The organism is Neptunomonas japonica DSM 18939 (assembly GCF_000422765.1).
Lineage (GTDB): Bacteria > Pseudomonadota > Gammaproteobacteria > Pseudomonadales > Balneatricaceae > Neptunomonas > Neptunomonas japonica.
Genome location: NZ_KE383915.1, coordinates 1 through 41,866 on the forward strand (window position 1 = coordinate 1; position 41,866 = coordinate 41,866).

41 protein-coding genes and 1 pseudogene are annotated in these 41,866 nt (G+C 43.0%); 18 read left to right on the plus strand and 24 right to left on the minus strand.

Translation table 11 applies throughout. The annotated features are described in order from the left end of the window. A pseudogene (locus tag G511_RS23310) lies at window positions 1-278 on the minus strand (phenylacetic acid degradation protein PaaN); the annotation flags it as partial. 176 nt (window positions 279-454) lie between these two features. Here G511_RS23310 and paaF point away from each other — a divergent pair. The 8 genes from paaF (at window position 455) to G511_RS0117750 (ending at window position 7,644) form a co-directional block, all read left to right on the plus strand. Then, on the plus strand, window positions 455-1,234 hold the full coding sequence (gene paaF, locus G511_RS0117715) for a 2,3-dehydroadipyl-CoA hydratase PaaF (protein ID WP_028470827.1): 780 nt from the start codon (window positions 455-457) through the stop codon (window positions 1,232-1,234). Window positions 1,235-1,238: 4 nt separating this feature from the next. After that, the gene (gene paaG / locus G511_RS0117720) at window positions 1,239-2,030 is read left to right on the plus strand and encodes a 2-(1,2-epoxy-1,2-dihydrophenyl)acetyl-CoA isomerase PaaG (protein WP_028470828.1); all 792 of its coding nucleotides are present in this window, start codon (window positions 1,239-1,241) and stop codon (window positions 2,028-2,030) included. 2 nt (window positions 2,031-2,032) lie between these two features. After that, window positions 2,033-3,550: a 3-hydroxyacyl-CoA dehydrogenase PaaH gene (gene paaH, locus G511_RS0117725; protein ID WP_028470829.1), complete on the plus strand. Its 1,518-nt coding sequence runs from the start codon at window positions 2,033-2,035 to the stop codon at window positions 3,548-3,550. Then, window positions 3,540-4,010, plus strand: a complete 471-nt coding sequence (gene paaI, locus G511_RS23315) for a hydroxyphenylacetyl-CoA thioesterase PaaI (protein WP_036552402.1) — start codon at window positions 3,540-3,542, stop codon at window positions 4,008-4,010. Before paaH ends, paaI begins: the two co-directional genes overlap by 11 nt. After that, on the plus strand, window positions 4,007-5,215 hold the full coding sequence (pcaF, locus tag G511_RS0117735; RefSeq protein ID WP_028470830.1) for a 3-oxoadipyl-CoA thiolase: 1,209 nt from the start codon (window positions 4,007-4,009) through the stop codon (window positions 5,213-5,215). The genes paaI and pcaF overlap by 4 nt, the downstream gene beginning before the upstream one ends. A 91-nt stretch (window positions 5,216-5,306) precedes the next feature. Then, window positions 5,307-6,614 (plus strand): phenylacetate--CoA ligase PaaK, encoded by a 1,308-nt coding sequence (gene paaK, locus G511_RS0117740; protein ID WP_028470831.1) that lies wholly within the window; start codon window positions 5,307-5,309, stop codon window positions 6,612-6,614. A gap of 124 nt (window positions 6,615-6,738) precedes the next feature. Beyond that, complete coding sequence (locus G511_RS0117745) at window positions 6,739-7,188, plus strand: Rrf2 family transcriptional regulator (RefSeq protein WP_028470832.1); 450 nt, start codon at window positions 6,739-6,741, stop codon at window positions 7,186-7,188. A gap of 252 nt (window positions 7,189-7,440) precedes the next feature. Next, a complete protein-coding gene (locus G511_RS0117750) occupies window positions 7,441-7,644 on the plus strand; it encodes a DUF2788 domain-containing protein (protein ID WP_028470833.1) in 204 nt (67 codons plus the stop codon). Between the two features lie 13 nt (window positions 7,645-7,657). Here G511_RS0117750 and rraA read toward each other — a convergent pair whose 3' ends face one another. Next, complete coding sequence (gene rraA / locus G511_RS0117755; RefSeq protein WP_028470834.1) at window positions 7,658-8,146, minus strand: ribonuclease E activity regulator RraA; 489 nt, start codon at window positions 8,144-8,146, stop codon at window positions 7,658-7,660. A 238-nt stretch (window positions 8,147-8,384) separates the two neighbouring features. Here rraA and G511_RS23320 point away from each other — a divergent pair, with 238 nt between their 5' ends. Beyond that, window positions 8,385-9,527, plus strand: coding sequence for a DUF5610 domain-containing protein (locus G511_RS23320; protein ID WP_036552403.1), 1,143 nt, complete (start codon window positions 8,385-8,387; stop codon window positions 9,525-9,527). 122 nt (window positions 9,528-9,649) lie between these two features. Here the strand turns inward: G511_RS23320 and ydiJ are convergent, their stop codons facing one another. Then, complete coding sequence (gene ydiJ, locus G511_RS0117765; RefSeq protein WP_028470835.1) at window positions 9,650-12,709, minus strand: D-2-hydroxyglutarate dehydrogenase YdiJ; 3,060 nt, start codon at window positions 12,707-12,709, stop codon at window positions 9,650-9,652. 93 nt (window positions 12,710-12,802) lie between these two features. On the opposite strand from ydiJ, the gene G511_RS0117770 reads away from it, so the two are divergent. Then, window positions 12,803-13,753: a LysR family transcriptional regulator gene (locus tag G511_RS0117770; protein WP_036552405.1), complete on the plus strand. Its 951-nt coding sequence runs from the start codon at window positions 12,803-12,805 to the stop codon at window positions 13,751-13,753. A 79-nt stretch (window positions 13,754-13,832) separates the two neighbouring features. Here G511_RS0117770 and G511_RS0117775 read toward each other — a convergent pair whose 3' ends face one another. From G511_RS0117775 to G511_RS0117785, 3 genes are all read right to left on the minus strand, one after another. Beyond that, complete coding sequence (locus tag G511_RS0117775; protein WP_028470837.1) at window positions 13,833-14,660, minus strand: CvfB family protein; 828 nt, start codon at window positions 14,658-14,660, stop codon at window positions 13,833-13,835. 100 nt (window positions 14,661-14,760) lie between these two features. Continuing rightward, window positions 14,761-15,504, minus strand: coding sequence for a response regulator transcription factor (locus tag G511_RS0117780; RefSeq protein WP_028470838.1), 744 nt, complete (start codon window positions 15,502-15,504; stop codon window positions 14,761-14,763). A 14-nt stretch (window positions 15,505-15,518) separates the two neighbouring features. After that, entirely contained in the window at window positions 15,519-18,305 is a 2,787-nt protein-coding gene (locus G511_RS0117785) for a cache domain-containing protein (RefSeq protein ID WP_028470839.1), read from the minus strand. Between the two features lie 168 nt (window positions 18,306-18,473). On the opposite strand from G511_RS0117785, the gene G511_RS0117790 reads away from it, so the two are divergent. After that, on the plus strand, window positions 18,474-19,010 hold the full coding sequence (locus tag G511_RS0117790; protein ID WP_028470840.1) for an adenine nucleotide alpha hydrolase family protein: 537 nt from the start codon (window positions 18,474-18,476) through the stop codon (window positions 19,008-19,010). Between the two features lie 89 nt (window positions 19,011-19,099). Here the strand turns inward: G511_RS0117790 and G511_RS0117795 are convergent, their stop codons facing one another. From G511_RS0117795 to G511_RS0117805, 3 genes are all read right to left on the minus strand, one after another. Further along, a complete protein-coding gene (locus G511_RS0117795; RefSeq protein WP_028470841.1) occupies window positions 19,100-19,285 on the minus strand; it encodes a hypothetical protein in 186 nt (61 codons plus the stop codon). Window positions 19,286-19,391: 106 nt separating this feature from the next. Continuing rightward, window positions 19,392-19,871, minus strand: coding sequence for a DUF4124 domain-containing protein (locus G511_RS24015; RefSeq protein WP_211224933.1), 480 nt, complete (start codon window positions 19,869-19,871; stop codon window positions 19,392-19,394). A 151-nt stretch (window positions 19,872-20,022) separates the two neighbouring features. Then, the gene (locus G511_RS0117805) at window positions 20,023-20,418 is read right to left on the minus strand and encodes an MmcQ/YjbR family DNA-binding protein (RefSeq protein ID WP_028470843.1); all 396 of its coding nucleotides are present in this window, start codon (window positions 20,416-20,418) and stop codon (window positions 20,023-20,025) included. A 150-nt stretch (window positions 20,419-20,568) separates the two neighbouring features. Between G511_RS0117805 and G511_RS0117810 the strand changes: the two genes are divergently transcribed. After that, window positions 20,569-21,144 carry a PhnA domain-containing protein gene (locus G511_RS0117810; RefSeq protein WP_028470844.1) on the plus strand — a complete coding sequence of 192 codons (576 nt, stop codon included), beginning with the start codon at window positions 20,569-20,571 and terminating at the stop codon, window positions 21,142-21,144. 59 nt (window positions 21,145-21,203) lie between these two features. On the opposite strand, the gene G511_RS0117815 is transcribed toward G511_RS0117810, so the two are convergent. After that, the gene (locus G511_RS0117815; protein ID WP_028470845.1) at window positions 21,204-21,557 is read right to left on the minus strand and encodes a VOC family protein; all 354 of its coding nucleotides are present in this window, start codon (window positions 21,555-21,557) and stop codon (window positions 21,204-21,206) included. A gap of 128 nt (window positions 21,558-21,685) precedes the next feature. On the opposite strand from G511_RS0117815, the gene G511_RS0117820 reads away from it, so the two are divergent. Both G511_RS0117820 and G511_RS0117825 read left to right on the plus strand, forming a co-directional pair. After that, window positions 21,686-23,317 (plus strand): methyl-accepting chemotaxis protein, encoded by a 1,632-nt coding sequence (locus tag G511_RS0117820; protein ID WP_028470846.1) that lies wholly within the window; start codon window positions 21,686-21,688, stop codon window positions 23,315-23,317. 789 nt (window positions 23,318-24,106) lie between these two features. Then, a complete protein-coding gene (locus G511_RS0117825) occupies window positions 24,107-24,787 on the plus strand; it encodes a choice-of-anchor E domain-containing protein (protein ID WP_028470847.1) in 681 nt (226 codons plus the stop codon). Window positions 24,788-24,934: 147 nt separating this feature from the next. On the opposite strand, the gene G511_RS0117830 is transcribed toward G511_RS0117825, so the two are convergent. From G511_RS0117830 to G511_RS0117855, 6 genes are all read right to left on the minus strand, one after another. Beyond that, on the minus strand, window positions 24,935-26,848 hold the full coding sequence (locus G511_RS0117830) for an acetate--CoA ligase (protein ID WP_281170428.1): 1,914 nt from the start codon (window positions 26,846-26,848) through the stop codon (window positions 24,935-24,937). Between the two features lie 84 nt (window positions 26,849-26,932). Continuing rightward, the gene (gene mmsB, locus G511_RS0117835; RefSeq protein ID WP_028470849.1) at window positions 26,933-27,823 is read right to left on the minus strand and encodes a 3-hydroxyisobutyrate dehydrogenase; all 891 of its coding nucleotides are present in this window, start codon (window positions 27,821-27,823) and stop codon (window positions 26,933-26,935) included. A 76-nt stretch (window positions 27,824-27,899) separates the two neighbouring features. Next, window positions 27,900-29,000 (minus strand): enoyl-CoA hydratase/isomerase family protein, encoded by a 1,101-nt coding sequence (locus tag G511_RS0117840; protein WP_028470850.1) that lies wholly within the window; start codon window positions 28,998-29,000, stop codon window positions 27,900-27,902. A 28-nt stretch (window positions 29,001-29,028) separates the two neighbouring features. Next, complete coding sequence (locus tag G511_RS0117845; protein ID WP_028470851.1) at window positions 29,029-29,805, minus strand: enoyl-CoA hydratase; 777 nt, start codon at window positions 29,803-29,805, stop codon at window positions 29,029-29,031. 106 nt (window positions 29,806-29,911) lie between these two features. Further along, window positions 29,912-31,069, minus strand: coding sequence for an acyl-CoA dehydrogenase family protein (locus G511_RS0117850; protein ID WP_028470852.1), 1,158 nt, complete (start codon window positions 31,067-31,069; stop codon window positions 29,912-29,914). A gap of 115 nt (window positions 31,070-31,184) precedes the next feature. After that, window positions 31,185-32,678 carry a CoA-acylating methylmalonate-semialdehyde dehydrogenase gene (locus tag G511_RS0117855; protein ID WP_028470853.1) on the minus strand — a complete coding sequence of 498 codons (1,494 nt, stop codon included), beginning with the start codon at window positions 32,676-32,678 and terminating at the stop codon, window positions 31,185-31,187. Window positions 32,679-32,860: 182 nt separating this feature from the next. Here G511_RS0117855 and G511_RS0117860 point away from each other — a divergent pair, with 182 nt between their 5' ends. After that, window positions 32,861-33,763 carry an AraC family transcriptional regulator gene (locus G511_RS0117860; protein ID WP_028470854.1) on the plus strand — a complete coding sequence of 301 codons (903 nt, stop codon included), beginning with the start codon at window positions 32,861-32,863 and terminating at the stop codon, window positions 33,761-33,763. 21 nt (window positions 33,764-33,784) lie between these two features. Here G511_RS0117860 and G511_RS0117865 read toward each other — a convergent pair whose 3' ends face one another. The 6 genes from G511_RS0117865 to G511_RS0117890 form a co-directional block, all read right to left on the minus strand. Next, a complete protein-coding gene (locus G511_RS0117865) occupies window positions 33,785-34,951 on the minus strand; it encodes an AAA family ATPase (RefSeq protein ID WP_028470855.1) in 1,167 nt (388 codons plus the stop codon). Window positions 34,952-34,971: 20 nt separating this feature from the next. After that, window positions 34,972-35,877 (minus strand): alpha/beta fold hydrolase, encoded by a 906-nt coding sequence (locus tag G511_RS0117870; protein ID WP_036552409.1) that lies wholly within the window; start codon window positions 35,875-35,877, stop codon window positions 34,972-34,974. 11 nt (window positions 35,878-35,888) lie between these two features. After that, window positions 35,889-36,374: an FKBP-type peptidyl-prolyl cis-trans isomerase gene (locus G511_RS0117875; protein ID WP_028470857.1), complete on the minus strand. Its 486-nt coding sequence runs from the start codon at window positions 36,372-36,374 to the stop codon at window positions 35,889-35,891. Window positions 36,375-36,574: 200 nt separating this feature from the next. Further along, window positions 36,575-36,775, minus strand: coding sequence for a dodecin family protein (locus tag G511_RS0117880; protein WP_028470858.1), 201 nt, complete (start codon window positions 36,773-36,775; stop codon window positions 36,575-36,577). Between the two features lie 149 nt (window positions 36,776-36,924). Then, window positions 36,925-37,857: an AEC family transporter gene (locus G511_RS0117885; RefSeq protein ID WP_028470859.1), complete on the minus strand. Its 933-nt coding sequence runs from the start codon at window positions 37,855-37,857 to the stop codon at window positions 36,925-36,927. Window positions 37,858-37,862: 5 nt separating this feature from the next. Then, complete coding sequence (locus G511_RS0117890; protein WP_028470860.1) at window positions 37,863-38,423, minus strand: LOG family protein; 561 nt, start codon at window positions 38,421-38,423, stop codon at window positions 37,863-37,865. A gap of 96 nt (window positions 38,424-38,519) precedes the next feature. Between G511_RS0117890 and G511_RS0117895 the strand changes: the two genes are divergently transcribed. Beyond that, a complete protein-coding gene (locus tag G511_RS0117895) occupies window positions 38,520-39,008 on the plus strand; it encodes a CreA family protein (RefSeq protein WP_036552413.1) in 489 nt (162 codons plus the stop codon). Between the two features lie 8 nt (window positions 39,009-39,016). Here the strand turns inward: G511_RS0117895 and G511_RS0117900 are convergent, their stop codons facing one another. Further along, on the minus strand, window positions 39,017-39,901 hold the full coding sequence (locus tag G511_RS0117900; RefSeq protein ID WP_084629155.1) for a LysR substrate-binding domain-containing protein: 885 nt from the start codon (window positions 39,899-39,901) through the stop codon (window positions 39,017-39,019). A 148-nt stretch (window positions 39,902-40,049) separates the two neighbouring features. On the opposite strand from G511_RS0117900, the gene G511_RS0117905 reads away from it, so the two are divergent. Together G511_RS0117905 and G511_RS0117910 are read left to right on the plus strand one after the other, a co-directional pair. Further along, on the plus strand, window positions 40,050-40,748 hold the full coding sequence (locus G511_RS0117905; RefSeq protein WP_028470863.1) for a CoA transferase subunit A: 699 nt from the start codon (window positions 40,050-40,052) through the stop codon (window positions 40,746-40,748). A gap of 13 nt (window positions 40,749-40,761) precedes the next feature. Further along, window positions 40,762-41,418, plus strand: coding sequence for a 3-oxoacid CoA-transferase subunit B (locus G511_RS0117910; RefSeq protein ID WP_028470864.1), 657 nt, complete (start codon window positions 40,762-40,764; stop codon window positions 41,416-41,418). A 69-nt stretch (window positions 41,419-41,487) separates the two neighbouring features. Here the strand turns inward: G511_RS0117910 and G511_RS24570 are convergent. After that, a partial coding sequence (locus G511_RS24570; RefSeq protein ID WP_211224934.1) for a L,D-transpeptidase Cds6 family protein occupies window positions 41,488-41,866 on the minus strand: 379 nt, incomplete at its 5' end.

Consider the following 41,866-nt stretch of genomic DNA (forward strand, 5'->3'; position numbering starts at 1 on the left):
AGTGGGTATTTGACGTTCAGATCAATGCCATAAGGAGAGACTTCAGCGCCCGCTTCACCGACGATACCCGGCATATCCAGTGCAAAGCTCTGGTTCAGGTAGCTTTTAAAAGCGGCTTCACCGTCGGCATTGGCGGTTTCGCCATACGCACGTGGGCTGGGATTTTCTGGATAAGGCGTCCAGTAGTCACGGGTTTGAATGGCATTCAGGGCAGCGTTTAGTGTGTTTTCGTGCTTTGTTACTAATGCTTCAAGCTGGGACGTCATCGCGTGGCTCATGAGGATTCTCTGTCGTTATTCGGTGAAGGAGCTGTTCTTACTAATAGAGAGACCATACACCAAAGTTTATGATACATAAAGCATGACTTAAGCTATAAATATTGTATCCCTTTGCTATTTTCGTTAACCTAAGGCTATAACAGTACGAGATATAACGATAATAAAGGCGCCATTGAATGCACAATTGTCAAGATATAGATGTTGGTGAAGCCCTATCAGGTGTACTTACCATCAAACTGAACAGACCCGAAGCATATAATGCGCTACGTACCCAATTGCTAAAAGAGTTGGCTGAAGTGCTGGATGAAGCCAATGATAATGACGCCATTAAAGCCGTCGTTATTACAGGAAGCGATACGGTCTTTGCGGCAGGTGCTGATATTAAAGAGATGGCATCACTGGATGCTGTCGGTGTGATGAACGACCCACGCCCTTCCTACTGGCGCCGCATCACCCTGTTCCCCAAACCGATTGTTGCTGCGGTTAATGGCTTTGCTTTAGGTGGCGGCTGCGAGCTAGTTATGCACTGCGATATTGTCATTGCAGGTGATAATGCTTTATTCGGCCAACCAGAAATCAACCTTGGCATTATTCCTGGCGCAGGCGGTACTCAACGGTTAATTCGTACTATCGGTAAATCAATGGCCATGCAGCTAGTGTTATCTGGCGAATTTATCTCTGCTGAAAAAGCTCAATCGTTAGGCCTTATCAGTGAAGTAACTATCCCTGAGCGTTCACTTGAGCGTGCAACTGAGTTGGCACGAAAAATTGCGACCAAGCCACCTATCGCCGTTAGACTCGCAAAAGAATCTCTATTAAAAGCTTATGAAACAACGCTAGAAAGCGGCCTTAACCTGGAACGAAAATCCTTTACTTTGTTAGCGGCAACACAAGACCGTAACGAAGGAATCGCCGCCTTTATGGAAAAACGCAAACCGAACTTCACAGGAAAATAATAAAATGTCATATGAAACTATTGAATTTGCAATTTCTGAAGGTATTGCGGTACTAACTCTAAATCGTCCGGACAGCCTAAACAGCTTCAACGCGCAAATGCACTCAGAAGTACGCAGCGCATTAAAAGAAGTTAAAAAAGACGCTTCCGTACGCTGCTTGCTATTAACAGGTAATGGCCGTGGTTTCTGTGCAGGACAAGATCTTGGTGATAGAAACGTAGCACCAGGCAGTGAAGCCCCTAACCTGGGCGAATCTATCGAAAAAAACTACACCCCTATGCTACGCACTATCCGCAGCCTAGAAATGCCGGTCATCTGTGCAGTCAACGGTGTCGCTGCTGGCGCGGGTGCTAACATCGCTTTTGCATGTGACATCGTTTTAGCTGCTAAGTCAGCCTCTTTTATCCAAGCGTTCTGTAAAATCGGCTTGATCCCAGACTGTGGTGGTACATGGACACTACCACGCTTAGTTGGCCCTGCTCGCGCGATGGCCCTCTCTCTTCTTGGTGATAAAATATCTGCAGAGCAAGCCGAACAATGGGGCATGATCTGGAAGTCAGTAGATAATGAATCACTAAAAACTGAAGCAATGGCGATGGCACAACACTTTGCTAGCCAACCAACCAAGGGACTTGCTCTTATTAAGCGCGCTATTCAAGCATCAGCAAATAACACTTTTGATGAGCAACTAGACCTTGAGCGTGACCTGCAAACATTAGCGGGACGTACTGATGATTACCGTGAAGGTGTTTCTGCATTTATTGCAAAACGTAAACCTGCTTTCAAAGGACAGTAATCATGAGCACAATAAATTCTGATGCTGTTATTGGTGTTATTGGTGCCGGTACAATGGGGGCAGGCATCGCACAAGTGGCGGCAAAATCAGGCCACAGCGTACTGCTTTACGATGCATTTGAAGGCGCAGCACAACGTGGGCTTGACGGTGTATCTAAGGGCCTTAGTAAGCTTGTGCAACGCGGAAAAATGCAACAAACTGATGTAGATGCATTGTTAGCACGTATCACATTAACTGACTCTCTTGAAGACTTTGCTCCGGCACGCGTCGTTATAGAAGTGATTGTAGAGCGCTTGGATATTAAGCAGTCAGTCTTTGCCCAGCTCGAAGAAATATGTGCAGAAGATACTATTTTAGCGACTAATACATCCTCAATTTCTGTAACAGCAATTGGCAGCAAGCTAAAACGCCCACACAACTTAGTTGGCATGCACTTCTTTAATCCGGCTCCTATTATGAAGCTTGTTGAAGTGATTAGCGGTTTAGATACAGCCCCCGCCGTTGCTGACGCCATCTATGATTTATCTGCACTCTGGGGTAAAAAACCGGTTCGCGCTAAATCAACACCTGGATTTATAGTTAACCGTGTGGCACGCCCATTTTATGCAGAAGGCCTACGCGTGTTACAAGAGGGCGGTGCTGATGAAGCGACCATTGATGCGATCATTCGCGAAGCGGGCGGCTTTAGAATGGGACCGTTTGAGTTAATGGACCTAATTGGCCATGATGTTAACTTTGCTGTGACCTCATCGGTCTTCGCCGCCTTCTTTAATGACCAACGCTTCCTACCCTCTTTAATTCAACAAGAGCTAGTCAGTGCTGGGCACTTAGGGCGAAAATCTGGAAAAGGCTTTTACGATTACAGCGAACAAGCTGACAAGCCCGCTGCCAGCACTGCTGCGCCAGCTAAAGCACCCCACCATGTAACCATTGAAGGCCATCTTGGCGTTGCCGAACCTTTGGTCGCGCTGATTGAAGAGGCAGGCATTAAAGTAAGCCGTGTCCAAGAAGGCTTTGGCTCCATACTCATCGGAGATACCACTCTTCAGCTGACTAACGGCCAGATGACTACTGAGCGCGCTCATAATGCACGCAACAGTAATCTTATACACTTTGACCTTACACTGGATTACAACAAAGCAACCCGCATCGCTCTAGCACCTGCTGACCAAACCCAACCTGATGCCATATTGCAAGCAACTGGGCTTTTTCAAGCCATTGGCAAGCATGTCACTATTATTGACGATGTTGCCGGCATGGTTGTTATGCGCACCATTGCCATGCTTGCTAATGAAGGTTTTGATGCTGTTAACCAACAAGTTTGCTCTGAAGCCGACGTTGATGTGGCGATGAAAGGCGGCGTTAACTACCCATTTGGACCGATTGAATGGTCAAAAGCAGTTGGCCTCGGCGTTATCATGAACGTACTCGATAATCTGGCTAGTAGCTATGGAGAAGACCGCTACCGCACGTCACCTCTTATTCGTCGCAACGTGGCTGGAGGCAAGCATGACAGCTGATCAACTGGCGAAGGCATGCAGTGCCGCTATGCATGCAAATGATCATGCAGCCCAAGCACTCGGCATGGACATTATTGAAACACGCTCTGGATATGCTCACCTTGAAATGACAGTGCGAAAAGACATGCTGAATGGCCATGCAATATGCCATGGAGGCATGATCTTTACTCTCGCAGACACAGCCTTTGCACACGCCTGCAACAGCTACAACAAAGTAACCGTAGCCAGTGGATGCAGCATCGACTTTGCAGCACCAGGACGTGAAGGTGACCGCCTAAAGGCCATTGCACAGGAGCGTCACAGAAAAGGTCGCACCGGCATGTACGATATTACTGTTTATAACCAGAAGGACGAAACTCTCGCCTTTTTCCGTGGTAAGTCTCATCAAATTAATGGCGTCCTCATCGACGATCCAGAAGGACTAGCCCCACAATCTGCACAACAGGAGAACAATTCATGAAAGATGCTTTTATATGCGACGCAGTCCGTACACCGTTCGGACGCTATGCTGGCGGCTTAGCTTCTGTTCGCGCAGATGACCTTGGTGCTGTTCCCATCAAAGCACTCATGGAACGTAACCCTGATGTTGACTGGGCAACGGTTGAAGATGTTATCTACGGAAATGCCAACCAAGCAGGTGAAGACAACCGTAACGTAGCACGTATGTCGACTTTGCTTGCCGGTATGCCCGTTGCCATACCTGGCACCACGATTAACCGCCTATGTGGTTCAGGAATGGACGCTATTGGCATGGCAGCACGCGCCATTAAGTCGGGTGAAACAGAGCTAATGATTGCCGGGGGTTGTGAGTCAATGTCTCGTGCACCTTTTGTTATGGGAAAAGCAGAATCTGCTTTTAGTCGTAACCCAAATGGTCTATATGACACAACAATCGGCTGGCGCTTCATCAACAAGAAGATGAAAGAGCAATACGGTGTAGATTCTATGCCAGAGACAGCTGAAAACGTTGCTGAAGAATTCAATATTTCGCGTGAAGATCAAGATCTTTTCGCATTTCGTAGCCAACAAAAGACGGCTACAGCTATGGAGAAAGGTCTCTTTAAGGAAGAGATTGTACCGGTTGTCATTCCACAACGAAAAGGCGATCCCATCGTTGTTGATACCGATGAACACCCTCGCGCATCCACCACGTTAGCTGACCTTGCCAAACTAAAAACACCGTTTCGTGCCGGCGGCTCAGTCACAGCGGGGAATGCATCAGGTGTCAATGATGGAGCCTGCGCACTATTGATCGCTTCAGCGGAAGCGGCTAAAGCGAACGGCCTTACGCCAAAGGCTCGCATTGTTGCCATGGCAGCAGCCGGTCTTGAACCTCGTATTATGGGGTTTGGCCCAGCACCCGCTACGCGTAATGTGCTGAAAAAAGCAGGACTCACACTAGAGCAAATGGATGTAATAGAGCTTAACGAAGCATTTGCGTCACAAGGCCTCGCTGTTATGCGTGATTTAGGTTTGCCTGATGATGCTGCCAACGTTAATCCTAACGGCGGAGCTATCTCTCTAGGCCACCCTCTTGGCGCAAGTGGAGCACGATTAGTAACAACCGCAATGTACCAACTTCACCGCACTGGTGGTCGCTATGCCCTATGCACTATGTGCATCGGCGTTGGTCAAGGTATAGCGATGATTATTGAGCGTGTTTAATCTGTCAAAAACAATATAAGAGAGTGCTAAAGCTCGTTAAATACTCAGCTTTAGCCCCAAGATTGTCGAAGAACAACAGGATTATAAAAATATGTCTATTGAAAAAACTCGTAGTGGTTCGCTAGATGATATAGAAATGGCAAGCATTGACGAACTACGTGCATTACAGCTCAAACGTATGCGCTGGAGTATTGCTCACTGTTATAACAATGTTCCGGCTTATCGTCAGATGTGTAAAGACAAAGGTGTCCACCCTTTTGATCTAAAAAAACTGGAAGACCTAAAATTATTCCCGTTTACTCAAAAAGATTACCTGCGTAACAATTACCCGTTTGGAACATTTGCTGTACCCAATCGTGATGTGGTTCGTATCCATGCATCCAGTGGTACAACAGGTAAGCCTACCGTTGTTGGCTACACACAAAACGATATCGATACCTGGGCAAATGTTGTTGCTCGTTCAATCCGCGCAGCTGGCGGCCACCATGGTGATAAAGTACATATTTCATATGGTTATGGCCTATTTACTGGCGGTATGGGTGCACATTATGGTGCAGAACGCTTGGGTTGTACCGTTATTCCAATGTCGGGTGGCCAGACCGAGAAACAGGTCCAGCTGATGAAGGACTTTGATCCAGACATCATCATGGTAACACCCTCTTACATGCTCAATTTGATTGATGAAATGGATCGCCAAGGCGTTGATCCACTTAAGCTCTCATTGCGTCTCGGTATCTTCGGTGCAGAGCCATGGACAGAAGAGATGCGCAAAAATATTGAAGCACGCTTAGGTATTGATGCTCTTGATATATACGGCCTCTCTGAAGTTATGGGCCCTGGTGTTGCTCAAGAGTGTCTTGAAAGCAAAGACGGACCAACCATTTGGGAAGATCACTTTTACCCAGAGATCATTGATCCAAATACAGGCGAAGTGCTTCCTGATGGCGAATATGGAGAATTAGTTTTCACTTCTCTAACAAAAGAAGCCCTGCCTATTATTCGTTACCGTACCCGTGATCTGACTCGCCTACTACCAGGTACCGCGCGACCAATGCGCCGTATTGATAAAATCACTGGTCGTTCAGACGATATGATGATTATTCGTGGTGTTAACGTTTTCCCAACACAAATCGAAGAGCAGATTCTTAAAGTATCTACTTTGGCACCGCATTATGAAATCATTGTGACCAAAGACGGCAACTTGGACAAAGTTGAAGTTAAAGTTGAAATGACACCTGATGCTCGCGATGCAGACCAGCAAGCAGCTACCAAAGAGCTTCAACATCATATTAAAGCGGTGGTCGGCATTAGCACCCGAATTACTGTTGTAGACGGTGGTGCTATTCCTCGCTCGGAAGGTAAAGCGAAACGCGTTTTTGATAAGCGTAAAGACAACTAATCTACACTTGCAACACCGTCCCTTTAAAGGCCGCTTAATTAGCGGCCTTTTTAATCCAGGGCATCTTGTTAAGACCCTACTTTATAAAGTATATTAGATTAACATCTTTAAAGACTGAACCTATATGCAACTCAGCCGCTTTACCGACTATACATTGCGCGTACTTTTCTACGCTGCGATCAACAATGATCGCCTGACTACGCTCTCTGAAATTGCCCAATTCTATGACATCTCCATTGAACACCTGCGCAAAGTTGTTCATGCACTTTCTAAATCCGGCTATTTGAAGACCTTTCGAGGTAAGAATGGCGGTATCCAATTAGGCATGGACCCTGCTGACATCAACATTGGTGAAGTAGTACAGCAAGCAGAAGGCATACGTCCCATTATCGACTGTGAACATCACGGATGCCGACTTACACACTTTTGCACCTTACAGCCGATTTTAAACAAGGCAAAACACGCTTTCATGACAGTACTCAAAGAACACACATTAGCGGATTTAATTACCAGCAAATCAATGCAACGCGGTCTTATTGGTTCTGATTTGGCAAATTCTGTAGCTGGTTCTTAACAACCACACTCGACTCAACTAATAAGTCCGGCTTAATTAAAGACATTCCCCCTCTCTTCTTGAAGATTTCCTTTATAACCATCGGCCCGATGAAGCGCCTTTACTGCACTGCCTGTAACCTCAATCCACACACGGTGTAATTTATCTTTTTGGTTCTTATTCACAACTGCCAATCATAAAATGTATTTACAATATATTTTATGCGTGAATAATAGGTATATATAAAATACATTTTATTTGGGATATAAATTAATGAGTATTTTTGATTCTGAAACGTTTGTAATAATTTGTGTAACAGCAATGATCTTATTTAAATTTTGGTCTGTTTGGACAGTCTCTAAAGACTCAAAAGCATCACGTGAGGGCAAACTAATTTTTCTTGGGTTAATTAGCGGTGTAAGTGTATTTGGAATCATGGCCAAGCTTTATATCAGTATGGCCATGGGGCTTTCATAGTAATAAGGAAGTACTAATCAGCGAGTTCTAGTTTAACCGCTGAAATCAGAACACCATTATTATCTGCATAAACGTAATGACCTGGCTTGAAAGTAACCCCTCCAAAAGTAACATCTACATTTAAGTCACCTAAACCACGTTTATCCGTTTTCATTGGGTGTGAGCCTAGCGCTTGCACACCCAAGTCCAATCCGCTAATAGCATTCACATCACGGATGCAGCCATAAATGATAATGCCTTCCCATCCATTTTTTTCTGCTTTCTCAGCAAGCATATCGCCTAACATCGCACGGCGCATAGAACCACCGCCATCAACCACGAGAACCTTACCTTCACCAGGTAAAGCAACCTGTTCACGGACCAACGAATTATCCTCAAATGCTTTTAGGGTGACAATTTCACCACCAAAAGTTTCACGGCCACCGAAATTGCCGAACATCGGCTCAACAACTTGAACCTGCTCAGGGAACTGGTCACACAACTCTGGTAATAAATCTTCCACACGCTTCTCCTTTAACAATTTTCATGATCCAGCTAACAATGGGTCTATTTTAAGCTGCTATGCACTATTTACACTACTACTATGATAAATAGAGTGATTTTATGATATTAAAAACAAAATAGACTATTTTTCACGACCAGCAACGTAAAACTTGTTCCATTCGCCTACTATTTTCTAAAGTTCTACTAGAGTGAGTCGATATAAATAGCTATAACCGACTAATAACCGGAGGCCCAACATGATTGGCACTCTGTACTCACATTCTTCATTTACACAACAAAGCTCACAAACAAGCTTTCAACACGCCACTTCTAACGGAAAAACTTCGGAAGCGGCTAGTCAAGATACCGTTTTAAACCGGCTGGCTAGCAATATACCGGGAATGAGTGGTGACGATCTTAAAAGCATGAGTACGGATGACTTCTCTCCGGAAAAAGTAGCCAGCCGTATTGGTGATTTTGTCGCACAGGGCTTGGAAGCAGCACGCCGTAACGGTCGATCAGAAGAAGATATACAAAAGATGTATAACGCTGCCGTAGACGGCGTTAAAAAAGGTTTTTCTGAAGCACGTGAAATTCTCGATGGTTTAGGCGCACTGAGTGACTCTGTCACTGCAAATATTGATCTCACTGAAGATAAAACACTGGATGCGCTTAGTGCGATAGAACCAGGACAAAAAACACCTGAAGATGCACAAGTATCTCGCTTGATAGCTGCTGAGCGCTATCAGGAAGCAGAAACATTATCATTGAAGGTAAAAACCCAAGATGGTGATGAAGTCACCATCAACTTCGCCAAAAATAGCCAATACGAAAGCTCCTTTGGGATTGAAAAAGATCAGCAGGGAAATACGCAGTCACTTTTCAATATTAGTCGTAGCGAGAGTAGCGCGTATCAGTTCTCTGTTGAAGGCGATCTCGATAACGATGAGATTGATGCCCTACAAGACTTAATAAAAGATGTGAACGAAATTTCTAATGAGTTTTTTGATGGTGACGTACAAAAAGCCTTTGATATGGCTAGCGAATTTCGTATGGATAAAACAGAACTCGCTTCTATGAACCTTCGTTTAACACAATCAGAACAACACACTGCTGTTGCCAAGTATTCTGAAGTGGAAAATCTCGATAGCCCTGGTATGAACCCAGGAAAACGCCTAGGACATATGATGCAAAACATGCACGGCGCAGCTGAAAGACCAGGACTAGGCTTTATGCAGGACGCATCGAGCTTTAGTCGTGAGATGCTCTCAACTCTAGTGACGCAAGACATTAGATATAAAGACTCAGACGAGCCAGAAAAAGCAAGATATGACGCCAACCTAGATAGTATGAACAACCTGCTTGCTAGCCAACAAACAGCAGCAGTACAAGATGATTAGCCCACATTGTCATCACTGAAAGATACCTATCCATCTTTCAATTTTCGGGGCCCTTTTAAGGGCCCTTTTTTTATGTACGAACGTCTTCGCCTACAGTATCAACTAGTATAGAGAGTGCTCAGCTAGCGATTTGCGCGCACCAAATCTAGTAAAGCCTGTGCTGGATGGGGAATGTGCTGATCATCCATACGCTTTACCTGACTACGGCATGAGTATCCACTAGCAACCAACTTCCCTTGATTTTCATCTGCATTAACCACATCGCGCCAGCTCAAATCATAAATTGTTTTAGAGGTTTCTAAATTTTCAGCTTCATGACCATAGGTCCCTGACATACCACAACAACCGACAGTCTGAACTTCTAAAGTTTGGCCAAGAGCGGCATAAATCTGCTGCCACAGCTTGATAGAAGCCGCTGCTGAGGTTTTTTCAGTACAATGAGCCATCAGCTTATAAGAGTGGGCTGGTAACTTAGATGCTTTCGTTACGATGACCTCTTGCTGTGTCGCTAACCACTCTTGGATTAAGTTTACCGTTGGCAAGCGATCAGCAACTTGTGCGTACTCCTGCCTATAAGTAAGGGTCATTGAAGGATCAATTCCAATCAAAGGCACACCGGTCTGCCCCAGTGCACGTAGCATTGATGCGTTCTTGTTTGCCGCCTTTTCAAAGGCTTGCATAAAGCCATGAACATGCAATGGCTTACCATTGGGCATAAACGGCGCAACCATCACAGTGAAGCCGAGTTCATTGAGCAGGTCGATTATGTCCAACACCAACTGCGTCTCGAAAAAGCTAGTGAAAGCATCCTGCACAATAATGACTGACTTTTCTCGCTGCTCAGTTGCCATACCACTAATTGTCTCAACGCTGGCAAACTCTACACCTTTTTCCTTGAGACCTTTCACCAATGTGTGCTTACAAATAGCAGGACTATCGACCATGCCCACGTATTGCTTGAACACGCGCTTCATTACTTTATTTTGCATGACCCAATTGTAAGGAGCAGGAAACTTAGATAATGCGGGCACCATAAACTCAAGGCTACCTATCATATAATCTTTAGCCGGACGCAAATAACGGCTGTAGTAAACTTCTAAAAAACGCGCTCTAAAGTCAGGAACATTCACCTTAATGGGGCACTGACCAACGCAGGACTTACACGCCAAACAACCCATCATTGCTTCGTGGACTTCATGTGAATAGTCGTACTCACCCTTTTGTTTTTTAAGCGTATTTCTAATCTTATTAGGCAAGGTTTTTATAAAGTTACTGGCTTTGATACGACTACTTTCTTCGGTTAAATCGATACCCTGTGAAGACATAAGACGTAACCACTCTCTAATGAGTGATGACCGCCCTTTAGGTGAATGTATACGTTCGCGAGTGCCTTTCCATGACGGGCACATCGCATCCTTAGGATCGTAGTTGTAACACGCACCATTACCATTACAGAAAATCGCTGAATTGTATGTATCACGTGTTTTAGCAAAGATTTGACGATCCAATTGGCCACGCGTCTGCACAGCATCAATTTTTAGAAGTTCAGCATCGCCAATAACAGGGGTAGCAATTTTCCCTGGGTTCAGCTGGTTATGCGGATCAAACACACCTTTGATTCGCTGCAGTTCAACATACAGCTCACCAAAAAATGCAGGTGAGTATTCAGAACGCACCCCTTTTCCATGTTCTCCCCATAATAAACCATGATATTTTTGAGTAAGTGCAACCACTTGATCAGTGATTTCTCTAATCATTGATTCCTGCGCTTCATCTTTCATATCAATAGCTGGGCGTACATGTAATACACCCGCATCAACATGCCCAAACATGCCATAAGCCAAGCCATGGCTGTCCAGTACTGCACGAAACTCCATAATAAAGTCAGCTAGGTTCTCAGGAGGAACAGCGGTATCTTCTACAAAAGGAATGGGGCGCTCTTGCCCTTGTGCATTCCCCAACAACCCAACAGCTTTCTTACGCATCCCCCAGACTTTGTTAATCTCAGCGCCACCGTACACAACACTAAAACCAAAGCTTTTACCTGCCTTTCCTGCAACTTTCTCTAAATGCTGGGTCAGCTTATTAACACGTGCTTGTAGAGCAGACTCATCATCTGCGGTGTACTCAACAAGATTTATTCCGAGCGTATCCGGATCGCCCTCTTTTTCTGGAAAATAGTCTTTAACGGTATCCCAAACAATATCACCCATCGCAAGATTAAGTACTTTAGAATCAATCGTCTCTATCGACGTGGGGCCCCAACCCATTAACGCTTTAGCATCGCGCAACGAACTTTCAAAACTATCGTATTTAACATTCACTAGAGCAGCAAACTTTGGAATAGGCAAAACATTGAGCTTAGCTTCAGCAATAAATGCAAGCGAGCCTTCCCCGCCACACAATACTGAGTTGAGGTTAAAACGCCCTGACTCATCACGTATGTGTGCAAGGTCATAACCTGTAAGGCAGCGATTTAATTTGGGGAATTTGGCATCTATTAGCTGTTTTTTAGTGTTATGGATATCATCCACCAACCGATGAATCTCACCAACTCTATCTTCACGAAGCTTTAGCTTTTCGAGCTCATCTTCTTCAAGTGGCGCCGACGTCCAAACAGTACCATCGAGCAATACGCTTTTTAACTCTAAAACATGATCACGCGTTTTGCCGTAGAGGCAGCTACCCTGGCCACTCGCATCGGTATTAATCATACCGCCAACGGTTGCGCGATTACTGGTTGATAGTTCAGGTGCAAAAAATAACCCATAAGGTTTGAGTGCAGCATTTAGCTGATCTTTAACCACACCACCCTGCACACGTACCCAACGCTCTTGCTCGTTAATTTCTAAAATACCGTTCATATGTTTAGAAACATCAACAATCAAGCCATCGGTCAGTGACTGACCATTTGTACCCGTACCGCCACCGCGAGGTGTTAGCGTTACTTGGGAGAATGCAGCTTGTGCACTAAGTTCAGCAATAAGCACCAAGTCGTCTAGGGTTTTAGGGTACAACACACCCTGAGGCAACAACTGGTAAATGCTGTTATCCGTCGACAATGCAATACGGTTGGCATAATCCTGATTAAGCTCCCCCGCAAAACCTTTTGCCTGCAAGGCCTCTATAAAAGATACATAGTGAGCTTGTGTTGTCTCTACAGTAGAAATGCGTGGGATCATGTTCTAATCATCTAATTTGTTATTAAGTGCGCTATGATGCAGAATCATGATTAATCATTCAAACGATAAAATTTAATCAATTAATCGATAATTATGAATAATATATCTTACCGGCACCTTAATGCCTTCATAGAGGTGTCACGGCACGGCAGTTTCACACATGCAGCAGAACATCTACATGTAACTCAATCAACACTCACCGCGACCATCAAGCAGCTTGAAGCACAAGTTGCGCTACAGTTATTTGATCGCACCACACGACGCGTTAACTTAACCCGCGATGGTGAACGATTTTACCCGGTTGCTGAACGTCTTATTTCTGATTTTGATACAGCGATTAATGACTTAAGAGCCAGTGCACAGCAACAGCGAGGAAAAATTGGTATTGCGGCGTCTCCCTCTGTACTCAATAGTCTTCTGCCGCCGGTTATAAAAGCGTATAGGCAAGCATTCCCAAACATTGGCATATCCTTGAAAGAAGAAGGCGCCAGCGGTATTGAAGAGAGTGTAATTAACAATATTGTAGATTTTGGTATTGGCGGGAATAGATCTGCGCATCCTGAGCTACTCTACCAGCCCATCCTACAAGACCGTTACGGTGTGGTCATGACTCATGATGATCCACTCACCATGACGGGTACATTAAGCTGGAACGACCTTAAACAACGCTCACTTAGCATGCTCTCTGTTGAAAACGGTATTCGTATTCAACTTGAAAAATGCATAAGTGAAAAACGAATCCCATTAATATTAGAAAGCTCTCTGATTGAAGCCTCTACACCTGCCACTCTTGCATCACTCATCCAAAGTGGTATCGGCATTAGTATTCTTCCAGCACTAGCGGCTAGCACACCAGCTTTTCATTCACTAAAATTTAAACCTTTAAACGAGCCAGTATTACGCAGAGAGTTATGTTTGATTACACGAAAGGGACGCTCAATCGGACCTGCAGGAGAGGAGTTACTAAAGAGAGCCATCCAATACTTTCAGGAAGTCCCCTTACCAGCCTATGTTGAAGCACTAAACATTTCTGTTAAAAAATAAGCTCAAAAAAGCTTACATAACCAACCTGAAGGGTGACACATATAGTAACGACACACCTTCAAGCATGACTATTATCTAATTAGACTTTTGTTATTCCATCCTTGGCAATAGAGATCAACCCCTTTTTCATCAGGGTGCCAATAGCCATTTTATAAGCTTTTTTGCTAATGCCGTATGCTTGATAAATATCTTCAGGCTGGCTTTTATCACCTAGCGGACTATACCCATCGTTATTATCTAGGTTATCTAGTATGCGCTGCGATAACTCATCTACTTTGGCGTAGCCTGGCTTATCTAACATGACATCGACTTTACCCTCAGCCAATACACGTTTGATATACCCGGTTAATGTTTGACCAAGTCTGACTGTACGAAACAAGTCTTTTTGATGAAGAACAGCGCCATAACTATTATCGACAATAACGCTAAAGCCCAAATCATTATGACGAAAAGCAAATAAGCTCACTTTATCGCCTACGGTTAATCCCTGTGGGTCTTTATCCAGAAATTTTTCTAACTTAGCAGAGGCCGCCAAACGATCACTGTTATCGAGATAGATTCTCACCATAACACGCTGGCCCACTTCAAGTGCACGCTGCTGCTCACCATAGGGTAATAGCAAGTCTTTAGGCATACCCCAATCGAGAAATGCGCCAATACGATTCACTTCCACAACTTTTAACGATGCAAACTCGCCCACTTGCGCTATCGGTGGGTTGATACCCGCTACGACAAAGTCATCAGTATCAAGATAGATAAACACTTCTAATTGGTCACCGAGTTTGCAACCCTGCGGAACTTCTTTTTTGGGCAGTAAAATGCCACCAAATTCACCACCATCTAGATAAACACCGAAATCCGCTTCGCGCATAACAGTGAGAGTATTCATTCGGCCTATATCAACCACGGTGTTTATCCTGTTCTAAGTCTTTAGAAGAAATGAGATTATAAAAAAAGCGATACTAGCAGAAACACCCTCTTCACCCAATCAGTTTACAATACTAATGTCATATCCATTCAACGTCTGTGGTGAGGATATAACCTACACCATAAACCGTTTTAATTAATGTAGGCTGCTTTGGATTACTCTCAATTTTTTTACGTACTCGTGACATGCGTACATCAATACTTCTGTCAAATGGAGAGACTCGCTCACCGAGTAACTGATCACGTGATAATATTTTTTTAGGTGAATGCAGTAATAACATCAGTAACTCATGCTCTGCAGAACTGAGCTCGGAGCCTTGTCCTATCTCTTCAGTCGCACCTTCCTTTACATTGCATGACAACACACCGGATAAAGTAAGTGTTGAGGGGTCATAACGCCACCCAGCAAACCGCGCTATTTTAGAGGCTGGGGTTTCTTGTTCATGATGGTTTTTCTTAAAGCGGCGAAACAAGCTATTGACGCGAGCCACGAGCTCTCGAGGTATAAACGGTTTAACAATATAATCATCTGCACCCAGCTCAAGGCCTAAAATTCTATCAGTTACGCCGTCTCGTCCAGAAAGAATCATTACCCCCATATTAGCTTGCTCACAAAGTGATTTAACTAACTCTATACCATCAATGTCAGGCAACCCCAAATCAACAATACACAGATCTGGGGATTTAACCTGTAGCGCTTGCTTTACTTGAGCGCCGGTTAGAAATGTTTCGACATCAAAATTATAAGCGCTTAGCTCTCGACTGACGATGTCACAAATATCGCGTTCATCATCAATCATGTAAATTAGCTTTCGACTAGTCATTGCTAAAGATCTCCTTAATCGACGTCATGATTAACTTCAAAAGATTCTTTTAAATCATTGATATCAAATGGTTTTTGTATAATTCTATAAGAGCTTTTTCCTTCTCGGCCACTATTTTCGTCAAAAGCGTAACCTGTCATCAATACAACTCTACTACTGGGATGCATGGCATGAAAATTATCGGCAAGATCAAAACCATTCGCTTCGCCGTTCAAACGTATATCTGAAACCAATGCAAAAACACCATCCAACACGCGCATCAACTCCAGAGCCTCTTCTGCTGTAGAAGATTCAATAACATTAAAACCCATCTTAACCAGCAACTCACGAACCACTTGTCGCACATCATCATCATCTTCAACCAGTAACACTAACTTACCTTCCCACTCCTTGCTTTGTGATACCTGTAATTCTGTAGAATCTTGTAACGCTTCAGCAAGCACTGATGGTAATAACAACGTGATTTCAGCCCCACTACCCTGGACACTATTCACTCCTATGTAACCATTAGATTGTTTAACAAAACCATACACCATACTGAGCCCGAGCCCTGCACCAGTGCCACCAGAACTGGTAGTAAAAAAAGGCTCAAACGCCATTTTGATAGCGTCATCACTAAAGCCATGCCCCGTATCAGAAACGCATATTTGAATGTACTGCCCTGGCACTACGCTTTCATCAAGTATCATACCTTCTTCAACAATACTGAGCTCTGATACAACAAAGTGAACCGCACCACCGCGAGGCATGGCTTGTTTTGCATTCAACACCAAATTAACAAGAGCATCTTCAAGACGCCCCGGATCGACAAAGGGTAAATGTTTAGTTACTTCAGGTATGAAAACCAACTCAATATTACTCGGTAACGAACCTCTAAGTAGCTCAATGCTTTCATGTAGTAAAAGGTTAATATCACAAGGAAGTGGAGCCAGTGGTTGCCTACGAGAAAATGCCAGTAAACGATTAGTAATATCCGCCCCCCTTTTTGCCGCTCGAATTGAGGGCTTAAGGTAACGTTGCAACTCAATATCAACTTGATAATGCTCTGCAGCTGACACTAAGTTTCCTAAAATAATTGATAGTAAATTATTGAAGTCATGCGCCAAGCCACCGGCTAAGTGCCCTACCGCACTCATTCGCTGCGCTTCTAATAATTTCTTCTCTACCTCTTTTTCTGGTGTAACATCCAACACTACCAATAACACGCCAACTACCTGCCCTGCCTCATCATAGCAAGGGGTAGTTAGGCGCTTAATGACCACCTCGCGGTCATGCAACCAATTACTGTACTCCTGGCCAAACCCATTTCCAGATAAGGCCGCTTTTAATTGAACAAGCGTAGCCTGGTACTGCTTTTGGCTCACCGCCTCTAAAGCTTTGCCTGTAATCTCACTTTTAACTTTACTTAGCGCATCAGCATAACGCTGATTTACAAACTGAAAGGTTAACGTCATATCAAAATATGCAACTTCTGCCGGCAACAAATCCAATATAACTCGTTGGCGTTCTTCTATTTGCTCTAAAGCTAAGGTACGGCTTGCCACCTTTTCATCAAGATTTTGAATATTATCGCGTACTCTTTCGACCATCTCGTCGAATGTCTTAGCAAGAATCCCTAATTCATCATCACGCCTAAAGCCTACCGTCGCTGTAAGCTCACCTTTAGAAACACGAAGCGCCGTATCTGCTAACTGCTTGATAGGATTAGTAACCCAGTAAATAAAGAAAAAAGCCATCGCAATAGCGACCAATAACGACAGTAGCGCAATCATTAAAATCCGCTCACTCAATTGCTCAGAACTGCTTTTAAGCTCATCGACGTACACAGAGGAACAGATATACCAATCAAAACCTTTAACATGGCGTACCAGAGATAGCTTCTCATAAATGTAATTGCCAGGGTCTTCTGGCTTATCCCATTTGTAATAAAGCTCATTACCCGTATCAGCGACGTTAATTAAGTCGTTAGCTATCGATTTCTTTGTTACCGGGTTTAGCAAGTTCTGAATATTGGTGCCATCAATATTAGGATTAGGATGGATCAACATCTTGGTTCTAGCATCAAAAATAAATAAGTAGCCTGTTTTAGCTACACGCAACTGCTTAAAACTCTCTCTGAGATCTTCAAGGGCTCGATTACGCTTTGCTTCTAATTCAGCCTTCACATCCTCTAGATAGATACCAGACCCCAAGACAAACCCCCACTCGGGAAAATCCTTTACATAAGAAAGTTTATCTAACTGCTTGTTGCCGGATAAGCGGTTCCATTTGTATTGGGAGTACCCCTCACCTTGGCGAGTGGCTACATTGATAATCTCTGGTAAAACAACCACACCATCATCACTCTTTAGTGTTGATACATCTTTACCGTGAAACCTGTCATCAGGATGTGACAAAAATCGGTAGTCGTAACTGGATACCCAGATATAATCACCATCAATACTCTGAAAATGACGAAGCATTTCAAAAATAGTATTTCTGGCTTCTTCAATATCAACATCACCTTTTTTTACTTGCTGGTAGACCTGATCAATATAAGATTCGGCCATCGAAACAACAATTTTCAACCGTTGTTTGTGCGACTCAAGTACTTGCTTTTGATAGCTTTCAGTATCTGCGTACATCCTATCAGCCATAGTAAAAACATTTTCCAATGCAATACGGCTAGAGTTACGTTCAATTTCGTAGACCTTGCTTTTAATAAAAGGAACGGAATAAAAATAAACAGCACTGAAAATCACTAACATCAATATCAGTACAACTGGAAAGAAACGCTGAACTAACCGAGAAGGAAACAACATTTAAAAAAACCTACTACAGACTCATATATCAAGAGTTTATAGCAAAAAACACGTAATCCATCGTGTTGTTACAATTCGTAAGATTTCAGACAAACTTCTGCAAGTTTTTTACGCTCTACTGTGAATATAGACCATTAACTTTGGTCAACAATCACAAGAGAACAACTCATGAAAATTATCATCGTTGTTAAGCGTCCAGAATTTACCAACTCTCATGATGCTTCATTACAAGCAGCCTTAACGGAGGCGTTCTCCGCAAAAACAGATTCATCAAACTCTATTATTGCCGTATCTATCGGCCCTTCAGACAGTACCGCACAGTTAGAAACAGCTATTGAGCTAGGTGCAAACAAAGGTATTCATGTTGTCACACCCGATAGCCTGAGTGCTTACACCGTCGCTGAACACTTAATAGGTATCGTAAAACGCGAAAAGCCAGAGCTGTTAATTATTAGTGAGCAGCTTTCCAGCGAAGAATGCCCAACAGGGCGAGTACTATCTTCAATGATAAATGAGTCTTTAACGATTAAATGCTCAAGGTTAGATAGAAACCAATACCGCCTACTGGTCATTCGCGAGATGTTAAGCGGTGCTCATACCGTGTTGTTGCCTATATTAGCTGATATCAGTAACAAAAAACCTTGGCATGCCTTACAACAATACCAAGAGTTCCTTCCATTTCAGAGCGCGCTTCAGCCTGCCTAGCAGCCAAGGTTAAGCCAAACTCTACTTTTAACTAAACTCATAGCCACAAAAAAGCCCTCATAAAGAGGGCTTTTTGTTTTGCAAAGTATTTAATGTAGATCCTGATACTTTTTCTTGATTTCTATAAGTTGCGGCTGGATATCAAGAGGGGCGTAGTTCATCGCTTGTTCAAATAAATCTTTATTTGACTCTGATAAACGGTCTTCCTCAGACATTTCTTTCAGCTTACGCATGGCTTCTAAAAACTTGGGATGTAATGAGTCATTATCGAACATAGCATCGCCCTCCACTGTTCGGCTTCGAAAACCGTGTATTAATATTGAAATCCGAATTTTGCCATATAAGGCCATTAATTACATAAGAAACTATCGTTACTTGAAGTTATTTAGTTTTATTGTAGTTTTCTTTAGCTTTTTTGTAAGTCTTTTTTATATCAGCTGCTCGCTTAGCAGGAGTGGATGAAGATTTATCCTTCTGATTAAGACGTGCTGGTACAGAGCTATCACTTGGTGAGTCACCATCATCTTTAACTTTTAGACGTTTAGTTTTCTTGTTATTTTTTTTGTCACTTTTATCCGCCGAAAGTTCCGAATTATCACTTTTCTCTGTGCTAGAACTTTCTACTGAATCAGACTGCCCAACTAATACACCCTCTTCACTATTCACTTCAGGTTTAGGAATCTTTCGCCACGGTGTAGCTACATTAACATAGGTTTTCTTCTCTACTTTAACACCCGGTGGCGCCTTATCACTGTAATGAATTTTACCATTTTCGTCAGTCCAACGGTAAATTTCAGCACTCGCAAGTAATGGCATTAAACAGATTAGCAACGCCCCTATTTGTAACCGAAAAGTAAACACAGCCTTCTCCATCTATTCAACTTACGAGTTATTTTCTCTTTATAGCAATAGATTGATTTAAGCATAAGACAGTCTAAACTGTTAATTCTTAATAAAACAAGCAGCTTGTTGCTGAGTTTCAACAAAATAAAAACCTGACTATTTTATAGTACTACTTGCAACGCAAACCTTGATATACAACAGACTCGCCATACGCCAGTACCAATGCATCCTTCTTCATCTTTACAAGCCCCTTCACCACCAAAGCGTATGAGCAATCGATTTGACGCTGAATTTCTCCTTCGGGAACAGCTCCATCAACAAACACGGTATTCCAATGCCGTTTATGCATGTGATAACCCGGTATGACATCGTCAAAAATATCTCTAAGCTCAATAGCATCTTGAGGGTCGCTTTTTAGATTAATACTTAACCGTCCTTGATAGCTGGACACCAAGGCAAACATTTTGTCTTTTACTTTAAAAACATCTACATCAGGACCAAAAGGGAAATCTTCAGTGGCTTCTGGTTTTTCACGTAAGTAGGTGATTAATTCCTGCTTATCCATAACAGATCCTCTATTGTTACTAACCGTTTCAACATAAAAAGCTACAAACATCAAAGCAATAACCTTATCAAGTATTTATAGCATTACTACGTTTGTATTTTAGTAAATCAATCAGGCATAATACGCCCCACAAAAATGAGGGTTTATTGAATGACTATTGAAAAAGAACTAATGCAGCGTAGCAACTCAGCATGCGAGCTTTGCTCATCAACTGACAATCTTTCTGTTTTCGAAGTCAGCCCTTCTAATGGTTCTTCAGAGCAAGCCATCTTAACTTGTGAAGCGTGTAATAGTCAGATCAATAAACCAGATTCAATTAATGTAAACCATTGGCGCTGCTTGAACGATAGTATGTGGAGCCAAGTACCTGCTGTTCAAGTCATGGCTTGGCGCCAGCTTAAACAACTTTCGTCAATGGGTGAAATGTGGGCTCAAGATCTTTTAGATATGCTCTACCTCGATGAAGAAACCCTTACATGGGCTCAAACAAGCGATGCTGACGATGACATATACCCACCGGCAAAAGACAGCAACGGTGCCACGTTAAATGCCGGCGATAATGTTACTCTCATTAAAGATTTAGATGTAAAAGGCGCAGGCTTTACTGCTAAACGCGGTACAGTAGTGCGTGGTATTTCCCTCACATCTAATCCAGATCAAATTGAAGGCCGCGTCAATGGCACGCGAATCGTTCTTCTGACAAAATTCCTTAAAAAGCAAAACTAACAAATAACATTACGCATACATCAGCACTGATTCCTTATCTTCTATAGACAGTGCTGGTTTTATTGATCCGACCACACGGCAAGCTCATTTCCATTAGGATCAGCGAAATGAAACCTACGTCCTCCAGGGAATTCAAATATAGGTTTAATGATTTCACCACCTGCAACTTCGACTTTATCTAATGTAACTTCTAAATTGCTACTGTAGAAAACAATCAATGCTGCACCTTTATTACTGGATGAGCACAATTCAGATTTGAAAAAACCACCTTCTAATCCCGCATTAGAAAAAGCCACGTATTCTGGACCATAGTCGGTGAATGTCCACTCGAAAGCTTGCGAATAAAAACGCTTCACTTCTTCAAGGTTTTTAGCAGGAAACTCAACATAATTTAATTTTTCATGCTCACTCATAAGTTCTCCAAAATAAATTTCTAATCATTTTTTAGCATTCCTTCAACAACCATCTATACTAAAAGCTTCCTATGTCAATAGGAAAAATTCCTAAAATAAGAATATCAAACATTCTATGCGAGAATTCTATGTTTCTAAAAAATTTCAGCATTCGCAACCAATTAATCTTTATCTCAGCACTCCCGATGCTGGCCATCATTATCATCATTAACGGGTCTCTAAACGCTCTTAAAGAAGCGGATGTTGGCGTGGGTAGAATCTATGACGATCGAATAGTCCCGCTAAAGGATCTAAAAATTATAGCCGATAACTATGCCATCTATGTGATCGACGCTGTCAATAAAGCCAATGCAGGCACAATGCCAGCCCCCGAAGCCTTATTGGGCATCAGAAATGCTAGGGAGGAAATAAAAGAAACATGGGCGAAGTTTATGGCAACAACACTGACTACAAAAGAAGCCCGTTTAGCCAATGAAGCCAACGTTCTCTTTATCGTCGCCAATAGTGCGCTTGACCCACTGGAGCAAGCATTGCAAAAGTTAAACGGAAGCAACCCCAATCAACTCGATAAGTATGACGGCCCTCTCTATGAAGCAATCGACCCAATCAGTGATAAAATATCCGAATTAATTGATTTACAATTAAGAGTTGCCGGAGAAGAGCGTGCACAAATTAATGAGGCTTACCAAAATCAGGTTTTCTTGATGATAGCTGAAGGGACAGCAATTCTTCTTATCCTAATAATAGTCGGATACTTAATTTACAAATCTATTAACAAACCTTTAACAGCACTCAATCAGGCAATGAGCAAAGTCGCCACAGAATCAGACCTGACACTCGTATTAGCCAGCGATGGTAAGAACGAACTCGCTGTGATGTCAGAAAACTTCAATACTATGCTTAATCAGCAGCGCTCACTCATAAGCGAAATAAGCAACGCGACTAGCCAACTTGCTGTCGCCTCTGAACAAATGACCTCTGTTAGCAACACCGCAAACCAAAGCATAGACAGCCAACGCCTAGAAATAGAGCAAGTAGCAAGTGCTATGAATGAAATGGTATCCAGCTCTCAAGAGATAGCAGGTAATGCAGAACAAGCTGATCACAGAGCACAAGAAACTCGCGAACAAGCTGATATAGGCAACAATGTTGTTGGTATTGCTGTGGCAGCAACTAACGCCTTAGTAAACAATGTTGCTGATATATCAGAACGTATCAAAGTACTTGGCGTTGATAGCGATAACATTGGCTCTATCGTTGATGTTATTAATGATATTGCCGACCAAACTAACTTACTCGCTCTCAATGCCGCTATTGAAGCAGCTCGTGCTGGGGATCAGGGCAGAGGCTTTGCTGTTGTTGCCGATGAAGTGAGAACTCTCGCACAACGCACACAAACGTCAACGACTGAAATAAGAGAAACTATCGAGCGGCTGCAGAACGGCACCCGTACAGCAGTGTCTGCTATGACTAAAAGCCAGGAAGAAGCAGCAGAGGCCGGCAATAAAGCAACCGAGGTGAATAAAGCATTCGAAGAAATCACACTCTCCGTTACTGCTATCAACGAAATGAATACTCATATAGCTTCTGCTAGCGAGGAGCAAACCAGCGTATGTGAAGAGATAAACCGATCACTCGTCTCAATACATGATTCATCTCAAGTATCTTCTGATGGAGCTTCTCAAATATCAACAGCCAGTTTAGAGCTAGCATCTCTAGCGTCTGAGCTAAGCCGACAGGTTGCAAAGTTTAAAACGTAAAGAAGCCCCCTTCTACCAATAAGAGCTTTTCTCCCTCAGTAAAGCTCTTATTATTTATTACACCCTTCCTATTAACAGTTTCAATCATATATCCCTTACTAACAACAAGGTTTTAACGATCAAAAACAACGTTTGCCCTCTTTAAACCTTGCTATTTCACACAAGAGTCACATGTCTCTATTCAGTAACAAAATATTAAATTTTTAGAGATATTAAAATTCGGATTCAATAAAGCAGGTAATTAATAGTGATATTTTAGATTTTCACTAAAATTATTGATGCTACATAACGAAAAAGAAGAATTTTATTGAAAGTGTCAGTTTTATTTACATATATTGAGTTTAATATCAATAAAAACAATAGCTTGAAGTCTCCCATTTGAGACACTAGTTAGAATATTAAGTATTGATTAAGTCTCAGCACTTCTATAGGAATAATAAAATCTCTATATCTTCACAAGTGATCATTAAACAAACAATAGCGTCGCATTTTTTTACATTAAATAATTAACAAACCCAAAAATGAACTGAATGTTAATAAGCAATTACGATGCCCATTAATCAGAAGTGATTTAATTGTTTTACTTATGCTTTAAACATTAACAAATCATTAATACCACTTAAAATGTATCAAAAATGAGTCAGTAATCCTAGAAACAATGAAACTCAGATAAATAATTAAATTTATTTTCCTAAATTGTAACTTTTGGCCCACATGTTGCTTTAAGGGAGATAGCTTTCACAAAAAATGTAGTTGGAAGCGATTTTTTATAATTAATGGAGATATTAAATGTCAGCTTTCACTAAAATTGCAGCAGCAGCTGTTCTAACTTTTGCAGCTACCACCGCTTCTGCAGCCTTGATCGAAGTTCAAAGCCAGTCTCAGACTCACGCTTCAGACTTCACAACTTGGACTGATAACTTCACTTTTAACCTATTTGATTCTGCCCTAGAAGGCGGCGCTGCTCTTCAAAGAGTAGAATTGACACTAAACGGTGAGTCAATCTCTAACCTAACTTTTAATGCAGTGACTGACTCTTTCGTAAACGGAAATGCAGGCTCTTCAATTTTTGCTACAGTTAGCATCGGTGGCGGAAGCTTGAACATCAATGTTTCTCCTGCAGACACTTTCGGTGGCGCTGCTCCTGGTGAGTTCGTACCAGCTGGCGTTAGCACTGGCATTGGTCCATTGACAGGCTCTGACGCTGATAGCGTTGCAACTACTGCTGCTGGCGACCTTACTTCTTTCACAGGTCCTGGTACTTTTGATGTAGCTCTTCTAGGTCTAGGTTCATTGAACCTAACGGCTCTTGGCGGCAACGTTGATACTATTCAACAAACTCAGTCTTCAGCTACTTTTGGTGTTTCTTACTTCATCAATGAACCTGCTCCAAGCACTGTACCTGTTCCTGGCACTCTTGCTCTACTAGGTCTTGGCCTACTAGCTATGCGTGCTCGCAAAAGCGCATAAGCCCTTTTAAGCACTAAAGAAAGCCTCATCTGAAAAGATGGGGCTTTTTTGTTTGTTTAAATATCGTTATATCTTATCTAGATCATAAAAAAAGGCGCCCTAAGGCACCTTCTTTAATAACGCAAAAAACCTACCTATAATATAACTCTACACTAGCCCTCTCTCTTTCAAGATCTCTTCAATCTCTGGCAAGATAGTCTCATCATCAATTGTTGAAGGCATTTTATAGGTTTCATTAGCCGCAATTTTACGCAATATTGCACGTAATATTTTTCCTGAACGAGTTTTTGGCAAGCGCTCAACAACAACGGCTTTTCTAAAACACGCCAGGGCACCCACTTCTCCACGTACACGTTCGACTAACTCTTTTTCAAGCTGTGCCTCATCTATATCCTCGCCCGCTTTCAAAACAATAAGGCCAACCGGCACTTGTCCTTTAAGCGAATCATTAGCACCTATGACGGCACACTCAGCAACGGCAGGATGAGCTGAAACAACCTCTTCCATTTCACCTGTCGATAAGCGGTGTCCAGAGACGTTTATAACATCGTCAGTACGGCCCGTGATGTAAATATAGCCGTCGTCATCTTTAAAGCCGCCATCACCTGTATGATAATAACCAGGGAAGGCTTCTAGGTAGGAGTCGATATAACGCTGAGGCTGATTCCAGATACTCCAAGCAACACCTGGAGGGAGCGGTAATTTAACACAGATGTTACCTGTCTCATTCGCCTCCATCTCGCCACCATCACCATCCAGCACACGAATGTCATATCCAGGAATAGGCTTATTAGTCGAACCAAGGCGCGCCTCAGATGGATTAACCCACCCCATCATCGGGGATGTCATTGGCCAACCCGTTTCTGTTTGCCACCAGTGATCAATAACCGGAACCTGTAATAACTCGTTAAGCCAATGGAAAGTTGAAGAATCCAGCTTCTCTCCTGCAACGAACACCCAGCGAAGGCTGCTTAGATCATAATCTTTTGAAAGCACTCCTGTTGGATCTTCTTTACGAATAGCACGATACGCCGTAGGTGCACAAAACATCGAGTTAACTTTGTACTCTTCAATAACACGCCAAAAAGCACCTGCATCGGGTGAGCGAATCGGCTTACCTTCATAAAAAATAGCTGAACCGCCGCCCATCAATGGGCCATAAACAATAAAAGAGTGCCCAACAACCCAACCGATATCGGAGGCTCCCCACCAAACATCGCCAGCTTTCATTCCATAGACATTATTAAAGGCATAACGTAGTGCAACGGCGTGACCACCGTTATCTCTAACGATACCTTTTGGCTGGCCCGTCGTACCCGATGTGTATAACACGTAAAGCGGGTCAGACCCTTTCACTGCAACACAATCAGCAGGCTTTGCATCTTTTTGGAAATCGTGCCAATCAAGATCACGTGAAGGATCCATCTCAGCTTTTAAAACAGACCTTTGACAAACTACAGTATGCGATGGTTTATGAGTCGCAAGCTCCACAGCTTTATCAACCAATGGTTTGTAAGCTATTTTTTTATCAAACTCGATACCACAAGACGCCGTAAGAATAAGCTTAGGTGTTGCATCATCAATACGAATAGCGAGCTCATTCGCAGCAAAGCCACCAAACACAACAGAATGAATCGCACCCAATCGAGCACAAGCCAACATAGCGACTGCTGCTTCGGGAATCATTGGCATGTAAATAACAACTCGGTCGCCTTTTTCAACGCCCAAGCCTTTCATGGCACCCGCAAAACGACTAACGCGTTGCTGCAAGTCGTTGTAGGTAATAGCTTCTTTGGTTTGCGTTGATGGCGAATCGTAATACAAGGCAACTTGCTCACCACGGCCTTCTTCAACCTGTTTATCCACCGCTAGATAACAGCTATTCAGCTCACCATCCGGATACCAGCAAAAAGTACCTTGCTCGGTTTCTTGTAGAATGGTCTGAGGATCTTTGTACCAGCTTATTGCTTTGGCTTGCTCTGCCCAATATGACTCAGGATTCTCAAGCGCGTGACGATATTCTTCTGTGTAACCCATCGTAGGACCCCATGCTTTTTTTATTAAAGGCGCTCTTATTAAAGGCTATGAAGCAGGCACCCTATTAAAAATAGGATGCCCTTATTCGGTAGTCATTAAGATCAGAGGTTACTGATCTTGATACAGCTTCAATACGCTTGAGAAATCCAAGCCACCGTTGCCATTTACCTTATGCAGATTAAATAAAGCACGTGCTTGTGAACCCATTGGCGTTGGTGAAGCACTTTGCTGGCTCATTTCCATCGCAAGGCCAAGATCTTTAAACATTAGATCAACCTGGAAACCACCCTGATAGTCATTTGAAGAAGGCACGCCTTCCATAACACCTGGGAACGGGTTATAGACCTGTAGTGCCCAGTTGTTACCCGAACTCTGCTTCATAATTTCAGACAGAACAGCTGGATCTAGACCGTTCTTGACACCCATATTGAGTGCTTCACTGGTACCTGTCATCAATACTGCTAACAGCATATTGTTACACGCCTTTGCAACCTGACCTGCACCATGAGTACCTGCGTGGAAAATATTTTTACCCATAACATCTAAGATAGGTTTAGCTTTAGCAAACTGTGCTTCGCTAGCGCCAACCATAAAGGCTAACGTCCCTGCTTTAGCACCACCGACACCACCAGACACAGGTGCATCAATAAAATCGATATCGCGTGCGTCAGCTGCTGCCGCTACATTTTGTACCGTTGCAGCATCAATAGTGGATGAATCAATGATCAATACATCTTTTTTAACATGCTCAAATAAAGGGTCATCTCCTGTAACAAACAAGCCCTGAACATGCTTACCTGCTGGTAACATTGATACAACAAAATCTGCATCCGTTACTGCATCTTTGGCAGATTGCGCAGATACACCACCTTCCGATACTACATTTGCTACAGCTTCAGCTGATAAATCAAAAGCCTTAACCGTATGGCCAGCCTTAACGAGATTAATCGCCATTGGGCCGCCCATGTTTCCTAAACCAATAAAGCCTATAGTAGCCATTTTATAATCCTTGTTCTTATCGTTATTCTTAATATAAAAAATTCTTAACCGAGCGTTCTTGATTGAGAAAGCCAGCTCACATATTAGCCAGCGGATTACGTTCCCACGGAGAGACAAAAAGCTCGTCTAAGAAGGCTGGATCAACATCATTAACAGAGCTGAATGTCCAATTAGGTTTACCGTCTTTATCAACCAACAAAGCACGAACCCCTTCAGGGAATTCGCGGTGACGACAGCACTGCACGGATAGTACCAACTCAGACTCAAATACTTCTTTCAATGACATATGCAATGTATTCTGCAACTGCTTATAAATCATATGAATTGCAAGAGGGCTGCCATGGCTGATAGCTTTTTGAGCACGCTGCATCCACTTATCTTCAGTCTCGACTGCAAGCAATGTCTCAATAATCTCCTCAACGGTATCTTGATCAGTAATATCTTGAATCAGATCAAAATGAGTTCTCACTGGCGACTCGATGGCCTGACGAGTATCCCAAGCATCATCTTCAAGATCACGCAGAACACGATTAACTACAGCGTTTAAATCACCATCCCAAGACTCTTGAGATAGCCGATCAAGAATGTCACCACGTTGTGATGTTTTCAGGAAGCGATCCCCTAAATTAAGAAACAACGCATCCGCAGCATTCATTCTATTCCCAGTCAAACCAAGGAAAAGACCGGTTCGCCCTGGAGTACGGTGCAAAAACCACGTACCGCCTACATCCGGATACAAACCAATAGTGACTTCAGGCATCGCCATATGCGTTGTTTCAGTCACAATACGGTGACTACAACCACTCATTAGACCCATACCGCCACCCATCACAATCCCGCTACCCCAGCAAATAATTGGCTTAGGATAAGTATGGATGGTGTAGTCTAATAAATATTCTCGCGTGAAAAACTCTTCAGGAAAGTCGGGCTCACCACCACCTGACATGGATTTGTACAGGCTAACGACATCACCACCTGCACAGAATGCTTTTTCGCCCATACCGTCAAGCAAAATGGCAACAACAGAATCATCTGCTTTGCACGCATCTAGCTTAGGCTGAATCAGATCAATCATATCCAACGTTAACGCATTAAGAGATTTCTCTGCATTAAGGCAGATCTCAATAATTTTCTTACCATCTTGCGTTAGGTGCTCTGTAAAAAGTACACAACTCATCCGTTTTTCTCCTTTTGAGTTCGTCGTATTAACGGTTTTTCCACTGCGCTTTACGCTTACCCAAGAAAGCATTCACACCTTCTTTTTGATCTTCAGAGTGGAACAAATCAACAAACAACTCACGCTCAAGAATATAACCCTGATCCCATGCACGAGTCCGGTTTGATTGAATCAATTGCTTACATGCAGCAACAGCCATTGGGCTTTGCTCAGCAACCTGCTCAGCCATTTTCATTGCCCGCTTAACACACTCACCCTTAGCGACGACTTCTTCGACTAAACCAATTTCTAATGCCTTAGCTGCTTTAACGCGCTCGCCACATAGAATCATTTTTTTAGTCCAACCTTCACCCACCAGCATAGTGAGGTTCTGCGTACCACCGGCACAAGGCAACAAACCTACCTTAGCTTCTGGCAATGCCATCTGAACCTGCTCTTCCGCTATACGAATATCACACGCCAACGCAACTTCTAAACCACCGCCCATTGCCCAACCATTCATCGCTGCAATTGAAACACCACGAAATTGAGAAAGCGTCTCAAATGCTTCACCAAAGTAGCGCGCCATGTCTCTTGCAACAGAACGATCACTGTCAGCAAAAAGATTTAAATCAGCACCGGCCGAGAAGAACTTCTCACTACTGCTTTTAAGCACCAAGCTGAAAATATCCATATCAACATTGAGCTCTTTAACAATGACTGCCAGTTCTTTTAAGGTGGCTTCAGTCCATGTATTAGCTGGCGGATTATTCATTGTAATAACCGCGATATGGCCCTGCTTTTCTACTATAAGTTGGTCACTCATTGGATTCTTTACCTCTACTCTTTTATCTGGCCTGTTTATAAACAATAAGAACTAGGTCACAGTCACTAGCAAACTTGCTTAGTAAAGCTTATTTAACAAAAATACATTACAGAATATCAGCCGCATCTTTTAACAATAGGCGACGTGCAATAATGACATTCATGATTTCATTGGTACCTTCAAGAATACGATGCACACGATTATCACGCACATAACGTTCCATCGGATATTCTTTAATGTAGCCATATCCACCAAAAATCTGCAGCGCTTCATCACAGACATTAAAACCTACATCCGTAGCAAAGCGCTTTGCCATTGCACAGTAAGTAGAACGGTCGGGATGCTTATCATCAAGCTTGCTGGCAGCAAGGCGCACCATCTGACGCGCAGCGACTAGCTCTGTATTCATAGTAGCAATTTTGAACTGTAACGCTTGAAAGTTTTCAAGCGTACGGCCAAACTGCTTGCGCTCACCCATATACTGAATAGCGTGATTAAGTGCCGCTTGAGCGGTACCGATTGAGCATGTCGCAATATTGATGCGCCCACCATCTAATCCCTTCATGGCAATTTTAAAGCCATCGCCCTCGTTACCCATTAGGCATGAAGCAGGAATTCTGGCATCTTCAAAAGTAATCAGTCGTGTAGGCTGGCTATTCCAACCCATCTTTTCTTCTTTGCGACCATAGGTAATACCCGCCGCTTTAGCATCAACAGCAAAAGCTGAAATACCTTTTGGACCATCTTCGCCGGTTCGCGCCATCACTACTAATACATCGGTAGCACCTGCACCAGAAATAAAGATTTTACTGCCATTAAGAACGTACTCGTCACCGTCTTTACGTGCCGTTGTTTTTAATGAAGCAGCATCAGAACCTGCATTAGGCTCAGTTAAGCAATAAGAAGCCAGTTTTTGGCCCGCGGTTAAATCAGGACACCAAAACTCACGTGTTTCTTCATTGCCGAAATCAGCAATCATCCACGTCGCCATATTATGAATAGTGATAAAAGCTGTCGTGGAAGTACAACCCATCGCGAGTTGTTCAAAAATAATACTTGAATCAAGACGACCAAGGCCCAAACCGCCTACATCGTCGGGGGAATACAAACCGCAAAAACCTAGCTCACCCGCCTTTTGCAAAACATCTACCGGGAAAATTTGCTCTTGATCCCACTTTGCCGCATGGGGTTCCATCTCATTTTGAGCGAATGCTCGCGCCATATCGGAAAATGCGATCTGATCTTCGTTAAGTTCAAAATCCATTGGCCTCTCCCTATTTAGCGAAGTCCGCTAGCCTTCGCGAAGTTTATTATTATACAAAACAAGGCCTTGAAGGATATTTATAACAATACCCCTCAAGGCCTTTTCAATCGAAATATTACTTCAGGTTAATACTGGTGTTAACACCGGTATCAATATCATCTTCAAACCAACGCGCAGTGACAGTTTTAGTTTCTGTATAGAAACGCACAGCCTGCTTACCATAGGCATGCTGATCACCGTAAAAAGACTTTCTCCAGCCTGTGAACGAGAACATAGGTAGAGGTACAGGTACAGGTACATTAATACCCACCTGACCTACTTTGATCTCGTGCTGATATTTACGAGCAGCAGCACCTGATGAGGTGAACATTGACGTACCGTTACCGTACGGGTTGTCATTAATCAAAGCGATAGCTTCATCTAGCGTATCGACTTCTAAAGCAATCAATACAGGTCCGAAGATCTCTTCCTGATAGATTGACATATTAGTAGACACATTGCGGAACATCGTTGGCCCAACCCAGTTACCATCAGGATAACCTTCAACTACGCACTCTGAACCATCCAGAATACAATCAGCACCGGCATCTTTACCTTCTTGGATAAAGCGCAAAACACGCTCTTTGGCTTGAGGATTGATCAACGGGCCGTATCCAGCACCTTCATCATCCCATACACCAGGGCGAACCTTTGCCAATGCATCACGTACTTCAGGGATCCATTCACGTGCACTGCCCACAAATACAGCAACAGATATAGCCATACAACGCTGACCACCGGCACCTACAGAAGCACCCGCAATGCTATTTACTACCTGATTTTTAGCCGCATCAGGCATGATCACCATATGGTTTTTAGCACCGGCAAATGCCTGTACACGCTTCATTTTGTCCGTACCTGTACGGTAGATATGTTCACCTACAGCAACAGAACCAACAAACGAGATAGCCGGTGTATCTTTATGTGTTAGTAGTTGGTTAACAGCATCTTTCGTACCGTGAACAACTTGTAACAAACCAGCAGGAGCACCCGCATCTTGGAACAACTTAGCCAAGAACATCGGTGTTAGAGGATCTTGCTCAGAAGGCTTAAGAACAAAAGTGTTACCGCAAGCAATGGCCATTGGGAACATCCACAGAGGAATCATTGCCGGGAAGTTAAACGGTGTGATACCAACACACACACCCAAAGGTTGAGTAATACTGTAGCAATCAATTTTACGTGCAACGTTTTCAACGGTTTCACCCATGCTCAGTGAAGCGATGTTACAAGCATGCTCAACTACTTCTATACCACGCCACACGTCACCTTTAGCATCTTCAAAGGTTTTACCCGTTTCAAGTGCTAATATTTTAGCAATCTCATCATGGTTATCTTTAAGTAACGCCTGGTAACGCAGCATTAAGCGTGCACGCTCTCCTACTGGCGTTTCTTTCCACGTTTCAAAAGCAACCTTTGCCGCATCAACAGCTTGCTCTACTTCATCAGCAGTTGCACAAGGTACTTGCGCAATAACTTCCTGCGTAGCTGGATTTGTTACAGGAATCCAGTTATCAGATTTACTACTTACGAGTTCGCCGTTGATTAGAAGTTGTACTTGTTGAGTCATGATAAATACCTTGCCTCTTGTTTTATTGTAGTTTTACGGTCAGCGCCTAATGGCGTGCTTAGTAATTACGTTGATGATAATTTAAGCACATGTCATGTAGAGCAGGGATTGATAATCTTGTCAGATTAATGGACTATATTGCGAATTAATAGTGGTTTTCCCTAGTCTAAAGGTCTAACGATATGAGCCAACCCTCAGAATGGCCACTCCCTCCCGAGAGCTCAAGATTCGTTGTGCCCCGCAAAACGGTGGCTCAGCTCAGCACTCATACATTAACAAAAGGGCTATACCCCATAGGCCTTGGGTACTATAAACAAGCGTTTAACCATACTATGTTGCGGCGCACACATGATGACTATTTAATGATCTATTGTCTTGATGGAGAAGGCGAGTTAACACTGGATCATGAGTCTTATGAAGTAAAAGCTGGCGATATCATTTTCCTACCAAGGGGAATACCACACGCTTACAGAGCATCCGAACTAACGCCATGGACTATCTACTGGATACATTTTTCAGGTGATCAAAGTGAGGAGTTTATTGACTATCTTGCTGTTCACGAAAATAATTTTGTATTACCGCTGGGAATCCATGCACGACTTACAAGTGACCTAGAATCCCTGCTTGAGTGCCGACAATCAAGCTATAACCTGAGCGCTTTTGTTCACGCAGCCAACCTTCTTCGCCAGATACTTACGCATGTGGCGCAACTTCAACCATTGGCCAAGCAGCAAAAAGCCGCCCACAATTTTGACTTAGAACTCATTCACAGCCTTATGCAAGCCAGAGCCCACGAGCAATTAGACTTAGATACGTTAGCAGAAACAGCAAATCTATCTAAGTTCCATTTTATCAAGAAATACAAAGAGTTAACGGGCACAACCCCGATCAACCATTTTATTCATCTAAAAATTGAACGCGCTTGCCATTTGCTGGATGTAACAACGAAATCAATTAATGAAATAAGCTTTGCCGTGGGGTATGAGGATGCATACTATTTTTCTCGTATTTTCAAAAAAATCATGGGGATTTCACCCAGTCAGTATCGACGCATGCGAATGGGAACCTACCCTTATCTCTCTTAGCACTCTCTAAAATAGAAAAGCTCATTTTTTATCTGGCCAATACCAAGACGGCTCATCAAACATGCCGAGCCCTTTCACCTCTGTTTGCCCTAATACTTTTTCTAACTCTATGGCATGGCAATCTGAATCTTGGTTAAGCGCTGCGATTAAGCGATTTGAGTGTGAGACCACCCATACCTGAGTGGCTTTTGAGATACGAATAATTAAACGCGCTAATGCTGGTAATAGGTCTGGATGCAGGCTAGTTTCTGGCTCATTTAACACCATTAGAGATGGCGGTCTAGGCGTCAACAATGCTGCGATCAACAACAGATAACGTAATGTCCCGTCTGATAACTCAGCACCCGTTAGCGGGCGTAATAAGCCATGTTGGTAAAACTCAATTGAGAATCGCCCATCTTCATGAGCGGTTACCGATACTCTGGCACCAGGAAATGCATCAGATATAGCATGGTCAAGCACATCAGAATCGCCTATTTCACGTATGGTTTGTAAAGCAGCGGCTAAATCACGGCCATCGTGATGCAAAACAGGTGTGCGTGTGCCCAATTGTGGTTTGCGTGCAGGCGCATCCGCATCGGTTCTGAAGTGATCGTAAAAACGCCATCGCCTTATGAGCTCCCGCATATGAAATACTTCAGGCGCTACTCCAGGATCCGCTACCTGATCAAACAAGCTATCAAAGCTATTTATGTGCTGTGCTACTACCTCCCAACTTCTGCCATTACGAAGCTTTACTGCAGGGCCATTTCTATCAACCAAAGACGAGGCAGGACGGTAAAAACCTCCAGCCCAAATCGCTTCTCGTTTAATCTCTGGGTCCAAGCTAAATTGCGAACGTGACGGCGTGGGTAACCCGAGTGAGATCGAATAGCCATATTCCTGTGTAGCGAAACCTAAACGTAAACGCTTAACCTCTTGTAATGGCCCCCCTTGAACAGGAACGACGCCCTCTTTCATACGCTTTGATATTTTTTCTGGCCCTGCCCAATAGGTAGAACTTAAACCACCTTCACGCGCTAATGAGTTAACTACCCCCCCTTGGGCAGTATCAGCCAACAAACGTAATGCCTTATACAAGTTTGATTTACCCGTTCCATTAGGGCCGGTAATCACATTGAGGGGTCCCAACGGAATATTTAAGTTGAGAATTGAGCGGTAATTATTAATCGCTAAGGAGGTGATCATAATACATCCTACTTTCCACGTTAGTACCGCAGCAAGCGTTTAACGTGCCGATAGGTTTCTAACGGCCTTTCTTGCATGAAGCAGTGCCCACCTTCAACTTCTGTTAAATGAATATGAGGGTTGGCCTTCTCTGCTCGCCTGACGGCTGGCGGAACAAAAGGGTATGTCTTGGTGCTATGCAAAATATGAGTGTACTCAGGTAACTGTGAAATAGCTGGCCACAGCTTTTTAGGATAGCCCGAGAATATTCGAGCCTCTAGCCAAGGTGGGCAGCGTAATTGCCATTCTCCTTTCTCGTTAGGCCCAATGGCATGATCGATATAACTATCAAGTGATGCAGGTGTCCAGCTCTTAAATACACCACGCCCCTGAAGATTGTTGCGTACCTCATCTCTGCTCGCCCATATATGGCGTCTTTTTTTTGCTTTCTTCACATGAGGCAAACGCCCGGCGACACCCACTAGATGCAAAAAACGCATCAATGCAATCATGGATTTAGGGTAAATAACGGGATCCAGCAATATGTACTGATCAAACAAGCGGCACTGTTGATGCAGCATAAGCGTTGTTGCTATAGCCCCGAAGCTATGCGCCAGTCCAATAATGGGTAGTTTTGGATCCCAGTTCTTGCTGAAATCTTCATAACAAACAAGCGCACGTGCCGTTAATGCTTGCCAATCCGAATACGACTCTCTTGGAGCATGATCACTATCTCCATGCCCCTCAAACGAGCCAAGAAATAGATCGTACTCTTCATGGAATAATTCAAGAAAGGGCCAGTAGGTCAAACTCGACAGCCCAGTCCCGTGTAAGAAATGAATAATGGGGCGGCCATTATTACCGCAATTGGGTGTCATCCGCCCCCGCAGTATTAATGTACCGTCATCATGCTTCCACGGAATTAACGTTTCTTGCGCATTTTTCATATTAAACGATATTAGTCGTGCTGATGTCCGCCAGCGCCATGGGCATGACCGTGCTGAATTTCTTCTGCGGTTGCTTCACGAACATCTTTTATTGCGATATCAAACGTTACCACTTTGCCAGCAAGAGGGTGGTTAGTATCGACTGTCGCCATAAATTTACCCATTTTAACGACAGTAACCTGACGATTCCCCTGTTCTGTTTGAACAGTAGCAGTCATACCTGGCTTCCATTTTTTAGCACCTTGTAAATGCTTAACCGGCACTCGTTGCGTAGAGTCTTCTGTTCTCTCACCGTAAGCGTCTGCTGGCTGCAATGTTTCGCAGATAGTATCGCCTGCAGTTTTGCCTTCCATCACCTTCTCAAGCGCAGGAATCATGCTGTTATGGCCGTGCAAATAAGCGACAGGTGAACCTTCATCTGTGGCTTCTACAATGTCACCGTTTACGTCTTTCAGTGTGTAAGAAAATTGAACCACTGAATCTTTAGCAATCTGCATAAAATGTCCTTAACGCTATATAAAAAGAGAGATATTAACAGTAAACCATAAGTGACTCACAACATTAAATGCTCAATATAATGATGGTATTAAAGAGAACTTGAAAACGCTAAGTACTAGCAAAAAGTAAAACTCTATTTAGAGATGATTAACGCTAAAACAGCAAAAGAGGGACGCCCCCCCTTTCGCATAAAGCTTAGTTAATCCAAAACAAAGGTGATTTTCATTGTTACTCGATATTCTTCAATTTTGCCATTCACAACAGTGGCATTCTGATCTTTAACCCAAACAGAACTAATGTTTTTAATTGTTTTAGATGCACGCTTAACGCCTTTCTGCAGTGCGTCATCAAAGCTTTTTTTAGAAGATGATGTTACTTCAGTAATTTTTGCAATAGACATTCAATCTCTCCAAGTATAGTAAAATACAATCATTTACTCTGATAAAGACTTCTCCAGTTCAATAGAACGGATGAAGAACCTATCAGCCTTGGTATAGGTTTAGCTCTCTTACTATTAATAAGGCATGAACTAAGAGATCCGTAGCAATATTACTGTAACCAGCTCATCCACAGTGTGACGCTCGCTAACGAAAACACAGTTGTGACGACTACAATTTGAGAAGTTTCTTTTTCGAACACATCATATTTGAGCGCCACTACATGCGCTAGCGCGCCAGTAGGCAGTGCTGTCAGTAATACTGTAGTTGCTATCCAAATAGGATCTTTTACATTCAACAGCCAAAATGCGGCTAATGTAAGCGCCGGGTGAATACACAGCTTTACAAGGATCATCCATCCTAATTCTGCTAATACAATCGTTGTTTTGGCAAACTGCAGGCTGGCGCCAAGGCAAAACAAAGCCACAGGTACAGCAGCAGGAGCCAGCATATCTAATAACGTTTGGACGGTTACAGGCATACCGACATTGTTTGCTGAAACTAATAACCCCACCACTGTTGAAATAAAGATAGGGTTTCGCAATAAAGAACGATCCAAAATGGATAAAATAGGCTTAAGACCTAGTTCTTTTTGGCGAACGGATTCTATCAATAACTGGGCACCGCCAATGAGAAAAATATTCCCCGCAAGAATAATACTGACCGTAGCAGCGTAAGCCTCATTGCCAAATATCGCGAACGTCAGTGGAATTCCCATATAGGCATAATTGGCAAAGGTGCCATTTAAGGCACGCAGTACTAGCTGTTCAGTATTATTTGCTTTAAAAAAAACACGGCTACCGAACACCACAATAATTGCCGTAACAATAACACCCAAAAAGAAAGCAGCCAGTGCAGGCCCATTTATCAAATTATCTATAGAAGTCTTACTCGCAGCATTAAACAATAAAGCAGGAACTGCTAAGTAATAAACAAACTGATTTAACCCGGGTAACATCTTGATATCAAAGATAGTTCTCTTAGCTATATACCCGAGCGCTATCATTAAAAACAACGGTAATATTGATTGAAAACTCAACAACATAAGGGCTAGCTCCACTTCTCTTGTGGGGCTTCATAATCACGAAGCATATCTAACAGCTCTTCGGGATCTGTACTCACCTGCATCATATCGGCATATTCAGGTTTTATGAATTCCTGATCAACTACGGTCTTAATAAAACCTAATAACTGATCGTAATAGCCATCTACATTCAAGAATCCACACGCTTTTTGATGATAACCAAGCTGCCCCCATGTCCATATTTCAAATATCTCTTCTAATGTACCTATACCACCTGGCATAGCGACAAATGCGTCTGCCAACTCAGCCATCTTAGCTTTTCGTTCATGCATATCAGACACAATAAATAATTCAGTCACTCCGGTGTGTTGTATCTCTCTTTCCGACAGCGCAACAGGCATGACACCATAAACCTTGCCTCCTTCTTGTAAGACAGTGTCAGCAATAACACCCATTAAACCTGTTTTACCACCGCCATAAACCAGCTCATGACCACACTCGACTAACAATCGCCCCAGGCGTTGCGCCTCTTCCGCAAAAATAGGACTCGCCCCGGCCCCAGACCCACAAAAAACTGCTATTTTCATTTCAGATTCACTTTTTTAGTGCGACAATATATTTCAGCTTAACAAATTACATTACCTAAAGTAGGCACAATTTCTTCCTATTTTCATGAGGTTATCATGCTCAAGCTTAAACCCCTTATCCCTTTTTTATTCGTGACAACTCTTATCTCCGGCTGTTCAGATAATGAAGTTGGAAATGTTAGCTTGGGCGTATTTACCACAAAAGATATTAAGTTGGTGATTGTCAAAGACCCTATCGTCACAGGCGTCAGCTGTCATATCGCACATATTGAAGCTAATTTAGATTTTGCTGATCCATCAGATACATCTATCGCATGCCGTCAAACCGGCCCCATCACCCTCCCCATGATCAATGCTATAGATAAAAGTAAATCAGGCGACGTAGTTTTCAAAACATCAAAAAGCATTCTGTTCAAAAGCTTAAAAGTTAGACGTATTTATGATGCAGAGAATAAAACCTTAATCTACGTAAGTTATTCAACTAAGGAAGTCCAAGGTAGTCATAAACATTCCTTATCTACTGTTCCGCTATGGGGGAACCCTGTTTGGGATGAGGTTAATATCATAAAAGCCAACAATGAATGAAACCTATCTCAGTAAGTAGTCAGCAACACATCCACTAAACCTTTAGCGGCAGCAGATAGCGGATAGCGTCGCCTTGTTATAATGCCTACAGGCCTTGTAATAACAGGCGACTCTAATGCGCAGCATACTGCACCTAATTCTGTCATTTGACCTAAGCATAACGACGGCACCACACTCACGCCTAGCCCCGTTGAAACCATACGGCCAATGGTGGCCAACTGATGAGTTTCAAACTGCGGAGTTAAAACCAACCCCTCCTCTTCAAGCATTGTGTCTACTAATAAGCGAATGCTTGAGGGACGCTGCAAAATAATAAAATCACTTTCCAACAAATGCTGCCATTGAATAACCTTGTGCTTCGCTAAGGGATGCTCTTTAGGCAATACAGCAATAAACCGGTCATCAAATAATGGGTTGAAAAGTAAGTCTTCAGTATTACCCGGGTCAAAAGACACACCAACTTCAACTCGACCATCTCTTACCATATCAACGACATCTTCAGCGATGACATCATGCACTGTCATATTGATCTGAGGATATTTATCTCGAAAATTCCGAAGAGCCAACGGCAGTTGATTGGATGCAAATGAAGGCATACTGGCAATGGCTACCTTGCCTCTAAACAAGGAAAAACGATTATGCATCTCTTCACAAGCGTCATCGAGGTTAGCTAATAAGCGCTGCGCTGTTGGATAAAAAGCTTCACCTTCTGGCGTTAGAGATAATGTTCGGGTGGTACGTGAAAAAAGTGGCCCGCCTAAGCCTTCTTCCAAATTTTTAATCGTCACACTTAATGCAGGTTGCGAAAGGTGTACAACAGCACAAGCCTCAGTAAAACTTTGCGTATTGGCAACAGCAACAAACGCACGTAATTGCTTTATTGTTATATTCATAAATAAAATTTATTAATTCTTTCATTAAATTCATTGGATAAATATAAGCCAGTGATAGACACTTAACAAACTAAAATTCTGCTTTCACCCTAGGGCGACGTATTAAGCAGGCCGAATAACAATAAGCTACAAGGCATGGAGATGTTCAATGTCGGGTTTTAACAAAGTAGTAAATAGCTACGATGAAGCAATGGCGGGACTTGAGGATGGCATGACTGTCATCGCTGGTGGTTTTGGTCTTTGTGGTATTCCAGAAAACTTAATTGCCCAAGTTAAGAAAATGGGCACAAAAGATCTCACTATTGTTTCCAACAACTGCGGTGTTGACGGATTCGGCCTAGGCGTTTTATTAGAAGATCGCCAAGTAAAAAAAATGGTCTCATCATATGTCGGTGAGAATGCACTATTTATGCAGCAGCTGCTGGCGGGCGAGTTAGAAGTTGAGCTAACCCCACAAGGTACTCTTGCTGAAAAAATGCGTGCTGGTGGTGCTGGAATCCCTGCATTTTATACAGCAACAGGTTACGGAACACCCGTCGCCGAAGGTAAAGATGTACGCGACTTCAAGGGTCGTAACTATATTCTTGAAGAATCCATCACCGGCGACTTTGCTATTGTTAAAGGCTGGAAAGCCGATAAGTTTGGTAACGTTATATACCGCCATACGGCTCAAAACTTTAACCCAATGGCCGCAACCGCCGGAAAAATCACGGTTGTTGAGGTGGAAGAGATTGTAGAGCCTGGCGAATTAGACCCAGCTCATATCCACACCCCGGGTATCTATGTTGATCGTCTCATTGTAGGTACTTTCGAAAAACGCATTGAACAACGCACTGTCCGTACGTAAGAGGGTTTTAAAGATGGCACTAACACGTGAACAAATTGCAATCCGTGTCGCCCGCGAACTGCAGGACGGCTTCTATGTAAACTTGGGTATAGGCATTCCTACTCTTGTAGCAAACTATGTTCCAGAAGGAATGGAAGTTATGCTGCAATCAGAAAATGGACTTCTAGGCATGGGACAATTCCCAACAGAAGATGAAATTGATGCCGACATGATAAATGCTGGTAAGCAAACAGTGACTACTGTTACCGGCGCATCGATTTTCTCGTCAGCTGAATCTTTTGCCATGATCCGTGGCGGACATGTGGATTTAACCGTATTAGGTGCGTTTGAAGTCGATACTTCAGGCAACATCGCATCCTACATGATTCCAGGAAAACTCATTAAAGGCATGGGTGGAGCAATGGATTTGGTCGCGGGTGCTGATAACATTATTGTCACCATGACTCACGCATCTAAACATGGCGAGTCTAAGCTTTTGACTAAATGCTCTCTACCGTTAACCGGTGCCGGTTGCATTAAGAAAGTATTAACAGATCTTGCTTATATAGAAATTGAAGACGGTGCTTTCATATTGAAAGAAAGAGCACCGGGTGTTTCTGTAGAAGAGATTGTTTCAAAGACAGAAGGGAAAATGATTGTACCTGATCATGTACCTGAAATGGTTTTCTAAGAGCATTGCCCTAAAGCACTAATATAGCGCTTTGCCCGAACTTGCTTATGCTAAGTTCGGGCTTTTTTATTATAAAGACCGACTTCTTTCTTTAATTATTTTCCAACCATCTTCATCTTTAACGAGCTCCATATTCTTAAGGCTCACATCACTATAGTTGTGAGATCGATATTTCTGCTTGAAGCTTACCTTCACATAATATGGAGAATTGACAGAAATATCCACGTCCTCGATGACTATCTGTATTCCTTTTGCTTTTTTGATGAGGCGCGTTCTTTGCTTCACCCACTGCTTATGGCTGTTATATTTGGATTTATAGCCTGACATATAGTGATGCAAGTAGCTGCCAACATCCTGGCTAACCCAAGCTGACGCCCAAGCATTTATACTAGCCTCGACTTCTGCCTCTTTTGTTACTTCAGCTACTTCAGCTACTTCAGCCACTTCG

Excerpts from the sequence above, each read along its gene's own strand:
- paaF (WP_028470827.1), top strand. The coding sequence starts at position 455 with ATGCACAATTGTCAAGATATAGATGTTGGTGAAGCCCTATCAGGTGTA.
- paaG (WP_028470828.1), top strand. The coding sequence starts at position 1,239 with ATGTCATATGAAACTATTGAATTTGCAATTTCTGAAGGTATTGCGGTA.
- paaH (WP_028470829.1), top strand. The coding sequence starts at position 2,033 with ATGAGCACAATAAATTCTGATGCTGTTATTGGTGTTATTGGTGCCGGT.
- paaI (WP_036552402.1), top strand. The coding sequence starts at position 3,540 with ATGACAGCTGATCAACTGGCGAAGGCATGCAGTGCCGCTATGCATGCA.
- pcaF (WP_028470830.1), top strand. The coding sequence starts at position 4,007 with ATGAAAGATGCTTTTATATGCGACGCAGTCCGTACACCGTTCGGACGC.
- paaK (WP_028470831.1), top strand. The coding sequence starts at position 5,307 with ATGTCTATTGAAAAAACTCGTAGTGGTTCGCTAGATGATATAGAAATG.
- G511_RS0117745 (WP_028470832.1), top strand. The coding sequence starts at position 6,739 with ATGCAACTCAGCCGCTTTACCGACTATACATTGCGCGTACTTTTCTAC.
- G511_RS0117750 (WP_028470833.1), top strand. The coding sequence starts at position 7,441 with ATGAGTATTTTTGATTCTGAAACGTTTGTAATAATTTGTGTAACAGCA.
- G511_RS23320 (WP_036552403.1), top strand. The coding sequence starts at position 8,385 with ATGATTGGCACTCTGTACTCACATTCTTCATTTACACAACAAAGCTCA.
- ydiJ (WP_028470835.1), bottom strand. The coding sequence starts at position 12,709 with ATGATCCCACGCATTTCTACTGTAGAGACAACACAAGCTCACTATGTA.
- G511_RS0117770 (WP_036552405.1), top strand. The coding sequence starts at position 12,803 with ATGAATAATATATCTTACCGGCACCTTAATGCCTTCATAGAGGTGTCA.
- G511_RS0117780 (WP_028470838.1), bottom strand. The coding sequence starts at position 15,504 with ATGACTAGTCGAAAGCTAATTTACATGATTGATGATGAACGCGATATT.
- G511_RS0117785 (WP_028470839.1), bottom strand. The coding sequence starts at position 18,305 with ATGTTGTTTCCTTCTCGGTTAGTTCAGCGTTTCTTTCCAGTTGTACTG.
- G511_RS0117790 (WP_028470840.1), top strand. The coding sequence starts at position 18,474 with ATGAAAATTATCATCGTTGTTAAGCGTCCAGAATTTACCAACTCTCAT.
- G511_RS0117795 (WP_028470841.1), bottom strand. The coding sequence starts at position 19,285 with ATGTTCGATAATGACTCATTACATCCCAAGTTTTTAGAAGCCATGCGT.
- G511_RS0117805 (WP_028470843.1), bottom strand. The coding sequence starts at position 20,418 with ATGGATAAGCAGGAATTAATCACCTACTTACGTGAAAAACCAGAAGCC.
- G511_RS0117810 (WP_028470844.1), top strand. The coding sequence starts at position 20,569 with ATGACTATTGAAAAAGAACTAATGCAGCGTAGCAACTCAGCATGCGAG.
- G511_RS0117815 (WP_028470845.1), bottom strand. The coding sequence starts at position 21,557 with ATGAGTGAGCATGAAAAATTAAATTATGTTGAGTTTCCTGCTAAAAAC.
- G511_RS0117820 (WP_028470846.1), top strand. The coding sequence starts at position 21,686 with ATGTTTCTAAAAAATTTCAGCATTCGCAACCAATTAATCTTTATCTCA.
- G511_RS0117825 (WP_028470847.1), top strand. The coding sequence starts at position 24,107 with ATGTCAGCTTTCACTAAAATTGCAGCAGCAGCTGTTCTAACTTTTGCA.
- mmsB (WP_028470849.1), bottom strand. The coding sequence starts at position 27,823 with ATGGCTACTATAGGCTTTATTGGTTTAGGAAACATGGGCGGCCCAATG.
- G511_RS0117840 (WP_028470850.1), bottom strand. The coding sequence starts at position 29,000 with ATGAGTTGTGTACTTTTTACAGAGCACCTAACGCAAGATGGTAAGAAA.
- G511_RS0117845 (WP_028470851.1), bottom strand. The coding sequence starts at position 29,805 with ATGAGTGACCAACTTATAGTAGAAAAGCAGGGCCATATCGCGGTTATT.
- G511_RS0117850 (WP_028470852.1), bottom strand. The coding sequence starts at position 31,069 with ATGGATTTTGAACTTAACGAAGATCAGATCGCATTTTCCGATATGGCG.
- G511_RS0117855 (WP_028470853.1), bottom strand. The coding sequence starts at position 32,678 with ATGACTCAACAAGTACAACTTCTAATCAACGGCGAACTCGTAAGTAGT.
- G511_RS0117860 (WP_028470854.1), top strand. The coding sequence starts at position 32,861 with ATGAGCCAACCCTCAGAATGGCCACTCCCTCCCGAGAGCTCAAGATTC.
- G511_RS0117865 (WP_028470855.1), bottom strand. The coding sequence starts at position 34,951 with ATGATCACCTCCTTAGCGATTAATAATTACCGCTCAATTCTCAACTTA.
- G511_RS0117870 (WP_036552409.1), bottom strand. The coding sequence starts at position 35,877 with ATGAAAAATGCGCAAGAAACGTTAATTCCGTGGAAGCATGATGACGGT.
- G511_RS0117875 (WP_028470857.1), bottom strand. The coding sequence starts at position 36,374 with ATGCAGATTGCTAAAGATTCAGTGGTTCAATTTTCTTACACACTGAAA.
- G511_RS0117880 (WP_028470858.1), bottom strand. The coding sequence starts at position 36,775 with ATGTCTATTGCAAAAATTACTGAAGTAACATCATCTTCTAAAAAAAGC.
- G511_RS0117885 (WP_028470859.1), bottom strand. The coding sequence starts at position 37,857 with ATGTTGTTGAGTTTTCAATCAATATTACCGTTGTTTTTAATGATAGCG.
- G511_RS0117890 (WP_028470860.1), bottom strand. The coding sequence starts at position 38,423 with ATGAAAATAGCAGTTTTTTGTGGGTCTGGGGCCGGGGCGAGTCCTATT.
- G511_RS0117895 (WP_036552413.1), top strand. The coding sequence starts at position 38,520 with ATGCTCAAGCTTAAACCCCTTATCCCTTTTTTATTCGTGACAACTCTT.
- G511_RS0117900 (WP_084629155.1), bottom strand. The coding sequence starts at position 39,901 with ATGAATATAACAATAAAGCAATTACGTGCGTTTGTTGCTGTTGCCAAT.
- G511_RS0117905 (WP_028470863.1), top strand. The coding sequence starts at position 40,050 with ATGTCGGGTTTTAACAAAGTAGTAAATAGCTACGATGAAGCAATGGCG.
- G511_RS0117910 (WP_028470864.1), top strand. The coding sequence starts at position 40,762 with ATGGCACTAACACGTGAACAAATTGCAATCCGTGTCGCCCGCGAACTG.